58 protein-coding genes, 7 tRNA genes, 2 rRNA genes, 1 pseudogene and 1 riboswitch (1 of these 69 cut by a window edge) are annotated in these 57,671 nt (G+C 41.6%); of the genes and pseudogenes, 50 read left to right on the top strand and 18 right to left on the bottom strand.

The window, feature by feature from the left end:
* The 6 genes from NSS65_RS00970 to NSS65_RS00995 all read left to right on the top strand — a co-directional run.
* Positions 1–46: ribosomal RNA gene (locus tag NSS65_RS00970) — 23S ribosomal RNA — on the top strand (it extends 2,885 nt beyond the left edge of the window).
* Positions 47–107: 61 nt separating this feature from the next.
* Positions 108–223 (top strand): 5S ribosomal RNA (gene rrf / locus NSS65_RS00975).
* A 42-nt stretch (positions 224–265) separates the two neighbouring features.
* Positions 266–340, top strand: a tRNA-Asn gene (locus NSS65_RS00980).
* A 1-nt stretch (position 341) separates the two neighbouring features.
* Positions 342–414 (top strand) — tRNA-Thr (locus tag NSS65_RS00985).
* Positions 415–769: 355 nt separating this feature from the next.
* Positions 770–2,209, top strand: coding sequence for a SulP family inorganic anion transporter (locus NSS65_RS00990; RefSeq protein WP_326134880.1), 1,440 nt, complete (start codon positions 770–772; stop codon positions 2,207–2,209).
* 61 nt (positions 2,210–2,270) lie between these two features.
* On the top strand, positions 2,271–3,236 hold the full coding sequence (locus tag NSS65_RS00995) for a bile acid:sodium symporter family protein (protein ID WP_034283929.1): 966 nt from the start codon (positions 2,271–2,273) through the stop codon (positions 3,234–3,236).
* Between the two features lie 43 nt (positions 3,237–3,279).
* On the opposite strand, the gene NSS65_RS01000 is transcribed toward NSS65_RS00995, so the two are convergent.
* Genes NSS65_RS01000 through murQ form a run of 6 tightly spaced genes read right to left on the bottom strand, consistent with a single transcriptional unit; the run spans position 3,280 to position 11,009 of the window.
* Positions 3,280–4,524, bottom strand: a complete 1,245-nt coding sequence (locus NSS65_RS01000; protein ID WP_326134881.1) for a DUF1343 domain-containing protein — start codon at positions 4,522–4,524, stop codon at positions 3,280–3,282.
* 11 nt (positions 4,525–4,535) lie between these two features.
* Positions 4,536–6,455, bottom strand: coding sequence for a glycoside hydrolase family 3 protein (locus NSS65_RS01005; protein WP_034283924.1), 1,920 nt, complete (start codon positions 6,453–6,455; stop codon positions 4,536–4,538).
* Between the two features lie 13 nt (positions 6,456–6,468).
* Positions 6,469–7,824, bottom strand: coding sequence for a penicillin binding protein PBP4B (gene pbp4b / locus NSS65_RS01010; protein ID WP_034283923.1), 1,356 nt, complete (start codon positions 7,822–7,824; stop codon positions 6,469–6,471).
* A gap of 13 nt (positions 7,825–7,837) precedes the next feature.
* On the bottom strand, positions 7,838–9,217 hold the full coding sequence (locus NSS65_RS01015; protein WP_034283921.1) for a PTS transporter subunit EIIC: 1,380 nt from the start codon (positions 9,215–9,217) through the stop codon (positions 7,838–7,840).
* Positions 9,214–10,083 (bottom strand): MurR/RpiR family transcriptional regulator, encoded by an 870-nt coding sequence (locus tag NSS65_RS01020; protein ID WP_034283920.1) that lies wholly within the window; start codon positions 10,081–10,083, stop codon positions 9,214–9,216. Before NSS65_RS01020 ends, NSS65_RS01015 begins: the two co-directional genes overlap by 4 nt.
* A 14-nt stretch (positions 10,084–10,097) precedes the next feature.
* Entirely contained in the window at positions 10,098–11,009 is a 912-nt protein-coding gene (gene murQ / locus NSS65_RS01025) for an N-acetylmuramic acid 6-phosphate etherase (protein ID WP_342467322.1), read from the bottom strand.
* A 220-nt stretch (positions 11,010–11,229) separates the two neighbouring features.
* On the opposite strand from murQ, the gene NSS65_RS01030 reads away from it, so the two are divergent.
* From NSS65_RS01030 to glmS, 12 genes are all read left to right on the top strand, one after another.
* A tRNA-Glu gene (locus tag NSS65_RS01030) sits at positions 11,230–11,304 on the top strand.
* A 6-nt stretch (positions 11,305–11,310) separates the two neighbouring features.
* Positions 11,311–11,386 (top strand) — tRNA-Val (locus tag NSS65_RS01035).
* 3 nt (positions 11,387–11,389) lie between these two features.
* Positions 11,390–11,462 (top strand) — tRNA-Thr (locus NSS65_RS01040).
* A 28-nt stretch (positions 11,463–11,490) separates the two neighbouring features.
* Positions 11,491–11,575 (top strand) — tRNA-Tyr (locus tag NSS65_RS01045).
* A 4-nt stretch (positions 11,576–11,579) separates the two neighbouring features.
* Positions 11,580–11,651: transfer RNA gene (locus NSS65_RS01050), tRNA-Gln, on the top strand.
* Positions 11,652–11,787: 136 nt separating this feature from the next.
* Positions 11,788–12,699, top strand: coding sequence for an arginase (gene rocF, locus NSS65_RS01055; protein ID WP_024424450.1), 912 nt, complete (start codon positions 11,788–11,790; stop codon positions 12,697–12,699).
* Between the two features lie 183 nt (positions 12,700–12,882).
* On the top strand, positions 12,883–13,446 hold the full coding sequence (sigW, locus tag NSS65_RS01060) for an RNA polymerase sigma factor SigW (RefSeq protein ID WP_024424449.1): 564 nt from the start codon (positions 12,883–12,885) through the stop codon (positions 13,444–13,446).
* Between the two features lie 14 nt (positions 13,447–13,460).
* On the top strand, positions 13,461–14,087 hold the full coding sequence (rsiW, locus tag NSS65_RS01065) for an anti-sigma-W factor RsiW (RefSeq protein WP_081123889.1): 627 nt from the start codon (positions 13,461–13,463) through the stop codon (positions 14,085–14,087).
* Positions 14,088–14,303: 216 nt separating this feature from the next.
* A complete protein-coding gene (gene cdaA, locus NSS65_RS01070) occupies positions 14,304–15,125 on the top strand; it encodes a diadenylate cyclase CdaA (protein WP_008344027.1) in 822 nt (273 codons plus the stop codon).
* A complete protein-coding gene (locus NSS65_RS01075) occupies positions 15,118–16,545 on the top strand; it encodes a YbbR-like domain-containing protein (protein ID WP_326134882.1) in 1,428 nt (475 codons plus the stop codon). Before cdaA ends, NSS65_RS01075 begins: the two co-directional genes overlap by 8 nt.
* Before the next feature lie 25 nt (positions 16,546–16,570).
* Positions 16,571–17,917, top strand: a complete 1,347-nt coding sequence (gene glmM / locus NSS65_RS01080; protein ID WP_034284242.1) for a phosphoglucosamine mutase — start codon at positions 16,571–16,573, stop codon at positions 17,915–17,917.
* 576 nt (positions 17,918–18,493) lie between these two features.
* A complete protein-coding gene (glmS, locus tag NSS65_RS01085; protein WP_061110476.1) occupies positions 18,494–20,296 on the top strand; it encodes a glutamine--fructose-6-phosphate transaminase (isomerizing) in 1,803 nt (600 codons plus the stop codon).
* 265 nt (positions 20,297–20,561) lie between these two features.
* Here the strand turns inward: glmS and NSS65_RS01090 are convergent, their stop codons facing one another.
* Positions 20,562–21,662 (bottom strand): P63C domain-containing protein, encoded by a 1,101-nt coding sequence (locus tag NSS65_RS01090; protein ID WP_061110475.1) that lies wholly within the window; start codon positions 21,660–21,662, stop codon positions 20,562–20,564.
* A gap of 508 nt (positions 21,663–22,170) precedes the next feature.
* On the opposite strand from NSS65_RS01090, the gene NSS65_RS01095 reads away from it, so the two are divergent.
* The 18 genes and pseudogenes from NSS65_RS01095 (at position 22,171) to NSS65_RS01180 (ending at position 36,586) form a co-directional block, all read left to right on the top strand.
* Positions 22,171–22,527 (top strand): DUF2200 domain-containing protein, encoded by a 357-nt coding sequence (locus NSS65_RS01095; protein WP_061110474.1) that lies wholly within the window; start codon positions 22,171–22,173, stop codon positions 22,525–22,527.
* 162 nt (positions 22,528–22,689) lie between these two features.
* Complete coding sequence (locus tag NSS65_RS01100; RefSeq protein ID WP_003217265.1) at positions 22,690–22,881, top strand: PLD nuclease N-terminal domain-containing protein; 192 nt, start codon at positions 22,690–22,692, stop codon at positions 22,879–22,881.
* Positions 22,882–22,895: 14 nt separating this feature from the next.
* Entirely contained in the window at positions 22,896–23,813 is a 918-nt protein-coding gene (locus tag NSS65_RS01105) for an ABC transporter ATP-binding protein (RefSeq protein ID WP_034284237.1), read from the top strand.
* A complete protein-coding gene (locus tag NSS65_RS01110; protein WP_034284236.1) occupies positions 23,810–24,574 on the top strand; it encodes an ABC transporter permease subunit in 765 nt (254 codons plus the stop codon). The genes NSS65_RS01105 and NSS65_RS01110 overlap by 4 nt, the downstream gene beginning before the upstream one ends.
* Before the next feature lie 115 nt (positions 24,575–24,689).
* A pseudogene (locus NSS65_RS01115) lies at positions 24,690–25,081 on the top strand (RidA family protein).
* Positions 25,082–25,340: 259 nt separating this feature from the next.
* Positions 25,341–25,508, top strand: coding sequence for a sporulation killing factor (gene skfA / locus NSS65_RS01120; protein WP_061110472.1), 168 nt, complete (start codon positions 25,341–25,343; stop codon positions 25,506–25,508).
* 64 nt (positions 25,509–25,572) lie between these two features.
* A complete protein-coding gene (gene skfB / locus NSS65_RS01125) occupies positions 25,573–26,808 on the top strand; it encodes a sporulation killing factor system radical SAM maturase (RefSeq protein ID WP_342467323.1) in 1,236 nt (411 codons plus the stop codon).
* Positions 26,801–28,291: a CPBP family intramembrane glutamic endopeptidase gene (locus tag NSS65_RS01130; protein ID WP_061110470.1), complete on the top strand. Its 1,491-nt coding sequence runs from the start codon at positions 26,801–26,803 to the stop codon at positions 28,289–28,291. Before skfB ends, NSS65_RS01130 begins: the two co-directional genes overlap by 8 nt.
* Positions 28,292–28,308: 17 nt before the next feature.
* Positions 28,309–29,031 carry an ABC transporter ATP-binding protein gene (locus NSS65_RS01135; protein ID WP_070326621.1) on the top strand — a complete coding sequence of 241 codons (723 nt, stop codon included), beginning with the start codon at positions 28,309–28,311 and terminating at the stop codon, positions 29,029–29,031.
* The gene (gene skfF, locus NSS65_RS01140) at positions 29,024–30,445 is read left to right on the top strand and encodes a sporulation killing factor system integral membrane protein (RefSeq protein WP_070326622.1); all 1,422 of its coding nucleotides are present in this window, start codon (positions 29,024–29,026) and stop codon (positions 30,443–30,445) included. The genes NSS65_RS01135 and skfF overlap by 8 nt, the downstream gene beginning before the upstream one ends.
* Before the next feature lie 19 nt (positions 30,446–30,464).
* Positions 30,465–30,980 carry a HEAT repeat domain-containing protein gene (locus NSS65_RS01145; protein WP_061110467.1) on the top strand — a complete coding sequence of 172 codons (516 nt, stop codon included), beginning with the start codon at positions 30,465–30,467 and terminating at the stop codon, positions 30,978–30,980.
* The gene (locus tag NSS65_RS01150; RefSeq protein ID WP_061110466.1) at positions 30,980–31,405 is read left to right on the top strand and encodes a TlpA disulfide reductase family protein; all 426 of its coding nucleotides are present in this window, start codon (positions 30,980–30,982) and stop codon (positions 31,403–31,405) included. Before NSS65_RS01145 ends, NSS65_RS01150 begins: the two co-directional genes overlap by 1 nt.
* 81 nt (positions 31,406–31,486) lie before the next feature.
* Positions 31,487–31,645: a hypothetical protein gene (locus NSS65_RS01155; RefSeq protein WP_231122841.1), complete on the top strand. Its 159-nt coding sequence runs from the start codon at positions 31,487–31,489 to the stop codon at positions 31,643–31,645.
* Positions 31,646–31,771: 126 nt separating this feature from the next.
* Positions 31,772–32,899: a DUF418 domain-containing protein gene (locus NSS65_RS01160; RefSeq protein ID WP_302852354.1), complete on the top strand. Its 1,128-nt coding sequence runs from the start codon at positions 31,772–31,774 to the stop codon at positions 32,897–32,899.
* Between the two features lie 169 nt (positions 32,900–33,068).
* On the top strand, positions 33,069–33,440 hold the full coding sequence (locus tag NSS65_RS01165) for a GntR family transcriptional regulator (RefSeq protein ID WP_268480609.1): 372 nt from the start codon (positions 33,069–33,071) through the stop codon (positions 33,438–33,440).
* Between the two features lie 5 nt (positions 33,441–33,445).
* Positions 33,446–34,321 carry an ABC transporter ATP-binding protein gene (locus NSS65_RS01170; RefSeq protein ID WP_342467324.1) on the top strand — a complete coding sequence of 292 codons (876 nt, stop codon included), beginning with the start codon at positions 33,446–33,448 and terminating at the stop codon, positions 34,319–34,321.
* Positions 34,305–34,910, top strand: coding sequence for an ABC-2 transporter permease (locus tag NSS65_RS01175; protein ID WP_144472700.1), 606 nt, complete (start codon positions 34,305–34,307; stop codon positions 34,908–34,910). Before NSS65_RS01170 ends, NSS65_RS01175 begins: the two co-directional genes overlap by 17 nt.
* Positions 34,911–35,197: 287 nt before the next feature.
* Positions 35,198–36,586, top strand: coding sequence for an amino acid permease (locus NSS65_RS01180; RefSeq protein ID WP_041115338.1), 1,389 nt, complete (start codon positions 35,198–35,200; stop codon positions 36,584–36,586).
* Between the two features lie 39 nt (positions 36,587–36,625).
* Here the strand turns inward: NSS65_RS01180 and NSS65_RS01185 are convergent, their stop codons facing one another.
* The 4 genes from NSS65_RS01185 to NSS65_RS01200 form a co-directional block, all read right to left on the bottom strand.
* Positions 36,626–37,507: a glycerophosphodiester phosphodiesterase gene (locus tag NSS65_RS01185; protein WP_081123908.1), complete on the bottom strand. Its 882-nt coding sequence runs from the start codon at positions 37,505–37,507 to the stop codon at positions 36,626–36,628.
* Positions 37,508–37,599: 92 nt separating this feature from the next.
* Positions 37,600–38,934: a glycerol-3-phosphate transporter gene (gene glpT, locus NSS65_RS01190; RefSeq protein ID WP_024424430.1), complete on the bottom strand. Its 1,335-nt coding sequence runs from the start codon at positions 38,932–38,934 to the stop codon at positions 37,600–37,602.
* Positions 38,935–39,158: 224 nt separating this feature from the next.
* Positions 39,159–39,929: a SurA N-terminal domain-containing protein gene (locus NSS65_RS01195; protein ID WP_144496782.1), complete on the bottom strand. Its 771-nt coding sequence runs from the start codon at positions 39,927–39,929 to the stop codon at positions 39,159–39,161.
* A 152-nt stretch (positions 39,930–40,081) separates the two neighbouring features.
* A complete protein-coding gene (locus NSS65_RS01200; RefSeq protein ID WP_342467325.1) occupies positions 40,082–42,145 on the bottom strand; it encodes a thioredoxin domain-containing protein in 2,064 nt (687 codons plus the stop codon).
* A gap of 278 nt (positions 42,146–42,423) precedes the next feature.
* Between NSS65_RS01200 and emrC the strand changes: the two genes are divergently transcribed.
* Positions 42,424–42,801 (top strand): multidrug efflux transporter outer membrane subunit EmrC, encoded by a 378-nt coding sequence (gene emrC, locus NSS65_RS01205; RefSeq protein ID WP_342467326.1) that lies wholly within the window; start codon positions 42,424–42,426, stop codon positions 42,799–42,801.
* A gap of 336 nt (positions 42,802–43,137) precedes the next feature.
* On the opposite strand, the gene fabF is transcribed toward emrC, so the two are convergent.
* On the bottom strand, positions 43,138–44,370 hold the full coding sequence (gene fabF, locus NSS65_RS01210) for a beta-ketoacyl-ACP synthase II (protein WP_070326625.1): 1,233 nt from the start codon (positions 44,368–44,370) through the stop codon (positions 43,138–43,140).
* Positions 44,371–44,473: 103 nt separating this feature from the next.
* Between fabF and NSS65_RS01215 the strand changes: the two genes are divergently transcribed.
* Positions 44,474–45,310, top strand: coding sequence for a helix-turn-helix transcriptional regulator (locus tag NSS65_RS01215; RefSeq protein ID WP_111927596.1), 837 nt, complete (start codon positions 44,474–44,476; stop codon positions 45,308–45,310).
* 141 nt (positions 45,311–45,451) lie between these two features.
* On the opposite strand, the gene NSS65_RS01220 is transcribed toward NSS65_RS01215, so the two are convergent.
* Both NSS65_RS01220 and NSS65_RS01225 read right to left on the bottom strand, forming a co-directional pair.
* Positions 45,452–46,060, bottom strand: coding sequence for a transglutaminase family protein (locus NSS65_RS01220; protein WP_342467327.1), 609 nt, complete (start codon positions 46,058–46,060; stop codon positions 45,452–45,454).
* A 39-nt stretch (positions 46,061–46,099) separates the two neighbouring features.
* The gene (locus NSS65_RS01225) at positions 46,100–46,606 is read right to left on the bottom strand and encodes a hypothetical protein (RefSeq protein WP_034283066.1); all 507 of its coding nucleotides are present in this window, start codon (positions 46,604–46,606) and stop codon (positions 46,100–46,102) included.
* Positions 46,607–46,789: 183 nt separating this feature from the next.
* On the opposite strand from NSS65_RS01225, the gene NSS65_RS01230 reads away from it, so the two are divergent.
* The 7 genes from NSS65_RS01230 to NSS65_RS01260 all read left to right on the top strand — a co-directional run bounded on the left by NSS65_RS01230 (position 46,790) and on the right by NSS65_RS01260 (position 50,870).
* Positions 46,790–47,050 carry a metal-sensitive transcriptional regulator gene (locus tag NSS65_RS01230; protein WP_003217059.1) on the top strand — a complete coding sequence of 87 codons (261 nt, stop codon included), beginning with the start codon at positions 46,790–46,792 and terminating at the stop codon, positions 47,048–47,050.
* A 124-nt stretch (positions 47,051–47,174) separates the two neighbouring features.
* Positions 47,175–47,657, top strand: a complete 483-nt coding sequence (locus tag NSS65_RS01235; protein WP_041088802.1) for a DsrE/DsrF/DrsH-like family protein — start codon at positions 47,175–47,177, stop codon at positions 47,655–47,657.
* A gap of 12 nt (positions 47,658–47,669) precedes the next feature.
* A complete protein-coding gene (locus NSS65_RS01240) occupies positions 47,670–48,023 on the top strand; it encodes a rhodanese-like domain-containing protein (RefSeq protein ID WP_034283071.1) in 354 nt (117 codons plus the stop codon).
* 45 nt (positions 48,024–48,068) lie between these two features.
* Positions 48,069–48,629 (top strand): sulfurtransferase TusA family protein, encoded by a 561-nt coding sequence (locus NSS65_RS01245; protein ID WP_046313645.1) that lies wholly within the window; start codon positions 48,069–48,071, stop codon positions 48,627–48,629.
* A gap of 14 nt (positions 48,630–48,643) precedes the next feature.
* Positions 48,644–49,771, top strand: a complete 1,128-nt coding sequence (locus NSS65_RS01250) for an MBL fold metallo-hydrolase (protein ID WP_046313647.1) — start codon at positions 48,644–48,646, stop codon at positions 49,769–49,771.
* A 33-nt stretch (positions 49,772–49,804) separates the two neighbouring features.
* Complete coding sequence (locus NSS65_RS01255) at positions 49,805–50,035, top strand: sulfurtransferase TusA family protein (RefSeq protein WP_034283076.1); 231 nt, start codon at positions 49,805–49,807, stop codon at positions 50,033–50,035.
* A gap of 58 nt (positions 50,036–50,093) precedes the next feature.
* Positions 50,094–50,870 carry a sulfite exporter TauE/SafE family protein gene (locus NSS65_RS01260; RefSeq protein ID WP_046313651.1) on the top strand — a complete coding sequence of 259 codons (777 nt, stop codon included), beginning with the start codon at positions 50,094–50,096 and terminating at the stop codon, positions 50,868–50,870.
* 35 nt (positions 50,871–50,905) lie between these two features.
* Here the strand turns inward: NSS65_RS01260 and NSS65_RS01265 are convergent, their stop codons facing one another.
* Complete coding sequence (locus NSS65_RS01265) at positions 50,906–51,082, bottom strand: hypothetical protein (protein WP_164512187.1); 177 nt, start codon at positions 51,080–51,082, stop codon at positions 50,906–50,908.
* Positions 51,083–51,225: 143 nt separating this feature from the next.
* A complete protein-coding gene (proS, locus tag NSS65_RS01270) occupies positions 51,226–52,659 on the bottom strand; it encodes a proline--tRNA ligase (RefSeq protein WP_342467328.1) in 1,434 nt (477 codons plus the stop codon).
* 387 nt (positions 52,660–53,046) lie between these two features.
* A riboswitch (purine riboswitch) is annotated at positions 53,047–53,146 on the top strand.
* A 78-nt stretch (positions 53,147–53,224) separates the two neighbouring features.
* Between proS and NSS65_RS01275 the strand changes: the two genes are divergently transcribed.
* Positions 53,225–54,397, top strand: coding sequence for an MFS transporter (locus tag NSS65_RS01275; protein ID WP_326134888.1), 1,173 nt, complete (start codon positions 53,225–53,227; stop codon positions 54,395–54,397).
* Positions 54,398–54,451: 54 nt separating this feature from the next.
* On the opposite strand, the gene NSS65_RS01280 is transcribed toward NSS65_RS01275, so the two are convergent.
* Complete coding sequence (locus NSS65_RS01280; protein ID WP_326134889.1) at positions 54,452–54,826, bottom strand: enoyl-CoA hydratase; 375 nt, start codon at positions 54,824–54,826, stop codon at positions 54,452–54,454.
* Positions 54,827–54,962: 136 nt separating this feature from the next.
* Positions 54,963–55,730: a GNAT family N-acetyltransferase gene (locus tag NSS65_RS01285; protein ID WP_326134890.1), complete on the bottom strand. Its 768-nt coding sequence runs from the start codon at positions 55,728–55,730 to the stop codon at positions 54,963–54,965.
* Between the two features lie 201 nt (positions 55,731–55,931).
* On the opposite strand from NSS65_RS01285, the gene NSS65_RS01290 reads away from it, so the two are divergent.
* From NSS65_RS01290 to NSS65_RS01305, 4 genes are all read left to right on the top strand, one after another.
* Positions 55,932–56,390: a MarR family transcriptional regulator gene (locus tag NSS65_RS01290; RefSeq protein ID WP_034283105.1), complete on the top strand. Its 459-nt coding sequence runs from the start codon at positions 55,932–55,934 to the stop codon at positions 56,388–56,390.
* 105 nt (positions 56,391–56,495) lie between these two features.
* Entirely contained in the window at positions 56,496–56,726 is a 231-nt protein-coding gene (locus NSS65_RS01295; RefSeq protein WP_061110446.1) for a hypothetical protein, read from the top strand.
* Entirely contained in the window at positions 56,723–57,184 is a 462-nt protein-coding gene (locus NSS65_RS01300; RefSeq protein ID WP_342467329.1) for a DUF523 domain-containing protein, read from the top strand. The genes NSS65_RS01295 and NSS65_RS01300 overlap by 4 nt, the downstream gene beginning before the upstream one ends.
* 46 nt (positions 57,185–57,230) lie before the next feature.
* On the top strand, positions 57,231–57,629 hold the full coding sequence (locus NSS65_RS01305) for a DUF5301 domain-containing protein (RefSeq protein ID WP_342467330.1): 399 nt from the start codon (positions 57,231–57,233) through the stop codon (positions 57,627–57,629).
* Positions 57,630–57,671 lie beyond the last annotated feature (42 nt).

Below are 57,671 nucleotides of genomic sequence, written 5' to 3' on the forward strand. Positions count from 1 at the left end.
TGACACGTGGAGCTGACAGATACTAATAGATCGAGGACTTAACCTATATTCTAATGTGAAGCATGAACATTGTTATCTAGTTTTGAGAGAACATTCTCTCCATCAGGTTTGGTGGCGATAGCGAAGAGGTCACACCCGTTCCCATACCGAACACGGAAGTTAAGCTCTTCAGCGCCGATGGTAGTTGGGGGTTTCCCCCTGTGAGAGTAGGACGCCGCCAAGCTTTTTGTTTATATCCTTCCAATGGAAGAAGTTACTTTATCATTCCGCAGTAGCTCAGTGGTAGAGCTATCGGCTGTTAACCGATCGGTCGTAGGTTCGAGTCCTACCTGCGGAGCCATGCTTCCATAGCTCAGTAGGTAGAGCACTTCCATGGTAAGGAAGAGGTCAGCGGTTCGAGCCCGCTTGGAAGCTTTCCTCTATATGTTGATATGACAAGGTTTCTCGATGATGAGAAGGCTTTTTTTGTTTGTTTACATATATATTGAACTGCTCGATGATCAGTAGACTGATGACTTTAGGAAAGCGAATAAAACGGCTTGCACAGCATTGTTGCATCGCTTTTTTACTTATCTCCTTCTTTTTGATCTTGATTCTTCAGTCTCTTTCTTTTATTCTTACTAAAGTGCTATCCTCTATATCAAAAGACTCTGTACGTTCCTCTTTTCCCCCGAAAGTGAAGTATCGTTTGTTTTTCCTTTCTTCATCTCCAGGTATAGTTGATCTTCTTTTTCCATGTACGGAATGTATATAAAAAGGAGTAGATGGTTTGAAAGATTTATTTGTAAAGCAAGAATGGTTTGGACATGTACGTCAGGACGTTCTTGCGGGTATATTAGTCGCACTGGCTTTAATTCCTGAAGCCATTGCGTTTTCGATTATTGCGGGCGTTGATCCGAAAGTCGGGTTGTATGCATCGTTTTGTATTGCGATTGTGATTTCGTTTGTTGGTGGACGCCCAGGCATGATTTCGGCTGCAACAGGGGCTATGGCTCTCGTCATGGTTCACTTGGTTGCTGATCATGGGTTGCAATATTTGTTTGCAGCTACGATTTTGACGGGTTTGATTCAAATTGTGTTCGGATTGTGCCGAGTATCTCGTTTGATGAAATTTATTCCGAGGTCCGTCATGGTTGGCTTTGTCAATGCGTTGGCTATTATGATCTTCATGGCTCAGCTTCCACATTTCGTTGGGGAATCATTAGCCATGTATATGATGACAGGTGGTGCCCTGCTGATCATTTATTTATTGCCTATGGTGATAAAGGTGATACCTTCCCCACTCATTGCCATTATTGTAATGACGATATTGGCTGTATTTGGACATATTGATGTTAGAACAGTTGGAGATATGGGAGAGCTTCCAAGTTCTTTGCCTGTTTTTCTGATTCCTCAAGTTCCGTTTAGTTGGGAAACACTTGCTATCATTTTTCCTTATTCTTTAGCACTTGCGATGGTTGGTTTACTTGAGTCTCTTTTAACCGCACAGATTGTCGATGATATGACAGAGACGTCTAGTAATAAGAACAAGGAAGCGAGAGGTCAAGGGATTGCTAATGTGGTTGCAGGATTCTTTGGTGGTATGGCTGGCTGCGCGATGATTGGTCAATCTGTGATTAATACGAAGGCAGGTGGACGAGGCCGGCTTTCTACCTTTGTAGCGGGTGCTTTTTTAATGGTGCTGATTTTTGTACTAGGTGATGTTGTGGTTCAAATTCCGATGGCTGCTCTAGTGGCTGTGATGTTCATGGTTTCCATTGGCACATTTGATTGGAGTTCTTTTCAGCAGCTAAAAAAGAATCCGAAAACAGATTCTATTGTGATGGTTGTCACGGTCGTGACGGTGGTGTTGACTCATGATTTATCAAAAGGCGTTTTTGCAGGTGTGCTGCTTAGTGCGGTGTTCTTTGTCGCAAAGATATCGAAGCTTCATATTACTTCTAAAGAAAGCCAGGCAGGTACTTGGGTATATCGAGTTAAAGGGCAAATTTTCTTTGCTTCTGTCACGGACTTGATCCAAGCTTTCCATCAGGGGAAAGATCTCCAATCTGTTGTGATTGATTTGTCTGAAGCGCGTATATGGGATGAATCAGGCGTAGCAGCGATAGAACGTATAAAGGAGAGGTATCAAGCAAATGGCGTCCAGGTGGACGTAGTTGGAATGGATACATCAAGTCGAAAGCTTGTGAAACAAGTGAATGGTTCTTAAAAAGGCCTTTCTGTCTGTTACAATAGAGAAGGAAAGAAAGTGAAGGATGGAGGTGGCCGGCATGCTTGTGCGTTTGAATCAAGTGCTCGGCCGGATGATGCCGCTCATTACACCTTTTAGTGTGTTACTCGGTGTTTTATTGGCGGCCTATTTAAAAGATTTTACGTTTTTAGTGCCATGGGTATTTGCTGTTATGACCTTTGCTGGGAGCTTGTCTTCAACTTTTTCAGCGTTAAAGCATACGGTGATGCACCCATTGCCTTTGATTTTATCGTTTATGATTTTGCACGTGTTGATGCCTCTTTATGCTTGGTCAGCGGGACATCTCATATTTGCGGGTGATGCCATGACGATCACCGGTTTGACACTTGCAATGGTGATTCCCACAGGAGTTTCTAGTTTGATATGGGCGGCAATGTATAAAGGGAATGTTGGGTTAACGTTATCCATTATTTTAATTGATACATTGCTTTCGCCATTGATTGTGCCAGCCAGTTTGTCACTTTTGGCCGGTACACAGGTTCATATGGACATGGTCGCGATCATGAAAGGGCTGTTTGGGATGGTGGTGCTTCCATCTATTTTAGGGATGCTCGTTCGTCAATATGCAAAGCCTGCTGTGACAAAAATGATTAGTCAGACACTGTCACCTTTTTCAAAAATAGGCTTGTTTGTAGTGGTGTCGATTAACAGTTCTGTTGTTGCGCCATACTTGCGTGAACTGGATGCCGCATTTTTTAGCAAGGCAGCGACTGTGTTTCTCATTGCGATGAGCGGATATGCGTTTGCATGGTTGATTGGAAAGACGATGAAATGTACTCAAGGAGAGATTGTGGCTATCGTGTATACGGGCGGTATGAGAAACATTAGTGCGGGGGCTGTGCTTGCCATTAGCTTTTTCCCGCCTGCTGTCGCTGTTCCTGTGGTGATTGGCATGCTGTTTCAGCAAGTGCTTGCTGCCTTGTTTGGTTTCTTACTCAATCGTTTTGAGCTGAAAGCACCTGCTGTGACCAAATCTTTCTCATGAAAAAAACCTCCATCCTTTGATAGATGGAGGTTTTTTCTGTGATTTAATAGATGAGATATTTTTTTCGTTTCTTTTCGAATGTTTTGAGGTCGTGATGATAGCGTTTCATCATATGTTTGACGGAAGTTCCTTTAATGATTTCTTCTTTCATCCAGCCATTCCCGATGAGTTTGTCAAAGCTGCCTGTTTGAAGGAACTCAAAGTCATTAGGGTATAAATCATGTATTTCTTTGATGATGGATAACCCCGTTTTCACCGCTTCGAAGGATGAGCGGTCTGTGACATATAACTGCACACCATGAGATAGTGTACCGGCATGTTTAGAAAATGTGGGGGTGAATGACACAGGTCTAAATTGAACGCCTTTTAGTTTTAGCTGATTTAAGTGATCTGCCAGCTCGCTGCTATTGATATATGGTGCACCAATGAGCTCGAATGGTTTTGTCGTTCCTCTGCCTTCAGAGACATTTGTGCCTTCAATTAACCCTGTGGCAGGATATACAAAGGTACTATCCACTGTTGGCATGTTAGGAGAAGGAAGGACGAACGGCAGCTTTGTATCATCGAATGTCATGGACCGCTTCCAATTTTTCATTTTGATGACTGTTACATCAGCATTGATATGAAACTCTTTGTTAAACAGTTTTGCAAGCTCACCAGTAGTCATTCCATGTCTTAATGGGATGGGATAGAGCCCTACAAATGAGGCGTGTTCAGGCTCTAAAACAGGTCCTTCTACTTTTAGTCCGCCAATGGGATTTGGGCGGTCTAGGACAACAAAGGGAATGTTGTTTTCTTTAGCGGCTTCCATCGCATAGGCCATCGTGTAAATATAGGTGTAATAACGAGTACCAACGTCTTGAATATCAAACAGCAGGACATCTACATTTTTCAGCATTTCAGGAGTTGGTTTTCTTGTTTTTCCATAAAGAGAGTAAACAGGAAGCCCTGTTTTTTCATCGGTATAGGATTCGACGCCTTCTCCTGCTTGTGCATCGCCGCGTACGCCGTGTTCAGGTCCATATAAAGCAGTGAGCTTGATATTTGGATGTTCAAATAGGAGATCGACACTGCTTTTCATATTTGCATCGATGCCAGTCGGGTTTGTAATGAGACCAACTCTTTTCCCTTTTAGCCATGAAAGATTGCTTGAGAGTAGTGTTTCGATCCCTGTTTTGACTGATGCTTTTTTCCCTTTTGTGACTGTTCGTTCTTCTGCGGGAGAGGCAGCGGTCAATGTGCTCATCATGAGAAAGCTTGCGAGTATGAAACTGACTGTTTTCTTCAAGAGAATCCCTCCTATTTGATCTGTTTCCCTTTCAAGTTGAGGCCATAGCCGAATGGGTAAAGGGTTTGATTTGGATGAGTGACAGATGGGATATCAACTGGCAGTTTCCCTTTAGGTGATGCAGCTCCAAATATCACTTCTAGTCCAGCAGGAATATTTGGCTGATTGAATTGTCCGTTTGAGTAGCCTTTAAAACCGTACACAGCTAGTAAGGCATCGGCTTCTTCAAAATTTGCCGCATCATAAGGATTTCTAAGACTCATGATGACCATTTTTTTGTTTTGTGCTGCTGCTTCTTTCATGACAGCACGAGGGAAGGCGGTTGCCCATTTTTTCGGATCCTGGACATTGTCATCAATTACGCCATCATTCACTGCTGGATCATTTTGGACAACGTAAGAGCCAGTGATGACATAGTCAGCTTCTTGAATCAGTTTGGCTGTATCTTTGGTGAACGTTTTATCCGCAAAAGCATATGACTGGATGCTTACAGACTTGATCTTTTTTTGTTTCATGAGAGATTCGACTGTGACAGACATTGCTTTTGTCTGATCTTCGTAAGGTGCCATGACCACGATTTTGTCATTCTTTTTAGGCTTGAAAGGTAAGGTTTTTTTGTTGTTTTTAAGCAGGGTGATCCCTTCACGTGCCATTTTTTGTTCTGCTTTAAGGTGCGACTTTTTCCCAACGACTTGAGTGGCTTTTTTGATTTTTTTCTCAAGATTGATTGGTTTTTTGGAGGAAATAATGCCGCGTTTGATTTTCAATTGAAGATTTTTTTCGACAGATTCGTTGATCTGCGACATCGGAATCTCTTTCTTTAAAATCGCTTGTTTGACAGCATTGAATACATTCTCTAGGTTTTTCTCTGTTTTTAATGAGGTGACTGGTGCTGGCATGAGAGCGATGTCGACGCCTGCTTTAATGGCCATCACGACGGCTTCTTCCTGTCCGAAATTATCTGCAATCGCTTTCATATTTAGAGCGTCTGTCACAACAACACCTTGAAAGCCCATCTCTTCTTTTAATAAGTGTGTGATGACTTTTTTTGATAAGGTTGCTGGAACCATGATGTCCTCGCCATCTTTTTTGCTTCGATACGTTGTGTCATCAATGGCAGGAAATTGCACATGAGCGGTCATGACCATATCTGCACCAGCATTGATCGCTTGTTGGAACGGATACAGCTCAACCTTTTTTAAACGATCTAGGTCATGCTCTACGAGCGGCAAGCCGTAGTGACTATCGACGGCAGTATCACCATGTCCCGGGAAATGTTTTAGTGTGGAAATGGTCTTTTCCTTTTGAAGTCCTTTCATGGTTTGAAGGCCAAGTATAGAGACAAGAGCAGGATCAGAGCTAAAGGAACGGACACCAATGACGGGGTTGTTTGGGTTATTATTCACATCAAGCACAGGAGAGAAGTTTGTATTGATGCCTAAGGCGTTTAATTCTTTTCCGATGATTTTTCCTGTGTCATATGCATTTTTTTTGCTTCTAGAGGCACCAATCGACATATTTCCTGGGAAATGTGTTCCCTTTTGTAACCTTGTGACGATTCCGCCTTCTTGATCAATGGAAATGAGTAAAGGAATGTTTGGTGATGCTTTTTGAAATTCATGGGTGAGTTTCACGGTTTGTTTTGTATCAACGACATTCTCGGCAAATAAGATGACACCGCCTAGATGATATTTTTCTACAAGGTGAGATACTTCGTTATTCATCTTTGTGAAGCCTGTAGGTGCGGATTCATCTTTTGTTTGCCAGTTGCGAAAGTCCGGCATGAGCATTTGACCTATCTTTTCATCCAGTGACATGTCTTGAACCATTTGTTTAGCGGTTGGCAGAGAGGCAGAGCTAACCTTTTCCGTTGGAATGGAAGAGGTTAGCAGGGCTAAAACCAGTGCAGCGGGGAAGAGAGCTTTCAACATCGAATTCCTCCTTTTACTGAAAAGATTCGTAGATTGCGGTCATGATGCTTCCATAAGTACCAGTTGGGAACAGGTCGCCTTCAAATTGATTAGGATTTGTTTCTGGTGAAACAACGGGTGAATGTTTCTTATTCGTCAGCAACACGACACCTAAATTGTGTTTAGGATCAATCAACGTCATGGTGCCGGTCCAGCCAGTATGCCCATAGGCTTCGTTACTTGCATATTTTCCAAACATCCATTCCATGTCAGTATGACCGTTTTTTCGCCAGCCTAGCCCGTAAGTTGGGTTCGTATCAGATGAGGCTGTAAAGAGATCGATAGAAGCCTGATCAAAGATGGTTGTTTTTCCATAGCCTCCTTTATTAAGCATCAGCTGAAGCAGCACGGCCATATCTGAGGTATTCGAGAAAAGTCCAGCGTGGCCGGAGATACCTGCCATTGAGTAATATGCTTTCTCGTCGTGTACTTCACCTAGCAGGGTGTACCGTCGGATGTTTTCAAAATCGATGACACCGTCTCGTGAATTGCCTAAACGTTCAGTTGCTGCAAAATGCTTCGGCTTGAACCCTTTTTGCAGCGGATTGAACATTGTATGTTTGAGACCTAGCGGCCGATAAATCGTTGACTCGACATATTGATCAAGAGGCATGCCTGTTTTCTTCTCGATGATCATGCCTAGCAGCATGTAATCAATGTCACTATAAATGTGCTGGGTACCTGGCTTGTATTGCAGCGGTATCTTTGGCAGCCATTTCATCGTTGTTTTTCTGTCTTGAGAATAAAAAGAGCCAGCTGTTTCTTTGCTATAAAATAAGACACTGGAAGGGAGACCCGCAGAATGGGTGAGAAGATCTTTTACCCTGAGCTGGTCTTTACCGGTTACTTTTGCATCAGGTTCATCCTGAAAATCTGGAAGGATGGTCTGTATTTTTTCGTTGACATCAAGTTTTTTCTCGTAGACAAGCTTTTGCAGGGCATAGTTGGTCGCATACATTTTTGTATTGGATGCCAGATCGAATAGTGTATCCTTTTTCATTTTTTTATACGATTTGAGCTCTGTTGTGCCATCGTATTTTTGCCGGTAGCCATAGGCTTTTTGATGGACGATTCTTCCGTCCTTGATAATGATGAGAGCGGCTCCTGGAAATCCTGCTTTGATGTCATTTTGAATCATTTGATCAACCTTCCTCAGCTGCCTGGAAGAAACACCTACTTGTTCCGGTCGTTTTGCTTTTTTTAAAACGGGATATTCTTCAGGTGCTGTTTTAGACAAAGACGATACAGGATGGGAGCTAGTTGCAAATGTTTGTACTGGTAACCCAAGGAGCATGAGCAGACATGTGATCAAAAGAAAACATTTCTTCAAGGTCTAAACCTCCTTATTGATTGTGATCCTCGAATTCAACAGCCATATCATCATGAAATCCAAATAAGTATGTGAAGAAAAATCCAGCAACATATGCGATAAATAGTCCAATTAAGTAAAGAAGCATTTGATGTGTGTTAACAATAAAGGTTAATGGAAGACCGGATACCCCGATGGCTTTCGTCGCAATTTGGAAGTAGGCTTGAAATGCGCCGCCGATTCCTGCACCAAGACAAGCGGTGAGAAATGGTCGTCCCAGCGGGAGTGTGACACCGAAAATGAGTGGTTCGCCAATGCCCAGCATCCCTGAAGGAAGTCCGCCAGCGATGGCTCTTTTGAGCTTTTTCTTTTTTGTTTTCATATAAATGGCGAATGCAGCGCCGACCTGTCCTGCACCGCCCATAGCGAGAATTGGCAGAAGCGGGTCATCTCCAATTGAATTGATGAGTTCCATATGAATCGGTGTCAGCCCTTGGTGAAGTCCTGTTACAACAAGTGGGAGGAAGGTAGCACCAAGAACAAATCCTGCGAAAATTCCGCCCATATTCAATAGATAAGTCAGTCCTGAGGTGATGGCATCAGATATAAATCCGCCGACTGGCATGAAGACAACGTACGTGAAAATACCTGTAATGAGCAGTGTGATGGTTGGTGTGACGATGATATCAAGTGATTGCGGGACGAAGCGTCTAATTCGGGTTTCCACAAGTGCCATAAAGATGGCGGCTAGAAGAACACCGATGAGTCCGCCTCTGCCTGGTAGAATATTTGTGCCAAATAACATAATGTCTGCGGAGGCTGGGTTAATAATGAGGATACCAGCTAATGCGCCTAATGCAGGAGAGCCTCCAAATTCCTTTGCGGCATTTGTTCCGACTAATATCCCGAGATAAGCGAAAAGTCCAGAACCGATAACCGTTAAAATAATCGCAGCTTGAGATTTTTCGTCAAGCCAGCCTGCTTGCACGATTGCTTTTGTTATTCCGGTAATCAGACCTGAGGCAACTAGTGCCGGAATAATTGGAATGAAAATGCTGGCAATCCGACGTAAGAACAGCTTGAACGGTGTGCGGTTCTTTTGTGAAATGGCTTGCTTGTTTTTTTGTGCTTCGTTGTTTAAATCATAAGAGCCAGAGGCATTTAGCAGCTCTTCAAACGCACTTGATACTTGGTTGACAACGCCAGTGCCTAAAATGATTTGAAGCGTTTCTGCTTCGACGACGCCAATGACGCCATCGAGTTCTTTGATTGCTGTGACGTGAACTTTTTCATTGTCCATCGGTGTAATTCGGAGCCTTGTCATACAATGTGTATGGGAAGAGATATTTTCAGAACCACCACAGAGTGAAAGAATGTCTTTCGCCAACTGCTGATATTTCTTTTGATGACTCATGTTGAATCCCCCTTTGATTTTCGTTTCATGGAGCGGATGGCATGCCTTGTCTTGTCAATATATTGGGCTGTCTCTTCATATTGACGAGAAGCTAAACTGAGGAACAAGACATCAATTAAGTAGAGCTGTGCCATTCTAGAGGAAGTGGCAGCACTGCGAAAAGGTGCTTCATTGGAACCGGACGTCGATAGGTGAACATCACATAAAGCAGAAACGCTTGTATGACCTGGATGTGTTAAAGCAATGGTTTTCACTTGGTTGTCTTTTGCAAGCTGAAGGGCTTGAATGATGTCTAACGTTTCTCCTGAAAAGGAGATACCAAACACAATGTCATTCTCTCCCGCATTTGCAATGACCGTAGATGCAATGTGCATGTCAGTGAAGGCTGTCGCTGCATAGTTAATTCTGAGAAATTTCTGCTGGGCATCAGCTGCGACGATGCCAGATGCACCAACACCGATAAAATGAATTTGGTTTGCATGCAGCAGTAATTGAACAGCCTTTTCTAAAGCATCTGCATTTAAAATAGAAGCGGTGTCCTTAATCGATTGAATCGAGTTTCCTGCTGTTTTTTGAATAATGGATTGAAGCGGTTCATCTTGTTCGATATCTCTGTAGCCTTGTTTATCGTCATGCATCAAGTCTCCAGCGATCCGCATTTTTAAATCGTGATAGCCATCCAGCCCGAGAGATTTACAAAGGCGGATGACTGCAGAGCTGCTTGCGCCGGCTGCCTGACTGATTTCGTGTACTGTACTTTTAATGACTTTGTCAGGATGGGCAAGGATATAGTCTGCAATGATTTTTTCAGATTGGGGAAGCTTTGATTTGATTGTGTGTAGTAGGGTAAGTCCACCTGCTGACATGAGCTCTGCCTCCTTTAGGATTGATAACGTGAGATCGCTTTGTCGATGTGGCCATTCGTTTTGTTGAGTAAATCTTTGGCTGTTTTCTTGTCTGTGTTTGTTTGGAGCATGACGATGGCCGTTTTGACTTCTAAGTCTGCTGCTTCAAGAGTCTTCACGGCTTGTTCGTAGGAAGCGTTTGTCACATGTTGAATGATGGTGATGGCGCGTTCTTTTAATTTATGATTGCTGACTTTTACATCAACCATCAGGTTTTCATATACTTTGCCTTGTCTAATCATGACAGACGTGGAAAGCATATTTAAAATCATTTTATGAGCGGATGCTGCTTTCATTCTTGTTGACCCAGTGATGGCTTCTGGTCCTACAATGACCTCAATGGCGCAATCTGCAAGCTCGCTAATTTCTGCTTGTTCATTGCAGCTGAGTGCTACTGTTTTAGCTCCAATCGACTTTGCATAGTTTAAAGCGCCGATGATATAAGGTGTCCTGCCGCTTGCGGCAATACCGACGACTGTATCTTTTGATGTCAGGTGGATGTGTACTAAATCCTGTTTGCCGGCTTCTTCACTGTCTTCCACATCTTCGGCAGCTTGAGAAAAAGCTGAGTCTCCGCCTGCCATGATGCCAACAATGACATCAGGTGAGACGCTATAGGTTGGGGGACATTCGACAGCATCCATTACGCCAATTCTGCCGCTTGTTCCGGCGCCTAAATAAATGAGTCTGCCTCCATTTGAGATGGATTCATAAGCAAAGTCACTTGCTGTTTTGACATGTGGAAGTACATGGTTGACTGCTTGAGCGACCTTCATATCTTCTTCATTGATCATCTGGAGTATTTCAAGCGGATCTGCTTGAGAAATTCCCATTGTGTTGGGGTTTCTTGATTCTGTTGTCAAAGAACGCAGTTGAGATGGCTGCATGTGACATACCTCCTTATTTCTTCATTTTCAGTATATTGAGTATGATATGAAATTTCAATATTATATTTTAATATTGAAATTATATTTCAGTCAAATTGTTGAACGAATAGGGAGTAAATAGTTAGAAAATAAAAAAAATAAAAATCCCCTTTACAAAAGGGGGACAACCTGTATATAATAACTTTTGTCAGCTTCACGGAAACAACAAACTTGACAAACTGGCCCGTTGGTCAAGCGGTTAAGACACCGCCCTTTCACGGCGGTAACACGGGTTCGAATCCCGTACGGGTCACCATGATGTGGAGGATTAGCTCAGCTGGGAGAGCATCTGCCTTACAAGCAGAGGGTCGGCGGTTCGAGCCCGTCATCCTCCACCATATGCCGGTGTAGCTCAACTGGTAGAGCAACTGACTTGTAATCAGTAGGTTGGGGGTTCAAGTCCTCTTGCCGGCACTGTTTTTTCTTTATCAATTCCATATGTGGAGGGGTAGCGAAGTGGCTAAACGCGGCGGACTGTAAATCCGCTCCCTCCGGGTTCGGCGGTTCGAATCCGTCCCCCTCCACCATTTTTGGGCTATAGCCAAGCGGTAAGGCAACGGACTTTGACTCCGTCATGCGTTGGTTCGAATCCAGCTAGCCCAGTTAAGACACCTTTTTGAAAAAGGTGTTTTTTTTTATGTTGGCAGAGGGACTGTATAACTATTCAAAATGTTGTCGAGTTGAGTCAGAAGGCATCAAGAAAGTAAAATATAAGCATGAACGGAAAGGGGATGTACATATGGGAGAGCAAAAGAAGGTCACGATTATTGGAGTTCCAATGGACTTGGGTCAAACAAGAAGGGGCGTCGATATGGGCCCGAGTGCGATTCGTTGTGCAGGCGTAAAAGAAAAATTGGAAACGCTCTCATTTGATGTGGAGGATCTTGGAGATATTCCAGTTGAACAAAGAGATGATGAGAAAGGTTTATATACAAGTGAAAAGCTGAAAAATTTGACGGAGAATGCTGGTGCAAATCAACTGCTTGCTGAGAAGGTTGACAGTATTGTGCAATCTGGTTCGTTTCCGCTCATTTTAGGCGGTGATCACAGCATTGCGATTGGCACACTTGCTGGGGTAGCCAAGCATTATGAAAACTTAGGTGTCATTTGGTATGATGCACACGGGGATTTGAATACGGAGGAAACCTCTCCTTCTGGAAATATTCATGGCATGCCGCTTGCTGTCAGTCTCGGTTTTGGGCATGCAGATTTAACGAACATTGGCGGTTATTCGCCTAAATTGAAGCCTGAAAATGTCGTTATAATTGGTGCTCGATCCTTAGATGAAGGAGAACGGGCATTGATTCGGGAAAAAGGTATTAAGGTGTATACGATGCATGAAATTGATCGTTTAGGGATGACAAGGGTGATGGAGGAAGCCATTGCCTATCTAAAGGAAAGAACAGATGGTGTCCATCTGTCGCTTGATTTAGATGGATTAGATCCAGCGGAATGCCCTGGTGTAGGTACTCCGGTTGCAGGCGGCATTAGTTACCGGGAGAGTCATCTCGCAATGGAGCTTTTAGAGGAGGCGGGTATTTTAACGTCTGCTGAATTTGTTGAAGTAAATCCGGTATTAGATGAGAAAAACAAAACAGCAGAAGCGGCTGTTGCGTTAATTGGATCGTTAATGGGTGAAAAGCTATTGTAGAGCGGGACTTGTTCCCGTTCTTTTTTGTTTTGGGAAAATTTAAGGATATGTTAAGGTTTTTACCGGTTGATAAGCGTAACACACTGTCAAAAATTTGTTACACTATTTTTTAGAGGAGAATGAAACCTTTTGGAAAGAGGTTCGTATACATAAAGACCGGTGAAGGCAGAGGTTGAATATACTATGGACACAATGATTAAAAAGAGAATTAAGCAAGTGAAAAAAGGCGACCAGAACGCATTTGCAGACATCGTAGACCTGTATAAAGACAAAATTTATCAGCTGTGCTACCGTATGCTTGGGAATGCACACGAAGCGGAGGATATTGCGCAGGAGGCGTTTATTCGTGCCTATGTGAATATCGAAAGCTTTGATGTGAATCGTAAGTTTTCCACGTGGCTGTACCGCATTGCAACCAACCTGACCATCGACCGTATTCGCAAAAAAAAGCCGGATTATTATTTAGATGCAGAGGTGGCAGGAACAGAAGGATTAAATATGTATTCTCAAATTGCTGCTGATGGCATTTTGCCAGAGGATGAGGTGGTGTCTCTTGAATTATCGAGTACCATTCAGCAAAAAATTCTAAGGTTACCCGACAAATATCGTTCGGTCATCGTATTAAAGTATATTGATGAACTCTCGTTAAAAGAAATAAGTGAGATTCTGAATATACCAGTTGGTACGGTGAAAACGAGAATACACAGGGGTAGAGAGGCTCTCCGGAAACAGTTGAGAGACCTTTGAGTGAGGTGATTTTGATGAGCTGTCAGGATAGAATCGTCCAGCTTATGCATCAGTATTTAGACGGGGACATTGAGCCCCAAGACGAAAAAGAATTAAAAAGCCATCTGCAATCGTGTGAGGAGTGCCGTACTCATTTTCAACAAATTGAGAAATCCATCGCGCTAGTGCAGAGTACATCTCATATAGAAGCACCATCTGATTTCACTGCAAAGGTGATGGCAGGTCTTCCAAAGGAGAAAAAGCGTGTGTCGGTTCAAAGATGGATCAAAGCTCACCCGCTGATGGTAGCCGCTGCCCTCTTTCTCATTTTAATGGGAGGCAGTCTGTTTACGAGCTGGAATACCGATCATAATTTCAGTGTGTCAAAGCAGCCGAATCTCGTCGTTGAAAATGATACAGTGACCGTACCTAAAGGGGAAACCGTAAAGGGTGACATCACTGTCAAAAATGGCAAGCTGATTGTAGAAGGCAAGGTTGATGGAAATGTCACCGTCGTCAATGGGGAACAGCTGACTGCTTCTGCCGGACAAGTCACTGGTCAAATTAATGAAATTAATGAAGTGTTTGATTGGATCTGGTACAAAATGAAATCAACAGCACAAAACGTGATGCGGGTCATTGGTCCAGAGGAGCAAAAGTAACTCAAGCGGTTTAAGAGCAGTCTCTAAGGGGGCTGCTCTTTTTCTATACATTGCTGAGATTCAAGCATACTAGCAAGTCAGCCAGATATGGCAACTATTTTCCTTGCTGAAACAAAATGTGGTATAATAGCCACGCTATGTATTGATACATAGGCTCTTTTTTTATTAAAAAATGCATCAAACGAAGAATAACTGAAAATTCTGGAGGACGAGGAAATGGCTTTAGGGGATATTCCTTTTTTGCAGTACCTCGGTAATGCTGTTGATATTCTCGTTGTTTGGTATGTGATATATAAATTAATGATGGTCATCCGCGGAACAAAAGCGGTTCAGCTTTTAAAGGGAATTGTGGTCATTGTTCTCGTCAGGATGGGAAGTGCGTATCTCGGTCTTAACACACTTCAATGGCTGATGGATCAAGCGATTACGTGGGGATTCCTTGCGATCATTATTATTTTTCAGCCAGAGCTAAGGAGAGCGCTTGAGCAGCTTGGGCGCGGCCGTTTCTTCTCAAGAAGCGGGACACCTGTAGAGGAACAGCAGCAGAAAACGATCGAGGCAATTACAAAAGCAATTAACTATATGGCGAAACGCAGAATCGGCGCGCTGCTGACAATTGAGCGCGATACCGGAATGAATGATTACATAGAGACAGGAATTCCTTTGAATGCAAAGGTGAGTTCAGAGCTGCTCATTAATATTTTCATTCCGAATACCCCGCTTCATGACGGTGCTGTCATTATGAAGCGGGATGAGATTGCAGCTGCAGCTTGCTATTTACCGCTGTCAGAAAGCCCTTTTATCTCTAAGGAGCTTGGGACGCGTCATAGGGCGGCAGTTGGGATAAGTGAAGTGACAGACAGCTTAACTGTCATCGTTTCTGAGGAAACTGGCGGTATTTCTGTCGCAAGGAATGGTGATCTCCACCGAGAATTGACAGAAGAAGCGCTTGAAGAAATGCTGATTGCTGAATTTAGTAAGAACAGCAAAGATGCTTCCTCGACCAAATGGTATTGGAGGGGCAAGAAAAATGGATAAGATTTTGAATAATCGCTGGGCCGTTAAGCTTCTTGCATTGGTCTTCGCTTTATTGCTGTATGGTGCAGTCAATTCAGCGCAAGCGCCCACGCCGAAAAAAATCGGTGAATCCTTTTTCCCAACATCGACGACAGATGAAGCAACTTTAACCGACATTCCTGTTAAAGCGTATTATGATGACGAGAAGTACGTCGTCACAGGTGTGCCGCAGACAGTCAATGTCACGATTAAAGGATCAACTAGTGCTGTGAAAACAGCAAGACAAACAAAGAATTTTGAAATTTACGCAGACATGCAGAACTTATCGACAGGTACACATAAAGTGGAGCTGAAGGCAAGAGATGTATCGAAGGGACTCACACTATCGATTAATCCATCTGTGACGACTGTGACGATACAAGAAAAAACGACAGCTGAATTTCCTGTTGAAACCGAGTTTTATAATCAAAATAAAATCAAAGACGGCTATTCACCTGAACAGCCCATTGTGAATCCGAAAAAGGTCACAGTTACTGGATCAAAGGACGTCATCGACAAAATTTCTGTCATTAAAGCTTTTGTAAACTTAGAGGATGTCGATCAGCAAATTGAAAAAGAGGCGAAGCTCACTGTGTATGATAGCAGCGGGAATGAGCTGCCAGTTGAAGTAAGTCCGTCCGTGGTGGATATTACGGTCCCAATCTCAAGCCCGAGCAAAAAGGTTCCTTTTAAAATTGAGCGGACGGGCAGCTTGCCAGAAGGGATCAGCATCTCAAGCATTGAGACAAGCCCGAGTGAGATCACAGTGTACGGCTCTCAAAAGGTGCTGGATGCCCTTGATTTTATTGATGGCGTCAAGCTGGACCTAAGCAAGATCAAAGATGATACGGAGATTGATGCCGATATTCCCCTGCCAGATGGTGTGAAAAAGGTATCACCCGAAACCGTTAAGATCAAAGTGAAGGTTGCAACAGCTGAAGAAAAAAAGATCGATAATGTACCGATTTCTGTCGTGGGTTTGAGCAAGGATCTCACATCTGATTTTGTGAGCCCCTCTTCTGGACGGCTCACGTTAACAGCAAAGGGATCAAAGAGTGCGATTGATAAACTAAAGGCTTCAGATGTTGAAGCCTATATCAATGCAGGGGACTTGAACGAAGGAACCCATGAGGTCAAAGTTCAAGTGAATGGTCCTCAAAATGTGACTTGGACATTATCGAGATCAAAGGTCAAAGTGAAACTCACTTCTACTGATACAGAGGATCAGCCGGCTTCGACGAATGATCGGAAGAATCAAAAAGATCAACAAGATCCATCAACTGATGACGATGATCAGGGTGAGAAGAGTAAAGAAGAATCCACGCAAGATAAAGCAAAGAAAGAATCGAGTCAAAGACAGCGGGTCAAAGAAGATAAAAAAGAGGACGAAGCGTCCTCTTGAATGGTAAAAAAGGAGCGATTGAAACATGGGCAAGTACTTTGGAACTGATGGTGTAAGGGGTGTAGCGAATAGCGAATTAACGCCAGAGCTCGCATTTAAAGTTGGGAGATTTGGCGGCTATGTGCTCACGAAGGATAAAGAACGTCCAAAGGTACTCGTTGGACGAGACACACGTGTATCCGGTCATATGTTAGAAGGAGCGCTCGTTGCAGGCTTACTTTCAATTGGAGCTGAAGTGATGCGCCTAGGTGTGATCTCAACACCTGGTGTGTCTTATTTAACGAAGGCAATGGATGCTGAAGCGGGTGTCATGATTTCTGCTTCACACAATCCAGTTCAAGACAACGGCATTAAATTCTTCGGCGGTGACGGCTTTAAGCTGTCAGATGAACAGGAAAACGAAATTGAGCAGCTGATGGATCAGCCAGTCGATCAATTACCTCGCCCGGTTGGAGCCGATCTTGGAACGGTGAACGACTACTTTGAAGGCGGTCAGAAATACTTGCAATTCTTAAAGCAGACAGCGGACGAGGATTTCACAGGTATTCACGTGGCGCTTGACTGTGCACACGGTGCAACCTCTTCTCTAGCGACACATTTATTTGCAGATTTAGATGCTGATGTGTCCACAATGGGAACATCACCAAACGGATTGAATATCAATGATGGTGTAGGCTCCACTCATCCAGAGGCACTTTCTGCTTTTGTGAAGGAGAAGGGTGCAGATATTGGTCTTGCGTTTGATGGTGACGGTGACCGTTTAATTGCAGTCGATGAAAAAGGTGATATCGTAGACGGCGATCAAATTATGTACATATGTGCACGTTATTTGAAGGATGAAGGCCGGTTAAAGGATGACACCGTCGTGTCAACGGTCATGAGTAACCTTGGTTTCTATAAAGCGCTTGAGAAACAAGGCATTAAGAGCATTCAAACAGCTGTTGGTGACCGCTATGTGGTCGAAGCGATGAAAAAGGATGGCTATAATGTCGGCGGCGAGCAGTCAGGCCATTTGATTTTCCTTGATTACAATACGACAGGTGATGGCATGCTTTCTGCGATCATGCTTGTGAATACGCTCAAAGCGACAGGGAAAACATTATCAGAGCTTGCAGCGGAAATGGAAAAGTTCCCGCAGCTTTTAGTGAATGTGAAAGTGTCTGATAAATATAAAGTAGAAGAAAATGAAAAAGTAAAAGCGGTGATCCAAGAGGTCGAAAAAGAGATGAATGGTGACGGCCGTATCCTTGTTCGTCCATCTGGAACGGAGCCGCTTGTACGTGTCATGGCAGAGGCGAAAACAAAAGAGCTGTGTAATGAATATGTGGCTCGAATTACAGCTGTTGTGAAAGAAGAAATGGGTATTGAGTAATAGATGAAAGCAAATCGCTAACAGCGGTTTGCTTTTTTTTTCGAATAAACGTCATAATTGGATGAATCTGTACGAATGATATAAGCGAGGGCAACTTGAAGCTGCCTTCATACATAGGAGAGCACATCAAAGGTAGAACGAGACAAGCCTCATCGCATATAGTGTATGGAGGTCTCACTTTCTCAAATGAAGGGGATCACCCGCACATTGTGATTGACGGAGGTCAGACCTTATAGTACAATCATCCTTGTGTTACTGGATTTTTATTCTATCAGGAAAGGCAGGGTAGATGTTCAGAAACTCTCTTATAATTATAGCGCCCGAACTAAGCGATCGGACGAAAGATGCTTAGTTGACGAGGATGGAGGTTATCGAATTTTCGGCGGATGCCTCCCGGCTGATCAAAAAAAGAGATCACAGCCGTAAGTGTTTCTTTAAAGCAAAGAGGTGACTCTTTGTACAAAGGGAATACACATGATCTCCCAAATTAAACATGTAGAGAGGGACGAAGAAATGTCCCTTCTATTTTAGTAGGCTTTCTTTGTCCCTTTCACATGATCGGGAGGAAGAAAATTTATGTGTGGAATCGTAGGTTATATTGGTCAGAATGATGCGAAGGAAATCTTACTAAAAGGTTTAGAGAAGCTTGAGTACCGCGGGTATGATTCAGCAGGTATCGCTGTGGCAAACGAAGATGGCGTGCATGTGTTCAAAGAAAAAGGACGTATCGCTGAGCTTCGTGAAGTCGTGGATGCAAACGTGGCATCTTCAGCAGGAATCGGACATACACGCTGGGCAACTCACGGTGTACCAAGCCATCTAAATGCGCATCCGCATCAAAGTGTTTCTGGCCGTTTTACGCTTGTTCATAACGGTGTCATCGAGAACTATGTACAATTGACACGCGAATATTTACAAGACGTCACACTAAAAAGCGACACAGATACAGAGGTTGTTGTTCAAGTCATCGAACAATTTGTAAACAGAGGTCTTGATACAGAGGAAGCTTTCCGTCAAACGCTTCTTCAACTAAAAGGCTCTTACGCGATTGCCCTTTTCGATAACGAAAACAAAGAAACAATCTATGTGGCGAAAAACAAAAGCCCATTATTGGTTGGTTTCGGCGAAGATTTCAACGTTGTGGCTTCTGACGCAATGGCGATGCTTCAAGTAACAAACGAATATGCGGAATTAATGGATAAAGAAATGGTCATTGTCACAAAAGAAGAGGTTATTATTAAAAACCTTGACGGTGATATCATGACACGCCCTTCTTATATCGCTGAGCTTGATGCAAGCGACATTGAGAAAGGCACATATCCTCACTACATGTTAAAAGAAACGGATGAACAGCCGCTTGTTATGCGCAAAATCATCCAAGAATATCAAGACGAAAACGGCAAACTTTCAGTCACTGGCGATATCGCAAGCGCAGTAGCAGAAGCAGACCGCATTTACATTGTGGCTTGCGGAACGAGCTACCATGCTGGACTTGTCGGTAAACAATACATTGAAGACTGGGCAAAAGTACCTGTAGAAGTCCATGTAGCAAGTGAATTCTCTTACAACATGCCGCTTCTATCGAAAAAGCCGTTGTTCATCTTCCTTTCGCAATCTGGAGAGACTGCGGACAGCCGTGCTGTACTTGTTCAAGTCAAAGAGCTTGGTCATAAAGCATTAACGATCACAAACGTACCAGGATCTACGCTTTCTCGTGAAGCGGACTTCACATTGCTTCTTCATGCAGGACCAGAAATCGCAGTGGCTTCAACAAAAGCCTACACAGCACAAATCGCTGTACTTGCAATCCTTGCATCTGTTGCAGCTGAATTAAATGGTCAATCTCTTGACTTTGATCTTGTGAAAGAGCTTGGGATTGTAGCAAACGCAATGGAAGCCCTTGTGGATCAAAAGGATGAAATGGAACAAATCGCTCGTGACTTCTTCACAGTGACACGTAACGCATTCTTTATCGGAAGAGGACTTGACTACTATGTGTGCCTTGAAGGTTCACTAAAACTAAAAGAGATCTCTTACATCCAAGCAGAAGGCTTTGCTGGCGGAGAACTCAAACACGGCACAATTGCTTTAATTGAAGAAGGCACACCGGTCATTGCCCTTGCAACACAAGAGCACGTGAACCTCAGTATTCGCGGTAACGTCAAAGAAGTTGTTGCACGCGGAGCAAACCCATGTGTCATCTCACTAAAAGGCCTAGAAGACGAAGGCGACCGTTTCGTCCTTCCAGCTGTACACCCAGCACTTGCACCACTTGCATCTGTTGTCCCATTACAGCTAATCGCTTACTATGCAGCCCTTCACCGCGGGTGTGATGTGGATAAACCACGTAACCTTGCGAAGAGTGTGACGGTGGAGTAGGTTTCAATAAAATCGGATTTTTGATAGCTTTGGAATAAAACTATAGTGTTTATAAAAAATGTCCTGTTTAAAATAAAGTTATACCGGTTTTAATAAAGTTGCACCATTTTGCCCCTTTAGATTAATATAATCTAAAGGGGTGTTTTTATATCAAATAGAAGGTTGAGGAACAGAAATTGGTTCAGTTTATAAGCCATGGTTAGAATTCAAAACGTTTATTCATGGGGAAGTTTACTCGTTTGAAAAGAATTTAAACAAGCTTTTATCAGATTTGAATATCGTCTAGTGTCAATTGGTATTGTTCTTGCATTTGTTTTATCTTTTTAATTTTATCGTTAAACACTAGTTCGAATTTTTCTTTGAAATCTTCCATGTCTGAGGATAGTTTCATAACAGGGATGAGACTTTCAAGGTGTTCTCTTAAAAATCGAATACCTTTTTCTTCAGATAAATATCGATGGATGTGATGTTTTCGCTTACTGTAGTATTTATCTGTTTGTAATAGAGGGTTTTGTTTATCAATTTCATCCCAAACATTTGGAGGAAGCAAGTCGTACACATACTTCCGAGTGAACTTTGAAAAATACAAGGGTCTTTTGGATGTTGTGGGATCATAAGGCAAATTATAAAGACGGAAAATTTGTTCAAAATACTCACTTCGGAATTCTCTTGAATAAGGCCGTAATTCTTCTGCAATGAACTGTTCTAATAGAATTTGTAATTCATCTTTACCACGGACTTCTTGATAATTTGTAGCCTCATCAATTAAGGCTGTAATTCCAACTTTAGCTAAGGCACGTAAAAGAATCTTAGCTTTTTCTAATACATGCTTTTGATTAGTTGAAATTAAGTCTTGTTTTTCAGCTTCCATGTATAAATCACAGATTATCGTAATAGTGTGTGCGTTATACCATTTTCCAGTTGTTCCATTAAATTGTGCTACTTCAAAAGGCATTATTTGTTCTAAATAATTAGGGTTAATTTCCATCAATAAATTAGCTAAAGATTTAGACCCTATAATTGGTGGGAATCCTTCAATTCTTGTTTCTCCTTTACGCGTGCGATCTAAAGCACTGAATAAACTTGTATCTTTAATCACACGTCTTCCATCATCTAATACAGAGCCAGTAAGTACCGTATCCCCTATATTAAATTTTGATTCGTTAACAATTGCGCGAGGTAACTCAATAAATTTTTCTTTTGTTAACTTATTCAAATTTTCTCGTACAAATGTTTCTTGAGTAAAATCAAAATATTTATCACCATTTTCATAAATAGCTACAAAAATCTTTGCATTATCAACTTCATAATAACCAACTTGAATCGAATGAGGCATTTTTAAACATTTCTCTACAAAGTTTATCATGGTTTTTCCTCCTTGAGAATTTACTTACTTTTAATAAATCAACAATGTAACTTATAAATACGATTATTAAAAAAACGGATCTTTAATATTTAGAGGTAATTAAATGCTAGCAATTTAACCAAATCCATCTCCAAATGAATAGTTATATCCAGCCATTACATGTTACCATTTTTATAGTTGGAATCTTGATTGTAAATATACATAAGAAGAGCTATTTGGTAGTCGTTTTTACCGAGAGTGCTATTTTCTGTTTTAGTAGAAAGGCTAGGGACGTATTATTCAGTAGAAATACTTCTGACAACACGATTTATCCATACTATTCGTTTTTATCAAAAGGGTGGCAACAAGGAATTTTGCAAGTATTTCAAACTTGTATAAAGCTAAGTGAGCACCAACACTTGTACTGCTTTAATTCGACATTTCCATTTAAATACCTTTTTATTGCTTTAGCATATGCCCTTGAGAAAGCATGACAGGTTAATATTTAACAAAGAAAGAGAGCAGACACATGACCAAACCTACAATCTACACAATGAGCTTTGCAAAAGTCTATCCTCTCTATATCGCAAAGGCAGAGAGAAAGGGACGAACGAAGGCTGAAGTCGATACGATTATTTGTTGGTTAACAGGGTACAGTCCAGAAGAGCTGCAGGAACAGGTAGACAAACAGATAGACATTGAAACCTTCTTTGCTGAGGTTCCTGAGCTCCATCCTTCCCGCAGTTTAATCAAAGGAGTCATCTGTGGTGTACGGGTAGAGGACATTGAGGAAGAAACCATGAAGAACATTCGTTATCTAGATAAGCTGATTGATGAGTTAGCGAAAGGAAAGAAGATGGAAAAGATTTTGCGAGGTACATCATGAGAATAACAAGCAAGCCCAGTGAAATAACCTTCACTGGGCTTTTTTATATCTAATAGATCATTCGATCGATAAAAATAAAATCTGTTTGAACGAATCCTCTCTTCATGTCGTCAAAAGAAGTGTTACCAAAACAAATTGGCGTTTGAAAAGGGAGTGGCGTGGATGGATATGAAGATGATATTACCTCTTATTTTGCTGCAAGCGATTTTGATGGTGATTGGTTTGTTTGATTTGCTGAAAAGAGATCCATCGAGGATCAGAGGAGAGGTGAAGTGGGTTTGGGCTTTGGTGATTGTGTTTGTGGCGAGTGCCGGTCCTATTGCGTATTTCATTTTTGGTCGTAAACAATCTTAGTAGGGGGGATTCGCTTGAATATGTTGGAGTGTCACGGGCTGACGAAATCGTATGGACGGCATGAAGTGTTAAAAGAGGTTTCTTTTTCTGTTGGGGAGGTTGGATGTGTTGGTTTTTTAGGAGCCAATGGAGCGGGGAAGACAACGACGATCCGGATTTTGACGGGGCTTGCTCGTCCTACTTCTGGGGTCGTGAAGGTGGCTGGTTTGGATGTCGCAAAGGAGATGGACCAAATCAGTCATGTGATTGGGTATTGTCCGCAGCATCCTGCATTTTATCAGGATATGACGGGGCAGGAGTGGATGCATTGGGTTGGCGGGTTATTTCACTTAGAGAAAAAAATCATTCGTTCCAAAACAGAGGAGCTGTTGAAGCTTTGCCGGGTGTATGAGGCGAAGGATCGTGCCATTGGCAGCTATAGCGGAGGCATGAAGCAGAGGCTTGCCATTGCGCAGGCGCTTATCAACAGCCCGAAGGTTCTCATCTTGGATGAACCTGTGTCTGCACTTGATCCCATGGGGAGAAAAGACGTACTGACATTAATTGAGCATCTGAAACAAGAGATGTTGATCTTTATGTCGACCCATATTTTAGATGACATTGAACGTGTGGCAGATCATATTATTATGATCAACAGTGGCAAAATTGAGATGTCTTCTTCCATGAAACAGATCAAAGAAGACTATATCCAGCCAGTGATTGAATTTCAATTAGAACAACAGGATACGAAATTATTGGCTTTGTTAAAAGAGCGGGATTGGGTGGAGGAATGCTTTGAGACAGGAGATGCTTATCAGGTGCGAGTGAACGATCAACAAATAGCATTGAAGGAGCTGCCTCGTCTTATCACTGAATCTGGCGGTGTTCTCCTCCATTATCGACTATCTAAGCTGACGCTTGAAGATATTTTCATGAAGGTTGTGAATGCATGATGATGTTGAAAAAGGAATTTAGGGAGTTATTCACTAGTTATAAAATGTTGTTTGTGCCAATCATTTTTACAATTTTAATGATTACGCAGCCTATTACGCTCAAAATGCTGCCAGATCTTCTATCGAAATCAGCTAATTTACCTGAAGGGTCTACATTTTATATACCAGAGCCAAGTGCAGGAGAGGCTTTGGCGAGTGCATTGAGTAAATTTGATTCGCTAGGTGTGTTTATCCTGATTATGATCGTGATGGGGACGATCGCTGGAGAGCGTGCCTCTGGAGTGACTGCGATGATTATGGTGAAACCGATCAGTCGAACGAGTTATTATGTCTCGAAAATATGCGCCTATGCCTGTTTGACTTTGTTTAGTTTGGTGGTGGCGGTGCTTGCCTCTGTTTATTATGTGGACATTCAATTTGGGCATGTGGATTGGGTCAATGTGTTAAAAGGAACACTTCTTTATTATCCAAATTTATTGCTGATTGTGGTATCGACCATTTGTGCTTCGGCGTTCTTTCAACGTTCTGTCACAGCTGGCGGTGTGTCGCTTTTGATCAACCTTATTCTGTTTACCGTCCCTTCATTTTATGAAGAGACATTAGGGAAGTTTGCACCTAAAGGCGTGACAAGTGCAGCCGAAGAGATGATTCATAAGGGGACTTATTCGGATCAGGCACTTACAAGTTTTCTAGGTGTATCGGTATTAATTGTTTTCTTTTTTCTCATCGGATGGTTTCTTTTTAGAAAACAAGAGTTATAGCAGGCTGTTGCGATTGTTTCTGAAAGTTTACTATGAGTATAAAAATCTGAATACGGTTGAAAGTTTGATATGATGATAAAAATTGACTGTATTTTCAGAAAAGAGGTTTTTATTCATGAGAATATCACGTAATCCTGAGACCATTCACCCGCCAGTTGCACCATATACCCATCAAATAGAGACAACAGGGCCACAGCGGTGGTTAACCTTATCAGGTCAAGTGGGGATGGAGGTGGATGGAACAATTCCCGAGAGCCCGTTGGAGCAGCTCGAATTAGCGTTAGAGAATGTGAAACGAAATATAGAAGCGGCAGATATGGCTGTGGAAGATTTAACGAAACTAGTATTTATCTCGTTGGAGAGTTCGATGCTGAGAGCAGGAAACAAATTATGGGGCAGTTTTTAGGCGATCATCTGCCTTGTATGACAATGATTTATGTGGTGGCATTGGCTTCTCCTGCTTTAAAGGTAGAGGTGGATGCTTGGGCGTGTCAGGAGATGGTATAGGGTGAACGATTAGTTTGAATATGGTTTGTAGATGGAATAGGTTAGTTCAGAAATCACTAAAATAGAAAATGCGAAAAAAGATTGGATAATCAAATCCAATCTTTTTTTAATTACCATCTATATTAAAATTACTTTTAAGTATAATTTTAGAATATTTTACACAATTCCCCTTACTTCGACATTTTTCATATGGTAATATCAGGGTGCATAGGAGATGGGTCTATTGACACTATGCAAAATTTAAGAGGAGGTTTTACTTATGACACGAAACCAAAAAGAATGGGAATCTGTGAGTAAAAAAAGCCTTAAGCGTCCAGGGGGTACTTCGATTGTAAAGGCTGCTGGATGTATGGGGTGCTGGGCCTCGAAGAGTATACCAATGACGCGTGTTTGTGCACTTCCACATCCTGCAATGCGAGCTCTTTAATGAGTAACATAGGGAGTTATGCATACATTGCTAACTCCTTATTCTATAAAAAGGGGTGTTTTTTATGTCGAATAATCAAATTGCAGAATATGAGTTACCTGAATTAGGCATCCATTTACAGCCTCATGGGGCCGTCATGATAGATAGAAAATCGATGTATTATTTTAGATTGAGTGGGAGAGGCGCTCAACTTGCATTTCTATTATCTAAGAATAAAGATTTAAGTAAAACTGCTCGAATTTGGGAGATCGTTAAAAAAGAAGAGCTGACGGCTGATCAGTTGCGTGAAGAGTTGAGTGCCCATCCTTTTACAGAGGCTTGGACACAGGGGTTATTGGATCAGCCAATTCAATTTTCTGGATCGCTACAATCCTATTTACCTATTAGCTGTACTCTGCAATTAACCAATGCCTGTAACTTAGGTTGTTCATTCTGCTATGCCAGTTCGGGGAAGCCTTATCCCAATGAGTTAACATGTTCACAATGGATCGAGGTAATGCAAAAGTTAGCAGCCCAGGGAGTAGCTGATGTTACTTTAACTGGGGGTGAAGCAAAGTTAATCAAAGGTTTTAAAGAGATTGTAATGGCTGCCAGCTCATTATTTACGAATGTAAATGTGTTTAGTAATGGACTAAACTGGAGAAATGAAGAAGTAGAACTTCTTAGTCATTTGGGCAATGTAACTGTACAAATTAGTATTGACGGTACGAGCGAAACTCATGATTCATTAAGAGGAAGAAAAGGTGCTTTTCAAGAGAGTATGGAAACGATCAAACATTTAGCAGAAATGAATGTCCCCGTAATTGTGGCAATGACGATCAATGAAATAAACGTTGATCAAGTTACAGAGGTTATAGATCATTGTGCAAGAGTAAATGCTGCCATTTTTCGTGCTGGAAAGACTTTATCCGTTGGGCGTGCTACAAAGAACTTTAAAGCACTGGAGAAGTCATTTGAACAGCGTGTTCAAAGTCAATTACAGCAGGCACGTCATAAATGGGATCAACACCTGAATATAATAGACTGGGAACACGAAGAAAGTTCTTTTACAACTGATTTTTGTACGCCTGGTTATCTGGCCTGGTATATCAGGGCAGATGGGTATGTGACACCTTGTCAATTAGAGGATATCTCTTTAGGTCATATTCTAACAGATTCATTTTCTGATATTGGCTCACCAGCACGTCTAATGAAATTGAAATGTGAAGCAAAAAACTGTAAATGTATTGGGGAAGTTGAACTTTCAGAACCAGACCTTCCATTTGAAAATGAGATGAAAGCAGGAGCTGTACATGAATAGTTTTACTATCATTATGTGGACAGCTCTAGGAGTGATAGGACTTGTCCTATTCATGAAGTATAGAGTATCAACTATAGAATCAAATCTTTTAGATAAAAGTGAGGCAAGAAAAGTCAGTATCGACTTTATTAAAGAATTTGTAGGCGTGGATGTAGAAGAATGGGATGTTTATTCAGTCTATTGGTATGACCATGAAACCGTGAATAAACTACATCATCTAGGTTTACTGAATAAAAATCGACGTATACTTCACGAAATGGGCTTGGTAGAGTCATGGCGTGTTCGCTTTGTTCATCAAAATCAATCATTCGTCATAGGAGTAAACGCAAAACGCGAAGTTACTTTTTTTTACGCCGATGTAAGGCAAACTTCATTACCTCATAAAGGTGCTCAAATATCATTAGAAGGATTAAAAGAACAATTAACTTATTCTTCAAAGGGATTATGGGCTAAGACCAAACCAACTGGTTCAGGTTCAAAAGAAGAGGATTTTCGTGAAATCAAAACGTATTGGTATCTTGCTGAAAAGGAAGATATTCGACTTAAGGTAACAGTTGAAATGCAATCTGGTGTGATCACTTATATCGGCACAGATACAGAGATTCTAACAGATCAAATGAACAAAGTAATAAGAGATGAACAAGTTGAGTCTACTTTTGGCATCTCAGGTATGTTAGGGTCTGCCGCTGCGATGATCATTGCTATATTAGTTTTAGTCTTAATGAATGTCCAAATTCAAATCACATTAAGTCTTATACTGGGTTTGATTATTGTACTAGTGCAATCTCTCACAATAAAGGAGGATATACAACTAACGATAGTAAATGCTTACGATGCTAGGATGAGTGTTCATACTGTTCAATTACTTGGCATACTATCTACTTTGTTTGCAGGATTATTGACAGGATTTGTAGTATTTATATGTTCATTGGCAGGAGGTGCTCTTGTGAATGAATTAGGACTAAAATTTCTAGATCAAAGCATTGTCCAGATATTTATCGGTCTTAGCGCCGGAATAATTAGTTTAGGTATCACATCACTTGTTTTTTATTTGTTAGAGAGAATGAATCGATTACGTATATCACCAGAATTATCAAATAGGAGTATGTTCTTATCCGGCTTTACCTTAAGACAAGGGCTTAATATGAGCCTGCAAAGTTCAATTGGAGAAGAAGTCATTTACCGACTCTTAATAATTTCTTTAATATTTTGGTTAAGTGGGAGTATGATATTGTCCATTTTAATATCATCTTTACTGTGGGCAATTATGCATCAGGTGACAGGATATGATCCAAGATGGATTCGCTGGACGCATCTTTTTGTTTTTGGGTGCTTCCTTGGTTTTCTTTTTGTGAATTATGGATTTATTAGTGTACTGGCGGCACATTTTGTTCACAATTTAGTGCTCGTTTGTATGCCCTTATGGCAATTTAAACTTCAAAGATATATACATACCAAGAAGCCTCAGCATACATCACTCTAATCAAAGGGAGAGATTTGATGCCATTCATGGAGGTTCAGAATGTAAGCAAACGATATAGCAATGGTGATGGGATAGAGGATTTGTCGTTTTCCATCGAAGCAGGTGAGGTTGTGGCACTGCTTGGGCCTAATGGTGCCGGGAAGACGACAACGATTCGATGTTTAACGGGTCTATATAAACCAGATGGAGGGGAAATTCTCATAGAGGGTTTCCCGCCTGGTCATTCCCATGTTCAAAAACAAGTCGCGCTTATTCCTGATCACCCCTATTTGTATCCAGACCTAACGGCTGCTGAACATGTTCAATTCCGTGCACGTGGATATCATAAAGGCTTAAAACAGATCAAGGAAAAGGTATATGGAGCGTTGAAAGAAGTAAATATGGAAAAAAAGATGAATGAACTGTGCGGAAGGCTGTCAAGAGGCCAAAAGCAGCGTGTTGTCTTAGCAGGGGCCATTGTTCAAGATGCCTCCCTTTTTATATTAGATGAACCGACTGTTGGGTTAGATATACCGTCAAAACAGTGGCTGTCGGATTGGCTGAGACAAAAAAGCAGTCAAGGTGGGTCGGTCTTTGTGTCGACTCATAGTCTGGAATTCGTTCTCGATACGGCCAGCAGGGTGGTATTGATTCGAGACGGTGCCATCATGAAGAACATGGATGTTCCTCAATTAAAGGAAGAACAGAGTGAGTGGAGGGCAGAAGTCATTCAACTTCTGGGGGAGTGGTCAAGTGAATAACACACTCTCCCTATTATGGATGAAATCTCAAAGGCGCTTTATCAGTAAAAATCAAGAAAAGAAAATGCCTTTTCTGATCTTACTTCTTTTCATTGCGGCAATTGGTTTTCAGCTAAGCGCAGTTTCAAGTATGGGTGATTGGAATGCGGTTGCAGCTGGGTGGATCATTGTCTGTTTGTTTGTTCTCTATACGGGGTTTGGCTTGTTTACAAATCGGCTGCCTAGTCAGATGAACGATATCATTTGGTTATATGGAAATGGCGCTTCTCTATGGACGGTTGTTATCAGTGTGTGGATGTATCACATTTTCTGGCGAGGGGCTCTTCTCATTATCTCTGCTTTGACTGCGGACCTTCTTCTGTTTTTTATGACGCAGCAGTACCCGTTTCTGCTTGGCAAATCACTTATCCTGACAGGGCTGTTATGTTTGGTCGAAACTTGGATGATTGCGGTGTCTTGTGCTAGAACCATTAGAATATATAAGCGACTGCTCTTACTCGGCTTTGTATTGATGTTTTTCAGCTATGCACTGCTTGTTTTAAATCAATTAATGATGAAACAGCCCTCATTGATGAACTTTGCTGATTCTTTGATGTTTCAATCTGGACGTATGATCGAAGAGTTCTCCATTCTTTCTGTCTTCATTTTTATTGGAGTGATGTTTCTATCTTTCATGATGATGTACAAGGCTAGTCATCGTTTAGAGATGAAGGAGTCTTTAGTCAAGGAAGCAGTATTTTGGGAGGAATTTGAGGGGAAACATATTCAATCAAGTCCAATCGTTCAAAAAAAGAGCAGGACATGGTGGGGACTTCCGGCATTAACGGGCATTTGGGCTTTTCTTTGGATTGAATTATTGCTGATAAAAAAGTATATGATTTTCCATGTACTATCTACTATGCTGTTAATTGGTACTTACTATGTCGTCTTTACTTATTTTTCAGATTGGCTGAATCTATTCTTGATCGTCATTGCGGCATCCGTTCTTTTTAGTTCATATTATGCAGGGATTGTAAGACACGCACAAACAGGAGTGCTCTACCTTTTTCCAGGTGTTTTATATCAAAAAATCATTCTGTTAGAGGTGTTTCAAACTTTTTGGCTGTATGCGTTCTACTTGATTTCTCTTTATTTGGCTGAAATTCAGGATGTATTGTATTGGACCTTATTTGGTGGAGGAGTTTATATATGGTTTTTGGCCATACGGCTCTTTGCCTTTATGCAGCCTCTGAGACGAGAAATGAGTTTTGCTTTGGCTGCCTATTATCGATCATTGCTATTTGCGTCTGTGATCAGTGCGATGGTCATGATTAGTATTCATCTCATCACTAATGGCTTGTTGACTACAATTGTATCCCTAGTGGCTGGGGCTGGATTTTATGTGCTTTGTTATCGATACCGTGCGGTTCATTAAAAAGAGGAGTTGATTGTAAATGAAACCAGAAAATAAGCTGTCTCAATCAGTTCAACAATTGGCCAATACAAATGAAGTAACGATCGTTCAAGCAATAGGTGATTTAAGAAAATATGGAAAAGATGCAGTGCCCGTCCTTGTTGAGGCTTTAAAAGAAAAAGGCTCTCTGCGGAACATTGCAGCAGCTGTACTTGGTGAATTTGGAGCAGATGCGGGGGACGCAGCAGAACCGCTAGCTCGGCTATTAGAAAGTGACGAAGAAGATACAAGAATGGCCGCTGCCATGTCACTCATGAGGATTGGGCAACCTAGCTTGCCATTTCTTCTGGCACTGGCTAAACGTTATGAGGGACCTACTTGTTTCTGGGCATCATGGTGTATCTCTTGGATTGATCCATCAAAAATTGAAAAAAACATGTACGAGTGCTTAAAACAAGAACAAGAAAATCCAACAGGCAGCGTCACTCCTTTTGCTGCTGAGGAAGCATTAGGAAAAATCATCGCCTTTCAGCTAAAAGATAAGGGGGATGTATAGTGGGAACGCAGAAACTCAACTGGCCTGAGAATCTTCCTTGGATTTACCCTTCAGATCAAAGGAGTGTACCTAAGGGACAGCATCAGCTTCTTTATTTTTGGTCAGTCAATTGTCCTCATTGTGAAGAATTAACCAATCATATCCTACAACGTGTGAATGAGCTGGGTATTCATTTAACCTGTGTCCATGTTCCATATACAGAAGAGGAAAAATCGGCAGATGTTGTTTCAGAGTATGCAGAGGAAAAGAATATGAACGCTCCTATTGTATTGGATCAAGATTATGAGATTGTTTCAAAGTATAAGATTCAAGGATTACCTAGCTTTTGCCTCTTTGATCAAGAGGGGCAGTTAATAGATCGAAAAATGGGAGATACCGGCTGGGAAAGAATATTGAAAAAGTTAGAAAAACATTCAATTGGATAAACAGTGGAGGAGAGAGTGTTGTTTTAATCAAACAAAGAATTAAAAAGAAACGTCATTTTTTTCGCAGGTGTTGGAGCGGTTTTGCTGGTTTTAATGATGCTGAAATGGCTGCCGATTTCTGCAGACTTGGAAATGGCGTTGATTTTATTCGGTTTGGGAATTTTGTTTTATTTGAAGCGTGTGCTGCGGGAAGAAGAAAGTCATAAGTTACAAGTATTCAGTATGATACCTAGAATATAGATTCTAGGTTTTTTTATTAAATTTACCTTAAAACACACCTTTTCACATGGGGATATGAACCAATTTTTTAAAAGTGTGGTAGGATAAATATGCTTTATCTTTATATTGTCTGAAGGAGCTGTCGTGTTGAAGGGATCTAGGGTTGAGTTTATTGATAGTTTACGTGGTTTTAGTTTATTAGGTATTTTGATTGTGAATATGCTTAATTTCCAATATGATTATGATTTTGAGAAGATGTTTGATTCGAGTTTTTGGGGACAGGAATTCGGTGTATATGTGACGGAAATTTTGTTCCAAGGGTCTTTTTATCCGATTTTCTCCTTTTTGTTTGGGTATTCTTTTATCAAGCTGATTGAATCGACGAAGGCCAAGGGGCTGAATACGAATGCCATTGTCGTTCGCCGTGGTTTTGGTTTGATTGTGCTTGGGATGCTGCATTACATCTTTATTTGGAACGGTGACATTCTTCTTTATTATGGAGCTTGTACATTTTTCTTGATGATGTTTTTGAGCAGCCGGATTAAAACAATGCTTATTTGGTCGGGTGTGTTAGGTGCGTTGTCATTAGTCGTTTTGCCATACATGATGAAATTTGTTTATGGGACTGATGATTTATTAACCGATGTGTATGCAAAAGGTGATTATGGGGATATTTTGCTCAGCCGGATTACGGTTGAAGACGATATGATGATTGTGACCATGATCCTAGCGATCGTGACCATTGCGCTTATGCCGATATTAGGTTTTCTTTTTGGTACGATCATGGTTGGCCCGTTTGCACTGCTTGGCATGGCGATCGGGAAAAAGGGTCATTTGACAGAAGAAGATCGAGGAATGGCTTATCGTAAAGGCTGGGTTTGGATGATTATCATCGGGCTCGTTTTAAAATGTGCGACGTTCATTGATGCTCCTTGGAGTGAATTGGTGATTACGCTGGGTGCCTATGTGCTGACGATTGGGTATATTCAAGCCTTTATTGTTTTCTACTATTCGAAGGCAGCCCAAGGTTTCAAACGCCTGCTTGCAGGGCTTGGCCGTTTGTCTCTCTCAAACTATTTGGCGCAGTCGATTATTTGTACAACGATTTTCTATTCTTATGGACTTGGTCTATTTGGACAATTGGGATCAATGTTTGGGCTGCTGCTTGCTGTCGGACTGTACACAGCACAGCTGTTCATCAGCTATCTCTATTTGAAAAAATGGAGAAGAGGTCCTGTGGAGTGGCTTATGGGAAAATGGGTATATTGGAAATAAAGCATTTTGTTAAAGAACCGCATGGCTTAAGGGCTGTGCGGTTTTTTATTTTAAAAAAATGAGGAGAACACTTTTTAAAATGCTTGAATATTCTTTTAGTGTGTATATAATGTATATATAGTGTATATACAATATTTTGTTTCAACTATCTGAAAAAAGAGGTTTTTATATGCAAATTACGATTTCAAACCATTCTAAGGAGCCTATCTATGAGCAAATTACGAATCAAATCAAATCGATGATTTTAACGGGTGAGCTTGCGGAAGGTGCAGCGCTGCCGTCTATTCGAAAACTGGCGAAGGATCTACAAATTAGCGTGATTACAACAAAGCGAGCGTATGAAGAGTTAGAGAAGGCGGGATTTATTTATTCGATTGTAGGCAAGGGATCTTTTGTTGCGGAACAAAACCTAGAAGTGATGAGAGAGAAGAAGTTGAAGGTGATCGAGGAACAGCTTGGAGCAGTAGTCACAAACGGGAAAGAATTAGGCTTATCTTTTAATGAATTGCAGCAGTTATTAAAGTTCTTATATGAGGAGTGAGATGAGTGGAGCATGTGATTGAATTCAAAGGAGTATCGAAACGATTCAAGGATTTTTCCGTTCAGGATATTGATTTACAGGTCAAGAAAGGCTTTGTCACAGGGTTTATTGGAGAGAATGGAGCGGGTAAGTCGACCACCATTAAAATGATCATGAATTTGTTAAAACCCGATTCAGGTGACATAAAGGTCTTTGGATTGGATTATCATACTCATGAAAAAGAAATTAAGGAACGAATCGGATTTGTTTACGATGCCAATGTTTTTTTTCCAGGGCTGAATTTAAAGGACATCAAACGGATTGTGGCACCAGCCTATAAACGCTGGGATGACCGGCTTTTTGATCAATATATTGAACAGTTTGGTCTGCCGCTGAATAAAGCGATTAAAACATTTTCAAAAGGGATGCAGATGAAGGCTTCACTAGCGATTGCGCTGTCACATCATGCAGAGCTGATTATCATGGATGAACCAACTGCTGGTTTAGATCCGGTTTTTAGAAGAGAGCTGCTCAGCACGTTACAAGAATTGATGATTGATGGAAATAAGACGATCTTTTTCTCGACGCATGTGACGACTGATTTAGACCGGATTGCGGATTATATTGCGTTTATACAAAATGGAAGATTGGTCTTTCAACATTCGATTCATGAAGTGGCAGAAAGTTATGCGCTTGTGAAAGGGAGCCTGGAGTTGTTGGATCGAGACACAGAAAAGGCCTTTGTCCATATCCAGCGTACAGCAGCCGGATTTGAAGCATTAACCGATCGTGTTGATGAGGTGAAACTTATTTTTGGGGATGCTGTTGTGATTGAACCGGCGTCGCTTGAGGATATCATGTTTTATTTGAAAGGCGGGGTTGCGCATGTTTCATTTAATTAAGCGTGATGTGATTTTGCAAAAGAAGCAGTTACTTATTTTTATTCCGTTTATCTTATTTTTTATTTTCATGGATGTCCATCCAGTATTGACGTTTCTAGTCGCTAGTGTCTTCATTCCATTTAACACATATGCGTATGATGAAAAGGCAGAAACGAATATTCTATTAAACTCCTTGCCCTATACACGTAAAGAAATTATCGCATCACGTTATCTTGGCGCCATTTTCTATATGAGTATTGCGATCGTGCTGACAAGTGCTGCATTATTTGTTTTTGGGAAGCTGTTTTCGCTGTCAGATATTGCGATTGGCAGCGGGTTGTTTTTATTGTTCGCGGCGTGTACGTTTCCATTGTTTTATATCTTAAAGCCTGGTTATATCACAACGGCAGTGATCATTGGCTTTATCGTATTATCTGCTATGGGACCGCCTGTTGTTCTCTATTTGGCAGAGCAATTTAGTGGGATCACTGATTTTATTATGAATTTATCGATCCCTGTTTTATATACGGGGTCAGCTGTGCTGATTATGCTCTTCTACTTGCTGTCTTGGGGACTTTCTACTGTGATTTATCAGAGGAAAGTGTTTTAGGAAAGCAATTGCTGATGTTCCTATAAATTTACAGTTTGAGCTTAGAAGACCGTGTGAGCGGTCTTTTTTTGAAGATTTTTCTGGTTATTGATTATATCAATATAAAAAAATTTGAACTTAATTTTATGTCAGAATATTTTGTTAATAGTGTTTTCCTCAAAAAAACAATTGTTTTTTAAGGGTAGATTTATTATGATAATATACATCGAAAGATTGATGTTTCTCAATCAGAATGAAAATTCTGATTTTTATTTTTTATGTTGTTTTGTTGATGAGGGGGAAGAAAAGTGGCTCAAAAGGAATTAAAGAGAGGGTTAAGTGCCCGCCATATTCAAATGATCGCTCTTGGCGGCACAATCGGTGTTGGCTTATTTATGGGGTCAGCGAAGGCCATTCAGTGGACAGGTCCATCGGTTCTTCTAGCGTACGCAGTGTGTGGTATTTTTATCTTTTTTATTATGCGTGCGATGGGAGAAATGTTATATCTTGAGCCGAGTACAGGGTCATTTGCTACATTCGGGCATCAATATATTCATCCGCTTGCAGGGTATATGACGGCTTGGAGTAACTGGTTCCAGTGGGTCATTGTCGGAATGTCTGAAATTATTGCGGTTGGGGCTTATATGAAATATTGGTTCCCAGAGCTGCCTGCGTGGATTCCAGGGTTAATTGCGATGATCATTTTAGGAGCAGCCAACTTGATTTCGGTTAAGTCGTTCGGTGAATTTGAATTTTGGTTTGCGATGATCAAAATTGTGACAATTATCTTGATGATTATTGCAGGTTTAGGCATTATTTTCTTCGGATTTGGAAATGGCGGAACTCCTATTGGGCTGTCTAACCTTTGGGCGCATGGCGGGTTCTTTACAGGTGGGTTTAGCGGATTCCTGTTTGCGTTGTCTCTAGTCATTGCTGCTTATCAAGGTGTCGAGCTGATTGGGATTACAGCCGGTGAGGCGCAAAATCCTCAAAAGACGCTGACAAATGCCATCAAAAGTATCATCTGGCGTATTTTGATTTTCTATATCGGTGCGATCTTTGTCATTGTGACTGTGTATCCTTGGGATCAGTTGAATACCCTTGGCAGTCCATTTGTGGCGACGTTTGCGAAGATCGGGATTACAGCAGCAGCTGGTATTATTAACTTTGTTGTCATTACAGCAGCGATGTCCGGCTGTAATAGTGGTATTTTCAGTGCGGGACGTATGCTTTATACATTAGGAGTGAATGGGCAGGCGCCTGCTTTCTTTACGAAAATTTCGAAGAACGGTGTACCGTATTTTGGGACATTCGCTGTGCTGATTGGTTTAGCGATAGGAGTGGTCCTGAATTATGTTTCTCCGCCAAACATTTTCGTCTATGTGTATAGTGCGAGCGTCCTTCCTGGGATGGTGCCTTGGTTTGTCATTTTGATTAGTCATATTGGCTTCAGAAAGGCAAAGGGGGCAGCACTTGATCAGCACCCGTTCAAGATGCCGCTAGCACCATTTTCTAACTATCTTACAATCGGATTTTTATTGATGGTTCTTGTGTTTATGCTCATTAATCAGGATACGCGTATTTCTCTTATTGTAGCAATTGGATTCTTGATTTTAGTGGCACTTAGCTTTTTTGTATTTGGAATTGGAAAACGAAAGCCGATTGAAACAGCTTCTTCTGATCAAACGGTGAAATAATCAAAAGCCTTGCGTGATGGACCGCAAGGCTTTTTTTATTTAGAGTGAAGCTTTTACACGGTTAAAGACATCTGGATAGTTGGTGAAAAGGCCGGTGACGCCGTATTGCAGTAGACGGATCATGTCTGCTTCGCTGTTGACTGTATATGGATGAAGGAGGAGTCCGTGGCTTCTGACCTGCTGGACGTTTTCAGGTGTTAATGCTCTGAAATTCGGTCCAACACCCACGGCGTACGTTTTGATAAAGTCGAGCTGATCGTCTGTGATGGATGTCATTTGGTTTCTGTCTAATAGCTGTACTTTTGGCAGGCGTGGAGCTAATTTCTGCAGCTTTATCAGGCTGTCCTGACTAAAGGATTGTATGATAACCTGCCCTTTTCTTGTGTGTTTCCCAAGAAGATGATGTTTCTTTAAGGCGGCCAATAGTTTTTCTTCCATTTGCGGATAAAGGTCTGGTTTTTTTGTTTCAATATAATAATTCTCTCGTTTTCCGAAATAGCGCAGCACCTCATCTAATGTAAGGACTCTCTGTCCGATATAGTTGGCATTTTGTCTGTCGGGATTGGCTTCGTTAAACCAGGTACCAGCATCAAGCTGTTTGATTTCGGCAAGTGTGAGGTCTTTGACCCAGCCTGTTCCGTTTGTGGTTCGGTCAACGGTTTCATCATGCATCACGATGAGATGTCCATCCTTTGTCATTTGAAGGTCGAGTTCGAGGTAATCTGCATTCATTTTTTTGGCGAGCTTGTAGGAAGCCAGGGTATGCTCTGGTGCATACCCTGATGCTCCGCGGTGTGCAACGGTTAAGATGCGATCTGGAGATAAAAGGTTTTCATGTGCCGATACGGTGGCCGGCACCCACGCAAAAGACAGTAAAGCAAAAGAGAGCAACACGAAAGCAAGTAATCTACTTTTCTTCATATTTTATCCTCCTTTTACGGTAACTGCCTCCATCATAAGAAATAGATGTAAAGAGCATGTTGGGCAGATATGAATCTTTTATGTGATTTTCATTAAGCTTGCTCTACGCGCTTTCCTGTATTCCATGTCATGGCGAGGAAAACAATCGCAAGCACACAAGAACCAACCAGTAAAATGAAGCCTCCTGTCCAGTCATAGTGATCCACGACGACACCCATCATGGCATTGGCAAAGGCAGAGCCGCCAATGTAGCCGAAGAAGCCTGTCAGTCCGGCAGCAGTGCCAGCCGCTTTTTTCGGAGCGAGATCAATGGCTTGAAGTCCAATGAGCATGACAGGTCCGTAAATCAAAAAACCGATGCTGATAAGGGCAATGTTATCGACCATTGGATTGCCTGCAGGGTTTAGCCAGTAAACAAGAACGGCAATTAACACCCCGGCCATAAAGATGACGCCAGCTGGTGCGCGGCGGCTTCTGAAGAAGCGGTCACTAATCCAGCCGCACAATAATGTACCGGGAATGCCTGCATATTCATAAAGAAAATAAGACCAGCGTGAATGCTCTGGTGAAAAGCCTTTTGCTTCTGTTAAGTAGGTCGGCGCCCAGTCCACGACACCGTAACGGACGAAGTACACAAAGACGTTGGCAATGGCGATATACCATAGGAATTTATTGTTGAGTACATATTTAAATAAAATTTCTTTCACTGTTAATTCTTTTTCTTGATCCTCATAGTTTTGTGCCGGATAGTCATTTCGATATTCCTCGATTGGCGGAAGACCAGTGGATTGCGGGGTATCCCGTACAAGAAGAATGATCACGAAGGAGACGATAATGGCAATGATGGCAGGGAAGAAAAAGATACTTTTCCACGTCGCAAACAGTACAATCCCTAATGTGATAAGCGGTGCAAGAATCCCCCCGCCGATATTGTGAGCGACGTTCCAAATGGACATTTTCGTACCACGTTCACTAACCGAAAACCAGTGCGCCATCGTACGCCCGCATGGCGGCCACCCCATGCCTTGAAACCAGCCGTTTAAGAACATGAATAAAAACATGATCCATACACTGGATGTGACCCACGGAAATGAGACAAATAGGATATTGATAAGAGCTGATAAAAAAAGTCCGGCAGCTAAAAAGTATCTGGGGTTACAGCGGTCTGAGATCATCCCCATGATGAATTTACTAAAGCCATAAGCAATGGATACGGCTGCGAGTACAAAGCCTAATTCACTTTTTGTGAACCCCTCTTCCTGTAGATATGGAATAGCAAAAGCGAAATTTTTGCGCAGCAAATAGTAGCCCGCATACCCGATAAAGATGCCTAGAAAGACTTGCAGCCGCAGCCGCTTATACGTCTCGTCTGTTTTGGCATCATCAAGCCTGTCGATATGCGGAGCAGGTTTAAACCATTTGAACATAATGATCCTCCTTTTGTAGATGTCCGATTGACTGAAGCAAAAGTACGAGAATTGCTTTTGATCCTGTACCTTTTCAGAGACAAAAGAATTGTTAGCGCTTTCTTTTGTACTCCCATCATATCGGATGGAAGAGACGTTTATGATGAGGCTTTTGTCATAAATTTGGAAAAATAGTTCATGAAGTAACAAAAAAACCCGCACAATGGCGGATTTTTTCTTAGCGGTTATAGAGAAACATTAATTTTCGCAGATTTCTTTAGTTTTTCAATTTCTTTTTGGACTTCTTTTTGCTTTTCTTGAGATTCTAGCTGTTTTTTAATTTGTGATTTAACCTCTTTGTATTCTGGTGCTTTTTGCTGTTGTTTTTTCATTTGGTCTGCGTATTGATCATAGTACGCTTTGACGTCTTTCTCAGAGACGGAGGCTGATTTGATTTCTTTATCGACATATTGGCTGTATTTGATGCTGTCGGCAATGTCACTCTTCAGCTGATCCAATGTGAGTCCGCTCTTTTTAAGTGCTTCTTCGAATTGAGCGTTGTCTTTGAACTGTTTCTTTTCTTCCTTTAGCTGCTTATCTACCTCTTTGTCAGAGGCTTTGAAGCCCTTCTTCTCAGCATCTTGCAGGATGAGCTCTTGTCCTACGAGCGCATCAATGGTTTGTTTCTTGACTGCTTTCTCGCCTTCTTTAGAAGTTGGGTCTTGCCCGGATTGCTGAAGCTGGCCTTGAATGGTAGATAAGGCGCTATTGTATTCACTGCCTGTGATTTTGTCTTTGTTGACGGTCGCAACGACCTTTTGATCATCGATTTTTTGTGCGTCTAATTTCTTTTGCATTTCTTCCATTTGCTTTTGCTGCTCTTTTTGATCAGCCTGTGTTGTTTCCTTGTTTTTGGCTGCGTCGTTTTGCTTATCTTGTTTGGCATCGTTTGACGAGCAGGCTGCAAGTCCAACAGATAACAAACAAGCGATGAGTGTGTATGATACCTTTTTCATCATTTTCTCTCCCTTCGGTATGAGAACGTCTAGTGCGCATTCTAACCGTTTTTTAGGAAAAATAAAACCGTACAGACAATTTGTTAGCGGATTGACATGTTTTTTATCTGTTTGTCCTCATTTTGTCTTCTCATAGTCATCTCATGACAAACTCAATTGTGGAATAATTGTTCCATCACTTCGTCGATATCGGTGATTGGCTGGCGGCAGCTGTAATTTTCACAAATATACACGGTGGTTTTGCCATCGATTGTTTTGTAATCTTTTGTAAAGGGCGCGAGCTTCGCTAATTCTTTCCCTGTTTCGGCAGTCAATATGATATCAAATGGAACGAAGCGTTTTTGAAGCGCCTGTAAAAGCCGTTCTTTTTGAGGGTCGCCGTTTTTTCCGAGAATGATGATTTCTCTTTTGGTTGCATATTGACTTAGGAGCCCTTGCAGAAACGCTGTGTGTCCGCTTGGGTAGGAAGAGACATCGACATAAAAGGCTTTGAACATCTGTTCTAATGTTTTCAGCCAGTCTTGACGTCCTGTCATTGTGCTGAGTTTCAAAAGCTGATGGAGTGCGGTGCTGTTACCAGAAGGCATGGCGCCGTCGTACACTTCTTTTTCTCGAACGAGGAGCGCTTCCGCATCTGATCCCGAGAAGAAAAAGCCCCCTTTTTCCTTGTCCCAAAACAGCTCAAACATGTTCTCGGCAATGGCTGCCGCCTTTTCCAGCCACGCTAACTCAAAGGTCGCTTCGTATAAAGACATATACGCTTTTAGCATATGCGCATAATCCTCGATAAAGCCGAGATGCTTCACGTCACCTTCTCTGTAGCGGACCATGAGCCGATCATGTTGGACGAGGTGTGTTTCTAGAAAAGACATCGCCTGCTTCGCCATACGGATCGCTTCCTCTGCATCAAAGACCCTTCCTGCTTTGGCGAGAGCTGAGATCATCAGCGCATTCCAAGATGTAAGCACCTTGTCATCGACAAGCGGCGCGGGTCGCTGTTGTCTGACTGATTGTAAAATATGCCGCGCTTCTTGCAGCTTGGATTGAAGGGTTTTATCGTCGATCGAAAAAGAGGCTTTGATGTCCTCAAAAGAGGTAGAAATGGTATGAGGGATGTTCTCCCCTTCAAAGTTCCCCTCTTCTGTGATGTGATAGACGTCGCAAAATAAAGCGCCAAGCTCCTCCCCTAAATGGGTGATGATCTCATCTTTTGCCCAGACGTAATATTGTCCTTCTTTCCCTTCAGAATCTGCATCTATCGCTGAATAAAAGGAGCCGCTAGAATTCATCATATCTTGTTTAATGAATTGGATCAGGCGTTGGACAAGTTTTTCATACTCAGGTTTTGAGGTGAGCTGATACGCTTCTGTGTAAGCTTCCATCAGCAAGGCATTATCATACAGCATTTTTTCAAAATGCGGCACAAGCCATTTCTCGTCTGTTGAATAACGAGAAAAACCCGAACCAATATGGTCATATATACCGCCATTTGCCATCCCATCTAACGTTTTCGTGACTGCATACAGCGCATTCTCCTGTCCTGACCATTCGTAATAGCGCATCAGAAATGAGAGCATATGAGGTGCAGGAAATTTCGGTGCGGAGCCGAATCCGCCATACAGTGTATCAAAGCTGCTCATGAGCTGGTAATAGGCTTTGTGAATTGCCTCTTGTGACAGCGTGTTTTCTGTCTGCCCTGCTGCTTTGATCCGCAGGTTATTTGTCGCCTTCTCTGCCAATGATTCAATATGATCCCGGTCGTTATGGTACGCATCCAGCAATTGTGTCAGTGCCTCGATGAAGCCAGGCCGCCCGTAAGCACTTCTTTTCGGGAAATATGTCCCAGCATAAAAAGGCTTTTGATCCGGCGTGACAAACACGTTCAACGGCCAGCCGCCTTGCCCCGTCATCATCTGACAAACCGACATATACATCGAGTCGATATCTGGACGCTCCTCACGATCGACTTTAATCGAAATAAAATGCTCGTTTAAGATGTCAGCGACTTGTTGATCTTCGAAGCTTTCGTGTGCCATGACGTGGCACCAGTGGCAAGTGGCGTAACCGATGCTGACAAGCACAGGTTTATTTTCACGCTTGGCTTTATCGAATGCTTCTTGCCCCCACGGGTACCAGTGAACTGGGTTGTGAGCGTGTTGAAGTAAATAAGGAGACTTCTCAGCGATTAATCTATTGGGCTTATTGTTAGTGGGCATTGGATCACCTTCTTTCACTTTTCATTATTTGTTTTTATGTTTACTGTACCATAGTGCAGTTTAGTTTATATCTTATTAGATTATCTAGATTAGATTTTATCTACTGGACTAAGGATCACCAGTCATTTTGCGCACAATTTTTTTGAAAAATAAAGACTTAAAAACATTTTTGGTTTCTTGTAAAGTTGTACTTAATAAAGATTTAGTGAAGTAAACCTATAAAGGTTTAATACAGTTTTTTAAGTCGTTGATTTTTTATACAGGAGGAGAGAGTAATAATGGCATATTTATATTTATTGCTCGCAATTATTGGTGAACTTATTGGTTCTTCTATGCTCAAGGCTGCAGAAGGCTTCTCAAAACTTTACCCTACTATTGGTACAATTATTTCTTTTATAGGCTCCCTGCTCTTCTTATCACTTGCAATGAAGACCATACCTTTGAATACCGCCTATGCACTTTGGTCTGGTATAGGTATTATTCTTACTACAATAATCTCGATTTTGATTTGGAAAGAAAAAATTAACGTTGCCAGTGTTACTGGGATTGTTTTGATACTTATAGGAGTTGTAATATTAAATCTTTTCGGGCCAGGTCATGGTGAAGCACATAGTGTTGAAAACGCAAGCGCTACAACAAACAATGAAGCTGAGTGATTAGAAAAGCATGAACATAAATATCAAAGCGGAGGATAACTTTTGTTATCCTCTTTTCTTTTTTTTGCATTTCAACATCTATCATGTCAAGACATGATAGTATTGCTATTGCAGCAAAGAAATGCAATCAAATTGCTCGCGCGTAGCCAAAATGTACCTTTTTACATTAAGAATTGTAAATGGATTTTTGATCTAATATATTACAATTAATGTAAATATAGTATAATATTATAAATCTGTGGGGTTAATATATCAGATTGAGGCCCTTCATAATTTGTCTGTGAGGTATTCCCAAAATGTAAAAAAATCAAGGGCTATAAACCCTTGATAGCTACATCAATCGTAATGCTTTAACAAGATGGCTGAATTATGTCCTCCAAAACCAAAAGAATTGGATAGCCCGTATTTCAAAGGAAGCTGTCTCGCTTCTAATACAACATCTAAATTGCAGTCTGGATCTTGATTCTCTACATTAATAGTTGGCGGAATCATTCCTCGTCTCAAACTTTCCACTAAAGCAATGGCTTCGACTCCGCCGGCAGCACCAAACATATGCCCTGTCATTGATTTGTTTGCCGTTGTTGGAATTTCACCTGAACGTTCACCAAATAATTTCTTAATAGCTAGAACTTCTGAACGATCACCTACTTGTGTACTTGTTGCATGTGCACTAATAACATCAATATCATCTGTTGATATATTTGCACTTCTCAACGCCTTTTTCATGGCTAAGTAGGCACCTTTACCTTCTGGGTGGGATGCTACCATATGATGAGCGTCTGAACTAGCTCCGTACCCAACTACTTCACATAATATCGGCGCATCTCTAAGAATCGCGTTTTCTAATGATTCTAATACTAAGATACCTGCGCCTTCACTCATCACAAAGCCATCTCTATCTGTATCGAATGGACGGCTGGCCCGGCTTGGGTCTTGGTTTCTAGTAGATAGTGCGTGTGCGTTTCCAAAACTGGCCAAAGATATCTGTGAAACAGCAGCTTCTGCTCCTCCGGCAAATATAATATCTGCATCATCATTTCGGATCGCATTGAAAGCTTCACCAATAGCGGTGTTCCCAATAGAACAAGCTGTGACTGGTGACAATGATGGCCCTTGTGCCCCTAATCTAATGCTGATTTGGGCCGCAGCTGCATTTGAAATCATCATGGGGACAAGGCTGGGGCTTACTCTTGAGGGACCTCGTTTATCTAATACATTGACATGATCAACAAGCGATTGGATTCCCCCGATTCCTGAACCAACATATACGCCTAAACGTTCAAGATCAACTTGATCTAACTGTAATTGCGAATTTTCTAATGCTTGTTCGGCTGCTGCTAAGGCAAACTGACTAAAACGGTCTAATCGTTTTGCTTCTTTTCTTCCCAATATTTCATCTGCATCGAAATCACGAACGATTCCAGCTATTTTTGTTTTATAATCAGTTGTATCAAAAGAATCAATGAGAGATATTCCCGATTGTCCTTTGGTTAGTTGATTCCAAAAGCTATTTACATCATTTCCAAGTGGAGAAATAATTCCCATTCCAGTAATGACAACTCTTTTCATGATCATTCCCTCCTTGTTTTTATTAACTTTAGCCATTGTGTTATCCTATTACAAGTTGTTGTTTATCCTAGTATAATTAATAATATTTTAAAGGGAGATCTTCATGAAACCTGAAACAAGACTTCAAGCATTATCAGAATTTCTAAAAAACCAACGTTCGAAAATTACGCCCCAAATGGTTGGTTTACCTGTAGGAACCCGCAGAAGAACACCAGGACTGAGAAGAGAAGAAGTGGCTCAACTAGCCGGTGTGAGTCTTACTTGGTATACATGGTTAGAGCAAGGCAGAGATATAAAAGTATCGACTTCGGTATTAGATGCGATTTCTCGAGCATTACAATTAAATAACGATGAAAGGAGATATTTGTACGCTTTAGCGTTAGAGGAAGGAGTGAAACAATCCTTTATCATTGAGAATGAGAAGGAAATCAGTCCGGCTTTAGTGAAAATTTTGCAGGAACTTCGTTATTGCCCGACGATTGTATCGGATAGAAGAAGCCAGATTGTTGGCTGGAATCAAGCAGCTGCGAACGTATTTTTGGACTTTGAACAAATCATCCCGGCAGAAAGGAATATCATACGCTTACTATTCGCAAGAAAGGAATTTAAAAGTTTAGCGGTGAATTGGGAGCATTTTGTTAGAGGATATATCGCCATATTTAGAACGTATTACGGACAGTATGTGGCAGATGACTGGTATGAGCAATTTATAGAAGAAATGGAGCAGGCATATCCTGAGTTTCGTAAAATTTGGAATGAAAATGAGATCAGCTATGCACCTGAAGTATTAATTGAATTTCGTCATGCTAAGGGAGGTAAAATGTTGTTTAATCTCACTTCATTACAAGTGTATGGGGATACTGATTTAAGATGCAGTGTCTATACTCCGGTTGAGGATACTGATACGGAGCTTAAGTTAAAACGTTTAATTGAAGGGTAGATATCGTTTGGATGAAGTTATTGAGTGTATTTAATATAAAATAGATCCTATGCAAATCAGTGACAAGGGGCATAACCGATGCTGACAAGCACCGGTTTATTTTCACGTTTGGCATTGTCGAAAGTCTTTTTGCCCCCAAGCCTATATCGTTTCTGGTAAATGATGTTTATACATCTCAATAGCATCTGTATGTTCTTTTAAAACGCTCATTGTCTTTGGATGTGGTTTAACATATATCAAAGGATAGTCGACTTCATCTAATTCTTGTTGGGTATGAAAAGCTAATCTTTCATGATCAAGTGAAAATTGAGCATCAATTCCTGTTTTGTTGCCGCGTGCATCTAATCGAATCCATTTATTAAGTGAATGAAAAAATACAGCATTTAATGCGTGAATACAATATCCCTTACCTGGCGTATCGAACAACATTAACCGCTGGTAACAAAAACCTGTAGGTATTTCTTGTGAGCGCAATAGAGCAGCTAATAGGTTGGACTTTGCGTAGCAAATTCCCTCTTTAAATGTTAATACCTCTGATGCATGACAAGTCACTCGTTTGGATTGAATATCCCATGTATGGGGAATTTCATCTCGAACAAACTCATAGGCTACTTTTGCTTTTTCTATTTCTGTCTGCAAAGGGTTGAAAAGTTCATTTGATTTTGCTCGAATAAGAGGATGAGAATAATCAACTTCAGCTAGTTCACATAAATAATCATCAAAATTTTTAGATTCACATGTCAAGTTCATTATAATGTCCCCTTTTCTCTATACTTTTACGCAGGAGGTCTATTTCTTCACCAACACATATTGTAAGTTTTCTAATTCAAACATATCAATCAGTTCATCGATCTCTTTAAAATCGATATGTTTTCCAAACCGTTTTTTGCTTAGGTCAATTTCTACGTCCAATTGATCGTCCTTTTCTTTCGTTTCCAGTTCATCTAGACAAGAATAGATTTCGATGCTTTCTCCTTTTGACAGCTCTTTTTCAATGAATTTAAAAAGTGCACGAAGAGAATGAATGATGCCTAATTCATAAACAAAAGGATGCGTGAATTTGTTTCTTACCGCTTCATAGACGGGATCTAGATAATCAATGTGAATGCCTTCGAAATCCTCTTCTGTTTCAAATACTTCTATCAAAAGTTCTTCTTTTTGATAGGTTTTTGGCTTTTTTTGTTTTTTATCAAACATGTTGATATTGAGTTCAGAGAATGGTTTATAGGTAGGATTTTGACCAATGGTACCAAGCGGCAGTTCTTTGTTTGATCCAATATAATGATGTAAAGTCATGGGCTACCCTCTTTTCTTCAATGATTTCTCGTTCGTTGATTATTTTCTTTTTATCAATAAATGGTGGAATGTGCAATTCTTTTCATATAAGTTCTCTACAAAAGAGAAGGGCAAGTCGTTTGACTAAATACCTCTTAGGGTATACTATCTGTTCATAGAAAGAATAGGAAGGGGTACTTGTGCATGGAATATAATCAACAGATGAAGAACCGTCTTCGCCGGATTGAGGGGCAGATTAAAGGGGTTCTTGCGATGATGGAGCAGGGAAAGGATTGCCGCGAGGTGGTGACGCAGCTGTCTGCATCACGCAATGCCATTGATCGGGCAATGGGTGTGATTGTGAGTACAAACCTTGAGCAATGTGTTCGTGAAAGTCTTGAACAAGGCAAGGATACAGAGGGTCTTGTGAAAGAAGCGGTTGAGCTATTGGTGAAAAGCCGGTAAGAAATTCCTCAGCCTTTGGAGGTTGACGGATTTTTTTACTTGTTATAATATACCCTTACCGGTATGTGTATATATTTTTTTGTTTTTTATATACCCCCATGGGTAATAATGAAGGAGGAGCAGAATGGAAGAACAGAAAAAACGCACGACGATTGTGCTATTTAGTGGAGATTATGATAAAGCGATGGCGGCTTACATTATTGCAAATGGTGCAGCAGCCTATGATCATGAAGTGACGATTTTTCATACCTTTTGGGGGCTGAATGCCTTGCGTAAGGATGAGATGGTGCCAATGAAAAAGGGTTTTTTAGAAAAAATGTTTGGCAAGATGATGCCGCGCGGGGCTGATCGAATGGGCATTTCAAAGATGAATTTTGCTGGAATGGGCCCGAAGATGATTAAGCACGTCATCAAAAAGCATAATGCCATGACCTTGCCGCAGCTTATTGATATGGCGAAGGAACAGGAGATCAACCTCGTCGCATGTACAATGACGATGGATCTTTTAGGGCTGCAGGAGAAAGAATTATTAGATGACATTCAATATGCTGGTGTCGCCGCTTATTTAGCAGAGGCTGAAATCGGGAATGTGAATTTATTTATTTAGTGAGGTGATGAAATGATTCAAACGATTTTGTTCATCCTGGTGATTGGCTTACTCGTGAGCCGCTTCCTACCAGTACGTGGTGTTAACCAAATGGATGCAGCCGATATGAAAAAAAAGCTGAAAAGCAAAGGTCAACAGCTCATTGACGTACGATCTCCAGTAGAATTTCAAACAAACCATATAAAAGGATTTCGAAACATTCCTTTACCTCAGTTAAAAGAACGAGCTTCTCAGCTTGAGAAAAATGAAGAGATCTATGTCATATGCCAAAGCGGAATGAGAAGTATGCAGGCAGCGAAAATATTGAAGAAGCAAGGATTTACTCATATTACAAACATCAAGGGTGGTATGAATGCTTGGCATTAAGCACGCATAAAAATATACCCCCACCCCTATAAAGGAGGACATCACATGCAGCAACCAACAGTCATTTTAGATGCAAAAGGATTGGCATGCCCGATGCCGATTGTGAAAACAAAAAAACAAATGAATGAGCTTTTGCCAGGAGATGTGCTTGAAGTGCAAGCTACCGATAAAGGATCAGCAGCGGATTTAGCGGCTTGGTCAAAAAGTGCCGGTCATGAGTTTTTAGGAACAAGAGTAGAAGGACAGGTGCTTCATCATTTGATTCGTAAGGGCGGAGCGCAAGAAGAAGAGGGGGAGCCCATGATTTCGGAAATATCTTTGAATGCCTTTCAACAGAAGGTAAAAGAAGATCAATCTCTGTTTATTTTGGATGTAAGGGAGCTGGATGAATACGAAGCAGGGCATATCCCAGGAGCCGTTCATATCCCGCTTGGTGAGGTGGAAGATCGTGCAGAGGAGTTAACAAGAGAATTGGACATTTATCTCATCTGTCATTCAGGCAGAAGAAGTGAATTAGCTGCGCAAAAGCTAAAAGAGAGAGGATTTCAACAATTAATCAATGTGGTGCCAGGCATGAATAGCTGGACAGGAGCCATTGAAAAATAGGAGCTGAATAAAACATGACGGTAAAAGCCATGACTGCAGAGCAGTTAACAAAAAAGATCGTGGGCAAAGAGCCGCTCTTTTTGCTAGATGTACGAAATCAAGCAGATGTGCAGGACTGGAAGATTGAAGGGGAAGCAATCGTTGATATGAATGTGCCTTATTTTGATCTGCTTGACGGAGTAGAGGGCCTTTTACAGCACATTCCTAGTGACCGTGAAGTGCTGGTGGTTTGTGCCAAGGAAGGTTCCTCTATCCTGGTGGCGGAGATGCTGTCAGAGGCTGGCGTGCCTGTTCATTATTTGCAGGGCGGCATGAAGGCATGGAGTGAGCATCTAGAGCCAGTGAAAATAGGGGATTTAAGCGGCGGCGGAGAGCTGTATCAATTTGTACGGATGGGCAAAGGGTGTCTGTCCTATATGATCATGTCCAATGGAGAAGCCGCGGTTGTGGATGCAGCTCGAATGACGGAGGTCTATATTGATTTTGCGAAAAAGCATGATGTCTCTGTGACGCATGTGATGGATACTCACCTTCATGCAGATCATATTTCTGGTGGGAAAAAGCTGGCTGAACTAACTGGTGCTGCCTACTGGCTGCCGCCAAAAGATGCAGAAGAGGTAACCTTTGAATATGAACGCCTTGAAGAAGGACAGCGGATAACGATTGGAACAGCTTCTATTGATATTCAACCCATTTATTCCCCGGGACATACGATCGGCTCAACATCTTTTATCGTAGACAATCAATATCTTCTTTCAGGTGATATTTTGTTTATTGATTCAATTGGAAGACCTGATCTTGCTGGAATGGCGGAGGACTGGGTAGATGATTTGAGAGAGACGCTTTATGAACGGTATATGGCGTTTTCAAAGGAATACATCGTTCTGCCTGCGCACTTCATGACCAAAGAAGAAATGAATGAAGACGGCAGTGTTTGGAAGGAGCTCGGCTCACTTTTAAAAGAAAATCATGGGCTTCATATTGAAGATCAACATGTGTTTAGAAAGATGGTGACGGAAGGTCTGCCTGCACAGCCGCATGCCTTTCAAGAGATTCGTCAAGCCAATATGGGGAAGCTGAACCCAGATATGGAAGAGCAGCGGGAAATGGAAATGGGTCCAAACCGTTGTGCGATTCGGTAATGTCCAATAAAATAAGAGAAGAGGAACAATCAAATGACATCAGATCAAATTTTAGACGTAACAGGGCTCGCATGCCCAATGCCGATTATTCGAACGAAGAAAAAAATGAACGACTTGGCGGAAGGTCAAGTTTTAGAAATACATGCAACAGATAAAGGGGCTAAAGCTGACTTGGCCGCATGGGCGAAGTCAAGCGGACATGAATTGATCACGCAGACAGAAGAAGGTCACGTGCTGAAGTTCTGGGTGAGAAAAGGGTCCTAAAGGATGTAGGGGTATCTGCTGAAGATCCCCTTTTCCTTTTGCAAAGGAGGAGACCAGCGTGGATTTTGCATTTTTGATTACACTTTTTATCATCGGATGTATTGGTTCCTTCTTATCAGGAATGGTGGGGATCGGCGGATCTGTGATCAACTATCCCATGCTGCTTTATATCCCGCCTCTTTTTGGTGTGATGGCACTATCAGCACACGAGGTATCAGGGATTGGCGCCATTCAAGTGCTTTTTTCGACGCTGGGTGGTGTACTCGCTTATCGGAAAAGCGGATTTTTACATCGCTCGCTGATTTTATATATGGGAAGCAGTATATTGGCGGGCAGCTTATTAGGCAGTTATGTATCACATTTTATGCCGGAGAAAGGGATGAACCTCGTCTATGGATTACTCGCCATTGTGGCGGTTATTCTCATGTTGATTCCGAAAAAAGGACAGCGTGCAGACGCAGAGGGAGAAGTTACTTTTCATAAAGGGCTGGCATCAGCTATTGCCTTTGTGATTGGCAGTGTTTCCGGGGTATTAGGTGCAGGGGGCGCATTTATTTTAGTGCCTGTGATGCTGTCTATTTTAAAAATTCCTGTACGGATGACGATTGCATCGTCACTTGCGATTACGTTTCTTTCTGCGATAGGCGCATCGACTGGAAAGGTATTGACGGGTCAGGTCATGCTTCTTCCTGCTGTTGTGCTGATGGCGGCAAGTTTGATGGCAGCTCCGATTGGTGCGAAGGTCGGTCAGAAAATCAACGCCGTCTATTTGCAATGGGCCCTTGCTGTAATGATTACAGCGACAGCGGTCAAAATTTGGCTGGATATTTTATAAAAGAAAGACCAACAGAGCAAACGTGTTGGTCTTTTTTATTTGACGTCATCGTGCTCGATATACGTTTCTAGTGCGGGGTGGTACTCTTTTTGATAATGAAGGTTGGGACATGTTTTCACGACTTTGCCTTGCAGGGCATTGGACTTTGAGACTTCTAATGCTGTTCTACATTTAGGGCAGCGTTCGGCAAAGAATGAGGGCCAGCGTTTCATATATCACCACTCCAGTTAAAGTCTTAAAAACCGATTATATTAATATGAATTATAGGGGATCATGCAGGTGAGGTCAATGGGTGTTTGGGTCTTTTTAACAAAAAAGAAGCATCATGAGAGATGCTTCTTTATCGTTCATATTCTTAATAGGCTTTCGCCCAGAACACCATATCAGATGCAGGCTTTCCGCAGCAGACACATGTGTCAGAAATGGTTTCCTGTTCGAATGGAATACAGCGTGAGGTCGCACCTGTTCTTTCTTTAATGTCGTTTTCACAGGCTTCGTCACCACACCACATGGCTTTAATCAATCGGTTTTCTTCCGCAAGAATTTGCTCGATGTCTTCGATTGTGAGGGCTTGTGATGTTTTTTCATGTAATCGTTCCTTCGCCTTTTCGAACATGGTCCGCTGGATGTCTTCAAGCGTTGCTGTGATGGTTTGTTCAAGTGCATCTAATGTGACAGCTTGCTTTTCACCAGTGTCTCGTCGTGCGAGCATCACTTGTCCTTTTTCGATGTCCTTTGGTCCTACTTCTACACGTAGCGGAATACCCTGCATTTCACATTCGTTGAATTTCCAGCCTGGCTGTTTATCGCTTGCATCGATGTCAGCACGTGCGATGCGGGCGAGGCGATCCTTCAATTCGTAGGCATGATCCAGCACCCCTTCTTTATGAGAAGCGATTGGCACGATACGCACTTGGGTTGGTGCAATATTTGACGGGAGGACGAGCCCTCTGTCATCGCCATGCACCATGATCATAGCGCCGATAATTCTTGTTGTGAAACCCCAAGAGGTTTGCTGGACATGCTCTAGTTTTCCTTCACGGTTTAAGAATTCGATGCCAAATGCTTTGGCAAATCCGTTCCCGAAGAAATGAGAAGTGGCCGTTTGAAGCGCTTTTCCGTCATGCATCAAGCTTTCAACCGTATAGGTGAAGCGAGCGCCGGCGAATTTTTCCTTCTCTGTTTTTCTCCCTTTAATGACAGGAATGGCAAGGAGATCTTCGCAAAGAGAAGCGTAAGTGTGAAGCATTCTTTCTGTTTCTTCAATCGCTTCTTGCTCAGTCTCATGGCACGTGTGTCCCTCCTGCCATAGGAATTCAAGGGTTCTGAGGAAGGGACGTGTTGTTTTTTCCCAGCGGACGACATTGGCCCATTGGTTATATAGCTTTGGTAAATCGCGGTAGGAATGAATAATGTTTTTGTAATGCTCAGCGAACAGCACTTCAGAGGTTGGTCTGACGCAGAGCCTTTCTTGTAATTTGGATTCACCGCCATGTGTGACCCACGCCACTTCAGGAGCAAAGCCTTCGATATGATCTTTTTCCTGCTGCAGCAGGCTCTCTGGGATAAAGAGGGGCATATAGACATTCTCATGACCCGTTTCTTTAATCTGGCGGTCAAGTTCGTCGCGAATATTCTCCCAAATTTTAAAGCCGTACGGCTGAATGATCATACTGCCTCTCACGCTTGAATAATCGACGAGCCGCGCTTTTGTGACAACATCTGTATACCACTGGGCAAAGTCGTCTTCCATGCTTGTAATTTTTTCAACAAATTGTTTTTTTGACATTGCAGGTTCCTCCTTTTTTAAAACAAAAAAGCTGTACTTTAAGTTAGGGACCATTCCTGGTGGTACCACCCTAATTTAAAGCACAGCTTTACACTCAATCATGATAACGGTATGAACCGCTGTATGAAACAGAACTAAATCGGCAGGTTCACTTGAAGATGTCAGTAGGAACTTCTCAGCACCGTTCCCTCTCTGTTAAAGATCGATTCAAGCTACTATTCCAGATCTACGTTGATCCTTGTTCGTTGATTTTCCATCAGTTTACCTGTAAATGGGGGAGAAAGCAAGCTGTTCTGATTCCTTTTACAGCGCCTTTTGTTTAGGTAACGGAATGGCAGTATTTTTCTATTTTTACAGCTTGCGAGTTATGTAAGGCTGTGCTAATATATGTGAAGAAAAAAATAGACTTGTATAACCTCAATAATATGGTTTGAGGGTTTCTACCAGGATCCGATAAATCCTGATTACAAAAGCGCGCTTTCCTTTTTTGTAATCAGGGGTTTTTTTGTTTGTCTGCACCCTGTATCAAAAGTGAAAGCGATGATATACAGAAGGGATGTTAGACATGAACTGGAGAGTATATTTATTAGCCGTTTCTACTTTTGCGGTTGGATTAGTTGAGCTTGTGGTTGGTGGCATTCTGCCAAGTCTTGCAGAGGATTTGAATGTGTCTCTTGCAACAGCCGGACAGCTCATTACGGTATTTGCGATTGTGTATGCCATTTCAGCACCCGTGCTGCTGACTGCGACAGCCAAAATCGAACGAAAGCGCCTTTACTTAATCGCGTTATTGGTGTTTACAATAGGAAATGTGTTCACTTATTTTAGTTCGACCTTTGCCCTTGTCATGATATCTAGGGTGTTGATTGCGATGAGTACAGCGCTTGTGGTGGTGTTGTCTTTGACGATCACTGCCAAATTGGTGGAACCAGCGCATCGTGCGAAAGCATTAGGGCTGATTTTTATTGGTATTAGCTCCTCACTTGTTCTCGGTGTACCGATCGGTATTTTTATTACAGAGAGCTTTGGCTGGAGAGTGATGTTTTTAGGAATCAGTATTCTTTCTGCCATATCGATGGTGCTGATCTATTTTCTATTGGAAAAAATGCCTGTTGAAAAAGTGACGCCTCTTAGAGAGCAGATTCGTTCTTTAGGGCATCCGAAAATTTTTAGTGCACACTTGATCAGTTTGTTTATGCTTGCAGGCCATTATATGCTTTATTCTTATTTCACTCCATTTCTGATGGAAGTTCTGCATATGACCCCGTTTTGGATTAGTATTTGTTATTTGATCTTCGGACTTGCGTCTATAGGCGGGAATGGGTTTGGCGGCTGGCTCAGTGACAAACTGGGTTCAGGAAAAGCCATTTTGCTTGTGACTATGGCGTTTGCGATCGTCATGTTTATCCTTCCTTATACAGCGGGGGTGTTCGCGCTCTTTATGGTCATGGTTGTCCTTTGGGGAGCGCTCAGCTGGGCACTGACGCCTGCTTTGCAGAGTTATTTGATTCAAACAGATCCTGTCACGTCTGATATTCAGCAGAGCTTAAATACATCTGCCTTGCAAATCGGCATTTCGATTGGATCAGCGGTTGGCGGAGTCATGTTTACGATGACCGGTTCATCTGTTGATCTGGCTAAATTCGGTGCTGTGTTTGTACTGATTGCCTTTAGCTGTGCGGTGATTTCGCTGAAGAGACCGCCGCTTTATATGGATCGAGAGCAACAAGCTGAATAGAAGTGAATAAGATTTTTGTGTTTGTTAGCTGCCTCATCATAGGCAGCTTTTTTCTTATTTTAAAATCACACCTTCACTTTTACCAGTAATGACTTCTTCTCCATGCTGGTTCATATATCGGGAAAAAAGATGGACACGATGGTATTTTTCAAGGGGGTCTACCTTGGTGACGGCCATCTGACAAGTAATGGTGTCACCTGTATAAACAGGGCGTATGAAGGTACATGTCACCTCTTGACCGATAAAATGAAACTGACCGCCAAGTTTAGTGGCTAGACTTGCTGTGAGAAAGCCGTGTACCATGAGCCGGCCCTGATCATCCAGCTCGGTATGATGTTTGCCAAGATCACCTGTCATTTCACCGAATTGAATCACATCTTCATGAGTATAGGTTTTGCTTGTTTGAAATTGATCGCCTGGTCGAATCATCTTTCTTTCAACTCCTTTTTTTAAATGTACCAAAGGGGTGAATGAGTGTACATTCATTTTTTGTGGTGGAATATTGGAGCAAAGAAGGGACGAGTCTGTTCTTTGCTCCTTGATGAGGCTGAAAACATAGATTCTTCTATTCAAAAACAACCATTTCGCCGATTGCTTGGAAGCCGGCACGTTGATAAATATTTTTGCCGTCTGCTGATGCTTGTAAGATGACACATTTTTGTTTATTCTCTGTCTTGGTCAGAAGGTAATGGAACATGTCACTGCCAAGTCCTTTTCCGCGGTGTTCTGCCCTCGTCATGACATCATAAATACCGTAGCTGTTGTTTGTCTCGAATAATAAGCCTGTTGTGACCGGCTTGTGGTGTTCATACCCCACGAACATGCGAGCTTTTGAGTGTAATTTTTTAATCGAAAAATGCTGGAAATAGTCTTCTAAGGCGGCGGCCTCAGTCGATCCTTTGAATAGTTCAATAAAGATATGTTTGTAATCAAATAGTGTCTGCTCATCAAGTACTTCCTTGATTGTAAGTGATGAGGATGTGACTGGATCAATGTCACCTGTATGCTCAAGCATCATGATGGTATTGCGTTCGACCTCTTGAAGGTGATATTCCTTTAATAAATCAGCCCAATCAGGATGGAGTAAACGGTGATCGACCCATGTGCTGAAGATGAGTTTCTGTGACCGCATGTGTTCAATGGCAGCTTTCACTTTTTTTGGATCTTGGATTTGAGCTGATGTCGGTAAGAGCAAATTGAACGTGTCAGTCGATATTTGAGTATTGGATAGAACGAAATCGTCCGATGCAAGGAAGGTTCCGTTCACAGCAGAGGAAAACAGATGTATCTTTTCTTCTAATTGGCGAATGGCCATTAGTTGTTCAGGTTTCATTTAGCTCACCTTTTCATTATGATAATTTGGATGACATCCCCATGATTATAGCATGTGACAGGATGAGGGGAATCTAGTATAAAAGTACATATACAATTTTAAGGTCTGATGACCTATTATTTTACTAACAACCACATTTCTTTTGACTCCTTTCTTCATTATTAGTACCATTTTATTAACCAGTTAAGAGTGGAGGTTCAGATGGAAACAAAAGAGCAGATTGTATTAAAAGCGATTCAAGATCTGATTATGCATAGGGAAAAGAGACGGAATGATCCAACAGATCCACTGATTACCACGACTGATACACTCAAACAAGAATGGACACTCACACAGCTTCACATTTTATCGATGATTCAAGCCAATCCAAACGAATCAAACAATACATTTCTATCTCAACAACTAAAACTATCAAAGCCAGCTATTACAAAGGCTGTGAAAAAACTAATTGAAAAAGGCATGGTGGACTATTGCCACCGGCAGGGTGATAAGAAATCTGTCTATTATTCTTTGACAGAGGAAGGCAAGCAATTGGCAGCGCTTCATGATGAGCTGCATGAAAAAGCAGTCACGTCCTATTTAGAATTTCTTCAGCAGTTTCATGAGGATGAATTACAAGTAATTGAGCGCTTCTTAAAAGCTTGGAAAGAAAAGATATAGATAAAAAACCGAAACCATCGTAAAAAGGAAATGGTTTCGGTTTTTTATGGTAAAATTAACATATATTGATGTTATTTGAAGCCATGAAGAAAGGGAGGGAGCTCATTGGAGAAAGAAATGATAGAAAATTATAAAAAATACGCATTCATCATGCCATTTGTGGGGTTGTTTGTCAGCTTGATATTATTTGTTTATTTTTTTGGTATTGCAGGACCTGGAGAACCAATTTGGGCTGCTGCTTTGTATTGTGCTCTGCCCTTTTTGGTGAATACGATATGTTTCTTGCCTGTATGTATTTATTTTAAAGTCAGCAAAAAAAGTGAGGAACATACATGATTGTCGTCAGTGCTTGTCTTGCTGGATTGAAGGTTCGTTATAATGGCAGCCATCGATTAGATCAGCGAATTGAGGAGCTTGTTCAGGAGGGAAAGGCGGTCACAGTTTGTCCTGAGCTGCTTGGCGGCCTTTCCACGCCAAGGCCTCCCGCAGAAATCATTGGCGGAGACGGACATGATGTATTACAGGGCCTCGCCTCCGTGATCGATGTACATGGAAATGATGTTACGGAGATGTATGTAAAAGGCGCGAAGGCCGCGCTGGAACAGGTTCAGTCTTTGAAAGCGACGGCGGTTGTGTTAAAAGAGTACAGCCCCTCCTGCGGCAGCCGGATGATTTATCGCGGAGATTTTAACGGGGGGACAAAAGCTGGGGTTGGAGTGACATCCGCCTTGCTCAAACAGCACGGAATTCAGGTATTTTCTGAGGAGGATGATTGGACTTCACTGTTTTTATAGGTGTGCTGAGAATAGGAAGGAGGAGTTAGGTTGAAAAAGTGGATGATTGGTAGTCGTCATTATTTTATTAGGAATTGGTATTTATTTTCTGATCAATGCAAAAACATACTCTTTTGATAATGTGGCCTCAATTGATCAAAACAAGGTGACTTCGATTCAAATTGAGCATGATAATGAGCGTGTTATGGTTGAAAAGAAAGCGGATATTCAAAAGTTACTCAAGGAATTTTCGGGTATGAAATTAAAGAAAACGAATGAAACTAAAAAAACTTCAAAAGAGTCTTATTGGATCAGAGTGTATGAGAATGAGAAGGAAACATATGGTCTGACTTTTTACGATCAAACATTTTTAGAAACATATGATTTTTCTAAAACAAAAGATCAAACCAGCGAATATCAAATCGTTGACACCAATCAAGTTGATATAGGAAAATATATCAAATAACTCAGCCAGAATGTCATGCATGATCAATCGAAAATTCGGGTA

Origin of the sequence: Bacillus sp. FSL K6-1006, from assembly GCF_038593175.1 — a bacterium.
GTDB lineage: Bacteria > Bacillota > Bacilli > Bacillales > Bacillaceae > Bacillus > Bacillus safensis.

Bases quoted from the DNA above. Each gene is read 5' to 3' on its own strand.
- NSS65_RS00995 (WP_034283929.1), top strand. From the start codon at position 2,271: ATGCTTGTGCGTTTGAATCAAGTGCTCGGCCGGATGATGCCGCTCATT.
- NSS65_RS01005 (WP_034283924.1), bottom strand. From the start codon at position 6,455: ATGTTGAAAGCTCTCTTCCCCGCTGCACTGGTTTTAGCCCTGCTAACC.
- NSS65_RS01015 (WP_034283921.1), bottom strand. From the start codon at position 9,217: ATGAGTCATCAAAAGAAATATCAGCAGTTGGCGAAAGACATTCTTTCA.
- NSS65_RS01020 (WP_034283920.1), bottom strand. From the start codon at position 10,083: ATGTCAGCAGGTGGACTTACCCTACTACACACAATCAAATCAAAGCTT.
- murQ (WP_342467322.1), bottom strand. From the start codon at position 11,009: ATGCAGCCATCTCAACTGCGTTCTTTGACAACAGAATCAAGAAACCCC.
- rocF (WP_024424450.1), top strand. From the start codon at position 11,788: ATGGGAGAGCAAAAGAAGGTCACGATTATTGGAGTTCCAATGGACTTG.
- sigW (WP_024424449.1), top strand. From the start codon at position 12,883: ATGGACACAATGATTAAAAAGAGAATTAAGCAAGTGAAAAAAGGCGAC.
- rsiW (WP_081123889.1), top strand. From the start codon at position 13,461: ATGAGCTGTCAGGATAGAATCGTCCAGCTTATGCATCAGTATTTAGAC.
- cdaA (WP_008344027.1), top strand. From the start codon at position 14,304: ATGGCTTTAGGGGATATTCCTTTTTTGCAGTACCTCGGTAATGCTGTT.
- NSS65_RS01075 (WP_326134882.1), top strand. From the start codon at position 15,118: ATGGATAAGATTTTGAATAATCGCTGGGCCGTTAAGCTTCTTGCATTG.
- glmM (WP_034284242.1), top strand. From the start codon at position 16,571: ATGGGCAAGTACTTTGGAACTGATGGTGTAAGGGGTGTAGCGAATAGC.
- glmS (WP_061110476.1), top strand. From the start codon at position 18,494: ATGTGTGGAATCGTAGGTTATATTGGTCAGAATGATGCGAAGGAAATC.
- NSS65_RS01090 (WP_061110475.1), bottom strand. From the start codon at position 21,662: ATGATAAACTTTGTAGAGAAATGTTTAAAAATGCCTCATTCGATTCAA.
- NSS65_RS01095 (WP_061110474.1), top strand. From the start codon at position 22,171: ATGACCAAACCTACAATCTACACAATGAGCTTTGCAAAAGTCTATCCT.
- NSS65_RS01100 (WP_003217265.1), top strand. From the start codon at position 22,690: ATGGATATGAAGATGATATTACCTCTTATTTTGCTGCAAGCGATTTTG.
- NSS65_RS01110 (WP_034284236.1), top strand. From the start codon at position 23,810: ATGATGATGTTGAAAAAGGAATTTAGGGAGTTATTCACTAGTTATAAA.
- skfA (WP_061110472.1), top strand. From the start codon at position 25,341: ATGACACGAAACCAAAAAGAATGGGAATCTGTGAGTAAAAAAAGCCTT.
- skfB (WP_342467323.1), top strand. From the start codon at position 25,573: ATGTCGAATAATCAAATTGCAGAATATGAGTTACCTGAATTAGGCATC.
- NSS65_RS01130 (WP_061110470.1), top strand. From the start codon at position 26,801: ATGAATAGTTTTACTATCATTATGTGGACAGCTCTAGGAGTGATAGGA.
- NSS65_RS01135 (WP_070326621.1), top strand. From the start codon at position 28,309: ATGCCATTCATGGAGGTTCAGAATGTAAGCAAACGATATAGCAATGGT.
- NSS65_RS01145 (WP_061110467.1), top strand. From the start codon at position 30,465: ATGAAACCAGAAAATAAGCTGTCTCAATCAGTTCAACAATTGGCCAAT.
- NSS65_RS01165 (WP_268480609.1), top strand. From the start codon at position 33,069: ATGCAAATTACGATTTCAAACCATTCTAAGGAGCCTATCTATGAGCAA.
- NSS65_RS01175 (WP_144472700.1), top strand. From the start codon at position 34,305: ATGTTTCATTTAATTAAGCGTGATGTGATTTTGCAAAAGAAGCAGTTA.
- NSS65_RS01185 (WP_081123908.1), bottom strand. From the start codon at position 37,507: ATGAAGAAAAGTAGATTACTTGCTTTCGTGTTGCTCTCTTTTGCTTTA.
- glpT (WP_024424430.1), bottom strand. From the start codon at position 38,934: ATGTTCAAATGGTTTAAACCTGCTCCGCATATCGACAGGCTTGATGAT.
- NSS65_RS01195 (WP_144496782.1), bottom strand. From the start codon at position 39,929: ATGAAAAAGGTATCATACACACTCATCGCTTGTTTGTTATCTGTTGGA.
- NSS65_RS01200 (WP_342467325.1), bottom strand. From the start codon at position 42,145: ATGCCCACTAACAATAAGCCCAATAGATTAATCGCTGAGAAGTCTCCT.
- emrC (WP_342467326.1), top strand. From the start codon at position 42,424: ATGGCATATTTATATTTATTGCTCGCAATTATTGGTGAACTTATTGGT.
- fabF (WP_070326625.1), bottom strand. From the start codon at position 44,370: ATGAAAAGAGTTGTCATTACTGGAATGGGAATTATTTCTCCACTTGGA.
- NSS65_RS01215 (WP_111927596.1), top strand. From the start codon at position 44,474: ATGAAACCTGAAACAAGACTTCAAGCATTATCAGAATTTCTAAAAAAC.
- NSS65_RS01220 (WP_342467327.1), bottom strand. From the start codon at position 46,060: ATGAACTTGACATGTGAATCTAAAAATTTTGATGATTATTTATGTGAA.
- NSS65_RS01225 (WP_034283066.1), bottom strand. From the start codon at position 46,606: ATGACTTTACATCATTATATTGGATCAAACAAAGAACTGCCGCTTGGT.
- NSS65_RS01230 (WP_003217059.1), top strand. From the start codon at position 46,790: ATGGAATATAATCAACAGATGAAGAACCGTCTTCGCCGGATTGAGGGG.
- NSS65_RS01235 (WP_041088802.1), top strand. From the start codon at position 47,175: ATGGAAGAACAGAAAAAACGCACGACGATTGTGCTATTTAGTGGAGAT.
- NSS65_RS01240 (WP_034283071.1), top strand. From the start codon at position 47,670: ATGATTCAAACGATTTTGTTCATCCTGGTGATTGGCTTACTCGTGAGC.
- NSS65_RS01245 (WP_046313645.1), top strand. From the start codon at position 48,069: ATGCAGCAACCAACAGTCATTTTAGATGCAAAAGGATTGGCATGCCCG.
- NSS65_RS01250 (WP_046313647.1), top strand. From the start codon at position 48,644: ATGACGGTAAAAGCCATGACTGCAGAGCAGTTAACAAAAAAGATCGTG.
- NSS65_RS01255 (WP_034283076.1), top strand. From the start codon at position 49,805: ATGACATCAGATCAAATTTTAGACGTAACAGGGCTCGCATGCCCAATG.
- NSS65_RS01265 (WP_164512187.1), bottom strand. From the start codon at position 51,082: ATGAAACGCTGGCCCTCATTCTTTGCCGAACGCTGCCCTAAATGTAGA.
- proS (WP_342467328.1), bottom strand. From the start codon at position 52,659: ATGTCAAAAAAACAATTTGTTGAAAAAATTACAAGCATGGAAGACGAC.
- NSS65_RS01275 (WP_326134888.1), top strand. From the start codon at position 53,225: ATGAACTGGAGAGTATATTTATTAGCCGTTTCTACTTTTGCGGTTGGA.
- NSS65_RS01280 (WP_326134889.1), bottom strand. From the start codon at position 54,826: ATGATTCGACCAGGCGATCAATTTCAAACAAGCAAAACCTATACTCAT.
- NSS65_RS01285 (WP_326134890.1), bottom strand. From the start codon at position 55,730: ATGAAACCTGAACAACTAATGGCCATTCGCCAATTAGAAGAAAAGATA.
- NSS65_RS01290 (WP_034283105.1), top strand. From the start codon at position 55,932: ATGGAAACAAAAGAGCAGATTGTATTAAAAGCGATTCAAGATCTGATT.
- NSS65_RS01300 (WP_342467329.1), top strand. From the start codon at position 56,723: ATGATTGTCGTCAGTGCTTGTCTTGCTGGATTGAAGGTTCGTTATAAT.